This window comes from Allobosea sp. CRIB-10 (assembly GCF_900112185.1).
Lineage (GTDB): Bacteria > Pseudomonadota > Alphaproteobacteria > Rhizobiales > Beijerinckiaceae > Allobosea.
In genome coordinates, this window is record NZ_FOKP01000029.1 from 1 (window position 1) to 55304 (window position 55304).

The following is a 55304-nucleotide window of genomic DNA, read 5'->3' on the forward strand; positions in this document are numbered from 1 at the left end:
GCCCGAAAGCTCGTCACAATCCTCAACGCCGTCATCCGGGACAGACAACCATGGCGCGAACAAACCGCTTGACCAACAAGACAGTCGCTCACCCCGACCCTCCCCCGCAAGGGGAGAGGGGTTCTGCGCGCGGCTCCCTCGCTCAAACTCCCTTCAGCACCCAAACCGAGATCTTCTTGATCTCGGCATCCTTCAGCGCCCGCGCCACCGGCATAGACCGAATAGTCACGCGTACCGCCATCGTCCCGGCTGCATATCGCTTTTGCGGCCATCGTGCCCGGGCGTATTGTGAGCCAGGCAGCCCTTCGATGTGAGGGCACCTGATCTTCCAATCGGGAGGACGCCATGGGACGCAAATTCATCGACTGCCGTGAGTTTCCCAGCGAGATGAACTGCTCGATCGCGATCGGCGCCGATAGCGAGGGCGAATTGCTGGAGGCCGCCGTCCAGCATGCCGTCAAGGTTCACGGGCATCAGGATACCCCCGAATTGCGGGACATGCTCAAGAGCGTCATCAAGGACGGCATGCCCCCGGAGAAAGCGCCGAGCCGGCCCGCCTGAGCGCGAGCTTCCGCCGCCTACCGCCTACCGCCTCTCGCCCGCCAGCCGCCAGACCGAGCTCTTCTTGATCTCGGCATCCTCCAGCGCGCGCGTCACCGGCACCTGATAGGTCGCGACTTCGGCGAGCCTGTCCTTGGGCAGATAGCTGCGGCCGGGATCGCCGATCAGCACGGTCGCGCCGCGCCGGGACAGGCCTGAGAGCCAGTCGATCACCTGCGCCGCCAGCTCGCGCTCATAGCAGATGTCGCCGGCGAGGATGACGTCCCAGCCCTGGTCGAGGCCAAGGAGATCGTCGAGCCGGGCCTCGATAGACACCCCGTTCGCCCCTGCATTGAGACCGATCGCCGCTCCAGCGAAGGCGTCGATATCGGCCGCGATCACCTCTGCCGCCCCCGCCTTGGCCGCCGCGATGGCGACGAGGCCGGAGCCGCTGGCGAAATCGAGCACGCGCTTGGCCCGCACGACCTCCGGATGGTCGAGAATGTAGCGCGCCAGCGCCTGCCCGCCGGCCCAGGCGAAGGCCCAGAAGGGCGGCGGCAGGCCGATCGTCGCCAACTCGTCCTCGGTCTTCTGCCAGAGCTCGGTCGCCTCCTCGGCGACATGCAACGAGATCTCCGGCGCATGCGGCACCGGCAAGAGCCGCGTATGGGCGCGGATGAAGGCGAGCCGGTCCAGCGTGGCGTCGCTTTCGCTCACGCGACCAGATCCGCCTGGCGCTGCCCGAGCAGCGAGCGATAGAGCGCCTTCACCCCGTCCATCACGTCGCGCTCGGTATAGCCGGCGAGCAGGCGCTCGCGCGCGCTCACTCCCATGCGCTCGACCTGACCGGGCGAGGCCGCCAGCGTCACCAGCGCCTGCGCCAGCGCGGCGATGTCGTTGGCCGGCACGACGAAGCCGTCCTGGCCGGTGCGGACGAAGGAGCGGCAGCCCGGCACGTCGGTAGTCAGCAGCGCCCGCCCGCAGGCGGCGCCCTCCAGCAAGGTGCGTGGCAGACCCTCGCCACCGCGCGAGGGCAGGCAGCAGACATGGTGCTTGCGCCAGACGCCCTCGATATCGCGCGTCGGCCCGGCCCAATTGATCCCCGGCCGCGCCGACCATTCGCGCAGGGTCGCCTCCGGCACCGCCTTCGGGTTGGAGCGGTCGGGCGCGCCATGCAGGGTCAGCTCGACCCGTGCGCCCTGCTTGCGCGCCAGGGTCACCGCCTCGACCGCGAGATCGACGCCCTTCGACCAGAGCATGCGGGCGACGAGCGCGACCTTGAGCGGCGGCTGCGGCGGCATCGGCTCCGGCATCAGGATCAGCGGATCGACCCCGGCGCCGCCGACGATCGCGACCTTCGCCCCATCGGCCGGATCGAGCCCGAGCGTGACGGGATCGTCGGGATTCTCGAACAGGAAGCGCACCAGCGGCCCGTCGATCGCCTCGCGCAGCCAGAGCTTTGCGCCCAGCCGCGCCGCATCGGCAAGTCCGCCCTCGCGCGCTCCGAGGAAGCCAAGCCCGGTGAGGGCGTAGACCCGCCGCTCGACCCCGGCGAGCCTTCCGGCCAGGCCGGCGAGCGCGATCGGCTTCAGCGCGATGCAATGCAGGATATCGGGTTTTTCCCGCTCGATCAGCCGCTTCAGCGCCATGATCTGCTTGACCAGCGCCACCGGCGACAGCGAGCGCCGCTCGGCCTCGAGCGCGATCAGCCTGGCCCCGGTCGCTGCGATCGCCTTGCGATGGGTGCGCTCCCTGGCGATCACGGCGACGTCGAGCCCCATCTCCGCCGCGGCGCGAGCCATCGGCAGGAAATGCGAGGCGAAGAACCAGTCCTCGGTGGCGACGAACAACAGCTTCTGGCGGGCCATGGCGCGCATCAGGCAAAACCGCGCGGGAAGGTCAAGCACTTAACCGCTCTTCCCCCTCAGCCCTCATCCTGAGGAGCGCTCCCCAGGGAGCGCGTCTCGAAGGATGCTCCAGGAGGCTCCGGAGACATCTGGAGCATCCTTCGAGACGCCGCTTCGCGGCTCCTCAGGATGAGGGCTGGGAGAGTTTGCCGCCGCGAGGCAGGGCCGCCATGCCCCACGGTTGCTGGACGCAAAGCGCCGCGCTTGCGACAAGGGCCGCGAGAGGTTCCCTCCAGCGAGAAGAAACATGGACAATCGCAACGACCTTTGGCGTCACGTCGACGCCAGCAAAGAGCGTTTCATCGAACTCAGCGACCGGGTCTGGGCCATTCCCGAGGTCTGCTACACCGAGAAGCGCTCGGTCGCCGAGCATGTCGCCGAGCTCGAGCACCAGGGCTTCCGGATCACGCAAAACGTCGCCGATATCCCGACCGCGGTGATCGGCGAGGCCGGCGAAGGCGGCCCGGTCATCGCCTTCCTCGGCGAGTATGACGCCCTGCCCGGTCTCAGCCAGGAAGCCGGCATCGCCGAGCACCGCGAGATCGAGCCCGGCGGCCACGGCCATGGCTGCGGCCACAACCTGCTCGGCTCGGCCGCCCTGCTCGCTGCGACCGCGATGAAGAACTGGCTCGCCGAGAACAAGCTGCCCGGCCGCGTCCGCTATTACGGCTGCCCGGCCGAGGAAGGCGGCGCCGCCAAGGCCTTCATGGTCCGCGCCGGCGCCTTCAAGGATGCCGACATCGCCATCTCCTGGCACCCCAGCAGCTTCTGGGAGGTCACTCCGCCGCTCTCGCTCGCCAACACCCGCGCCGACTTCATCTTCACCGGCCGCACCTCGCATGCCGCCGCCTCGCCCGAGCTCGGCCGCAGCGCGCTCGATGCCGTCGAACTGATGAGCGTCGGCGTCAACTATATGCGCGAGCACATGCCGAGCGATGCTCGCGTCCACTATGCCCTGCTCGACACGGGCGGGATCGCCCCCAATGTCGTCCAGGCCCATGCCCGCGTGCGCTATTCGATCCGCGCTCGCGACCTGCCGGGGATGTTGGAGCTGGTCGGCCGCGTCAAGAAGATCGCCGAGGGCGCGGCGCTGATGACCGAGACCAGCGTCGAGATGAAAATCGTCTCCGCCGTCTCCAACATGGTCGGCAACGGCCCGCTGGAGCAGGCGCTGCAGGGCATCATGGAAGATCTCGGACCGCCGCATTTCGACGATGCCGACAAGGCGTTCGCCCGCCAGATCCGCGCGACGCTGTCGCAGAAGGACATCGACGCCGTCTGGCGCGCGATCGGCGTGCAGAAGACCGATGCCGAGCTTGCCGACTTCACCGTGCCGCTCGACGCGCCGCGTAACCCGGCGATCGGTTCGACCGATGTCGGCGACGTCAGCTGGGTCGTCCCGACCGTGCAGGCGCATGCGCCCACCGTCGCGATCGGCACGCCCTTCCACACCTGGCAGGTAGTGGCGCAGGGCAAGATGCCGGCTGCGCACAAGGCGATGGTCCAGGTCGCCAAGGCGATGGCCGCGACCGGCGCCGCCGTGCTGACCGATCCCGAGCTGATGGCGGCGGCCAAGGCCGATTTCCAGAAGCGGGTCGCCGCCGATGGCGGCTATGTCTCGCCGGTTCCTCCGGAGGTGAAGCCGCCGCTGACCATGTCCACCGGCGGCTGATCCCCGGCACATGAAAAAGCCCGCCGGGCGAACCGGCGGGCAAGGATTTCGGGCCGGGGAGGAAGGCCCTTTGGGAAACTCGAAACTCAGTAATAGGTGCGGCAGACGCGGCGGGTGCCGACATATTCGCCGTAATAGTTGACGTTATCGACGAGGTGGCAGCGGCGAACCGGGCCGGGGCCGTAGGCATAGGCCGGGGCGTAGCCGCCATCATAGTAGCCATAGGCCGGGCCGCTGGCCGCGCCGGCGGCGAGAGCGCCGAGGGCGAGCGCACCGACGATGCCGGCGCCGATCGCAGCGCCGCGATAGCGCGGGCGGGCCTCGGCATCAGAGGTGGCGAAAACGGAAGCGCCGATCGCGAGGGCGGCAAGGGCGGCGGCGAAGCTCTTCTTGGTACGGGTCATGTTCGTTCTCCGATCTGGTAGCCGGGTGGCGAACTGTTCGCCATGCAGCAGGCTTGTCGGTCGCTGGACCGGAATCGCGCGGGTCACATAAAAAATTTCCAAAATGTCGCGAGGTTCCCATTCGAGCCGACAACGGTGGCTTGCCGGCGGGCGCCGGATGTCGTCGAATCGGCATCTCTGGACGGAGAAACCACGCCATGACGATCGCCCAGCTCGCTCTCGCCATCGCTATCGCCACCCTGCCGGCTGCGCCGCTCCGGGCCGAGCAATGGGTCAGCGGCTACACCAGCCACGACTACGCGAAATGCCGCAAGGACCAGGGCAATGGCGATCCTGTCTCGGTGCATCGCTGCCCCGGCAAGGCCGGCATCACGGTGATCTGGACCGCTGGCGACGATTCATCGGCGGTCGAGTTCGGCACCAAGGCGCTGCAGGAGACGATCTCCGACAAGGCCGCTTTCTTCGAGGCGGGTAAGACGATCGAATGGCGCGGGCCGAAGGGCGGCAAGCCGCAGGCGGCGATCCTGCGCTACGCCACCGGGCAGAATGTCGGCAAGCTCGACGGCAGCCGGCTCGTCGTCCACCGGCTCGCGCCGGACGGCACTTCCTGCATCGTCGGCAGCGTCGACGCCCGCAAGCCGGACGCCAATGCCGCGGCCCGCCGCCTCGCCGACGAGAAGGCGCCGGGCTTCCGCTGCGGCCAGGACATCCGCAGCGAAGACTGAGAGCTCAGCCGTAGAGATATTTCGGCAGCCAGAGCGCGATGCCGGGGAAGACGTAGACCAGGACCATCGCCACCAGCACGATCCAGAGGAAGGGCAGCACGCCCGAGAAGATCTGGTTGATGGTGACGTGCGGCGGCGCGATGCCCTTCAGGTAAAAGGGCGCCATCGCCACCGGCGGCGACAGGAACGAGGTCTGGATGTTCAGGGCAATCAGGATGCCGAAGAACAGCGGATCGATCTTGAAGAACTCCAGCAGCGGTAGGAAGATCGGCACGAAGATCACGATGATCTCGGTCCATTCCAGCGGCCAGCCGAGCACGAAGATGATCAGCTGCGCCACGATCAGGAACATGGTCGGCGACAGGTTGAGCGCCGTGACCAGGCTCTTGATCGGCTCGTGACCGCCGAGGATGGCGAAGATCGACGAGAAGATGAAGGAGCCGACGAAAAGCCAGCAGACCATGGCCGAGGTCCGCGCCGTCAGGATCACCGATTCCTTGACCTTGGTGAAGGAGAGCGAGCGGTAGGCGGCGGCGAGGATCAGGCTGCCGAGCGAGCCGATCGCGGCTGCCTCGGTCGGCGTCGCCAAGCCGAAGAAGATCGCCCCCAGCACCGACATGATCAGGATGGTGAGCGGGAAGAAGCTGGTCGCGAGTGCCCAGATGACCGACGTCCAGGGGACCTCTGTCTGCTCTTTCGGCAGCTTGGGCGCCAGACTCGGATCGCGCCAGCAGCGGATCAGCACATAGAGCATGTAGAGCGAGGCGAGCAGCAGGCCGGGAAAGAGCGCGGCGGCATAGAGCTTCGGCACCGAGACGCCGGCGGTCGCGCCGTAGAGGATCAGCATCACCGACGGCGGGATCAGGATGCCCAGGCAGCCGCCGGCGCAGACCACACCGGCAGAGAGCCTGACGTCGTAGCCGGCCCGCAGCATCGCCGGGAAGGCGAGCAGCCCCATCAGCGTCACCACCGCGCCGACGATGCCGGTCGCGGTCGCGAAGATCGCGCAGGTGGCCAGCGTCGCGATCGCCAGCGAGCCCGGCACATTGCCGAGCGCGAGCTGGATCGAATGGAACAGCCGGTCGAGGATGTTCGCCCGCTCGATGATGTAGCCCATGAAGATGAAGAGCGGGATCGAGACCAGGACGTCGTTGGCCATCACCGAATAGGTGCGCTGGACCACGAGGTTGAACACTGTGTCGCCCATCGCCCAGTAGCCGAAGCCGACGCCGAGCGCCATCAGCGTGAAGGCGATTGGGAAGCCGAGCATGATGAAGACGATGAACAGGACGAGCATCACCACGCCCAGTTCCGGATTGCCCATGCCCAGCATCAGACCGTTCTCCCTGCGTCTGACGCGCTTTGGGCGGCCTGTTCGAGAATGAGCTTCTCGGTTTCCTCGACGTCGTGCAGTCGCGGCGGCCATTCGCCGGTGCGCAGGCAGATGACGCAGCGTGCCACCTCGGCTAGGCCCTGCAGCGTCATCAGCGCACCGGCGATCGGAATCAGCGATTTGAAGTGATAGAGCGGCGGCCCGTTCGGCGAATTCGAGGAATGCTCGCCGATCATCCAGGAAAAGGCCGCGAACTTGTAGCCGGCCCAGGCCAGCGCGATGATCCCGGGAAAGAAGAACAGGATGTAGAGCGCAAGATCGAGCCTGGCCTGCGTACGCGGACTCCATTCGCGGTAGAGGAAGTCGCCGCGCACATGCGCGTTGCGGGCGAGCGCATAGGGCCCGGCCAGCATGAACAGCGTGCCGTAGAGGATGTAGCTGACGTCGAAGGCCCATTCGGTCGGCGCCCGCAGCGCATAGCGCGAGAACACCTCGTAGCTGATCGCCAGCGTCAGGATCAGGATCGTCCAGCCGGCGAGCTTGCCGATGGCGGTGTTGAACTTGTCGATCACGAGGATCAGTTTCATCCGCGTCCGTCGCCTGCTGTTCCGGGATTGGCGAAGAACGCCCGCCATCATGGTGATGGCGGGCGCGGGCTTGGGCGAGGCAGCGGACGTCAGGTCTTGAAGAAGTGGTTGAAGGCGAGGTCGCGCGAGGGCTCATTCAGCCGCTCGAAGGAGACGGTGCGCTTGACCCAGGCCTTCTGGCTGTCGACCACCTTCTTGAAGAAGGCGTTCTCGCCGCCGAGCTTCTCCAGCACCTTGTCCCAGGCGGCGAGTTGGGCCTTGAGGATCGCCTCGGGCGTCGCCACGATGTTGACGCCCTTCGAGCGCAGCAGCTCCAGATCCTTGGAATAGCGGTCGAGCGCCTTCCAGTTCATGTCGGACGAGGCCGACTCGCCGGCATATTTCACGATCGCCTTGAGTTCGGGCGAGAGCGCGTCGAACTTGGTCTTGTTGAAGAGCAGCTCGAAGCTCTCCGCCGCCTGGTGATAGCTCTGCAGCATGTAGACCTTGGCGACGTCCTGGAAGCCGAGGATCGAATCCGAGGACGGGTTGTTGAACTCGGCGCCGTCGATGACGCCGCGCTCCAGCGCCGGCACGATCTCGCCGCCGGCGAGGATGGTGACGGCGGCGCCCATCTCGCGCATCAGGTCGGCGGCGAGGCCGACGGTGCGGTATTTCAGGCCCTTGAAGTCGTCGGCCGTCTTCAGCTCCTTCTTGAACCAGCCGAGCGGCTGGCATGGCATCGGCCCGGAGAAGAAGCCGACCAGGTTGAGCTTGAGCTGGTTCTGGACGAGGTCGTTGTAGAGATCGTAGCCGCCGCCATGGTTCATCCAGCCGAGGAAGTTGGTGGCGTCCCAGCCCAGCGCAGGCGGCGTGCCGAACAGCGAGAACGCCTTGTTCTTGCCGTACCAATAGGCGGAGACGCCATGGCCGCCGTCGAGGATGCCGGCCGCGACCGCGTCCTGCATCTGGAAGGCCGGCACCACCGCGCCCGCAGCGAGCACGTCCATCTTCAGGCGGCCGCCGGACATGTCGTTGACCCGCTTGGCGAAATCGCCGGCGAATTCGTGGAAGATGTCCTTGGTCGGCCAGGTCGACTGGAACTTCCAGGTCAGCGTCTGCGCCCGGCTCACCTGCGGCATGGCGATCGCGCCGGCGCCCGCGAGGCCGGCTACTTTCAGGAAGTTACGTCGATTGGCGGGCGTCTTCGTCGCTTTGGACGTCATGGTCTCTCCCCAGAGAAATGGCGCCGTTGAAGCCGGCGAGCATTGTTTGCGGCTCTGCTGGCCGGTCGGACTGAGAGTTTCGGCAGTGCGGGGAGATGGCAAGCCGAACGGACTATAACTTTAGTTGTAAGTGAAACGAATACCGTTCCCGTACGGAACGAGTGCTATTCCCACGTGGAAAGAACGGGTGCCGCGAGCGCCCATCCGTCAAAGAAAAACGGCGCCGCACAAGGTGCGGCGCCGCGATCGATCGACCAATTCCGATCGAGAATTCGTGTTCAGCGGCGCTTACCGGCGACCCGCATCTCCATGTACTGCACGGCCTCGAGCAAGACGCGACGCGGCCGCTCGGCATCGCGCTTGGCCTGCTCGGCCTTGCGCTGCACCTCGCGCTCGATCTCGGCCAGGCGTTCGGCCTCCTCGCGCGCCGCCTGCTCGATCGCGGCAAGGCGCTCGGCCTCCAGCCGCTCGGCTTCCTTCTTGGCATCGCGCTCGGCCCGCGCGGCGGCGATCGCCTCGCGCTCGGCCCGACGCTGCACCATCACCGGATCGTCTGGCCCGGGGCGCTTCTTGAAGCGCTCGAGCAGGGCCTTCTTCGCATTGGCGGAATTGGCCTGGCGATCGGTGAAATGGCGGTCGTTCGGGTTCTTCAAGGTTGGCCTTCAGGAGTTGCTCGGGCGAGAATGCCGCCCGCGCGCTGCAAATAGGGCAGCTCGCGGAAGTTTTGTAGTGAAATCAGCGCGGGGTAGCTGCGCCGGCAGCGCGGGGCTTGAGCACCTTCGGCTTCGGCGCCGCGATCAGGCCTTCGCGCTGAGCCTGCTTGCGGGCGAGCTTGCGGGCGCGGCGCACGGCCTCGGCCTTCTCGCGAGCGCGCTGCTCGGACGGCTTCTCATAGGAAGCGCGACGCTTCATCTCGCGGAACACGCCTTCGCGCTGCAATTTCTTCTTCAAAACGCGAATGGCCTGATCGACATTATTGTCGCGCACGAGAACCTGCATCCGTGTCTCCAGCTTTGCAGGATGGAAGGAAAAAGGGTCAGGCAACGCCCGACCCTTTGGGATTTGTGCGCCGCGGTAGCAGAATTCCGCGGCCGGCGCCACCCCTAATCGTATCGCGCACAGCGCATGACGAGCCTGCCCGTCCCATGTTTCTTGGCACGGCCTGATCCAATCGCCCCTGAACCGATATCAGTCACAGATACCGGCCGTTCGTCTCGCTCTTCGCCCGCAAGACCGTGCAACTCGCCGTGGCGCTGCTGCGCGCGCCGCCAGGCCGCCGAGCCCCAAAGCACCGCGCCCGGCACAACAGCAATGCGCCTGCACTGCTTTACAATGCCGGCAATTTAGCCAAGGAACGGCAGCGGGTGGATCCCGCCCGCCAAAGCCCGGTCCCGCCCGTGAACTTGCCTGCCCTCGACCAGTTCCGCCGCATCGTCGTCAAGGTCGGCTCATCCCTGCTCGTCGACCGGGCGCAGGGGCGCCTGCGCCATGCCTGGCTCGCCGCGCTGGCCGAGGATCTCGCCGAACTGCATGGGCGCGGTGCCGATGTCCTCGTCGTCTCGTCGGGAGCGATCGCGCTCGGCCGCACCGTGCTGAAGCTGCCAGCCGGCCCGCTCCGGCTCGAGGAGAGCCAGGCTTCCGCCGCGATCGGGCAGATCGCGCTCGCCCGCAACTGGTCGGAAGCGCTCGGCCATCACGGCCTCAATGCCGGCCAGATCCTGCTGACGCTGGCCGACACTGAGGAACGCCGACGTTACCTCAACGCCCGCGCCACGCTGGGGCGCCTGCTCGACCTGCGCGCCGTGCCCGTGATCAACGAGAACGACACCGTCGCCACCTCCGAGATCCGCTATGGCGACAATGATCGGCTCGCCGCCCGCGTCGCCACCATGGCCGGCGCCGATCTGCTGGTGCTGTTCTCCGACATCGACGGGCTCTACACCGCCCCGCCACTGTCGAGCCCGGACGCCAGGCATATCCCGGTGATCCCGGCGATCACGCCCGCGATCGAGGCGATGGCGGGTGGCGCCGCCTCCGAGCTCTCGCGCGGCGGCATGCGCACCAAGATCGAAGCCGGCAAGATCGCGACCGCCGGCGGCGCCCATATGCTGATCGCCGACGGCCGGGCCAAGAATCCGCTGCGCGCCGTCAGCGAGGGCGCGCGCTGCTCCTGGTTCCTCAGCGCTTCGACGCCCGCCACCGCGCGCAAGACCTGGATCGCCGGCTCGCTCGAGCCGCGCGGCACCCTCCATGTCGACGACGGCGCCGCCCGGGCGCTGCGCGGCGGCGCGAGCCTGCTGCCGGTCGGCGTCACCCGGATCGAAGGCGCCTTCAGCCGTGGCGACGCCGTGATGATCCGCGCCGGCGACGGCAGCGAGCTCGGCCGCGGCCTCGTCGCCTATGACGCGGACGAAGCCGTGCGCGTGCTCGGCAAGGCCTCGCGCGAGATCGAGGCCGTGCTCGGCTATCCCGGCCGCGCCGAGATGATTCATCGGGACGACATGGCGCTGCGCCTCGGCTACGATCCCGATGCGTGAGGAAACTTCGGGCCTATAATGACCAGCGAAAGCGCAAGGCGCGCCCCAGCGCCCGACAATGAGAACGGCGACGTCGCCGCGCTGATGCGCGGGCTCGGCCGAGCCGCCCGCGCCGCCGCGCGCCGGGTCGGCACCGCGCCGGCCGAGCAACGCAACCGTGCGCTCATCGCAATGGCCAACGCCCTGCGCAAGCGTGCTCCGGCGATCCTTGCCGCCAACCAGCAGGACCTCGCCGATGCGCGCGCATCCGGCCTGATCACTTCATTCATCGATCGCCTGACCCTCGACGAGGCTCGATTGGAGGCGGTCGCCCAGGCTGTCGCCGATATCGCCGCCCTGCCCGATCCCGTCGGCCGCGTGCTGGCGAGCTGGACGCAGCCCAACGGCCTCGCCTTCGAGCGTGTCGCCACCCCGCTCGGCGTCGTCGCCGTGATCTTCGAGAGCCGTCCCAACGTCACGGCGGACGCCGGTGCGCTCTGCCTGAAGAGCGGCAATGTCGCGATCCTGCGGGCTGGCTCGGACAGCTTCCGCAGCTCCAGCGAGATCGCCGCCGCAATGCAGGATGGGCTTAGCCTCACCGGCCTGCCACGCGAGGCGATCCAGCTGGTGCCCAGCCGCGACCGCGCCGCCGTCGGCGAGATTCTCAAGGGACTCGATGGTAACGTCGACGTCGTCGTGCCGCGCGGCGGCAAGAGCCTGGTGGCGCGTGTGCAGCAAGAGGCGCGCGTGCCGGTCTTCGCCCATCTCGACGGCAACAACCATGTCTACGTCCATGCGCAGGCCGATCTCGCCATGGCCCGCGCGATCCTCATCAACGCCAAGCTGCGCCGCACCGGCGTCTGCGGCGCGGCCGAGACGCTGCTAGTCGACGAGGCCTGCGCGGCGACGCATCTGAAACCGCTGGTCGCCGCCTTGCTCGACGAAGGCTGCGCCGTGCGCGGCGACGAGGCGGCTCTCGCCGTCGACCCGCGCGTCGCGCCCGCGAGCGAAGAGGACTGGCGCACCGAATATCTCGACCGCATCATCGCGGTGAAGACCGTGCCGGGCCTCGATGCCGCCATCGCCCACATCGAGACCTACGGCTCGCATCATACCGATGCGATCGTCACGGCTGATGATATCGCCGCCACCCGCTTCCTCGCCGAGGTCGATTCGGCGATTGTCCTGCACAACGCCTCGACCCAGTTCGCCGATGGCGGCGAGTTCGGCTTCGGCGCCGAGATCGGCATCGCCACCGGCCGCATGCATGCGCGCGGCCCGGTCGGCGTCGAGCAGCTCTGCTCCTTCAAGTACCGGGTCCACGGTCAGGGTCAGGTCCGCCCGTGAGCGCCGAAGAGCTACGCCTGCCGCCGCACGCCCCCGGTCTGCGCATCGGGCTGTTCGGCGGCACCTTCAACCCGGCCCATGACGGCCACCGCATGGCGAGTCTGACCGCTTTGCGCCGGCTCCAGCTCGACCGGGTCTGGTGGCTGGTGACGCCCGGCAATCCGCTGAAGGACAACCACGCCCTGCCGCCGCTGGCCCAGCGCATCGCCCAGGCCCGCGCGCTCGCCGACCATGGCCACATCAACGTCACCGGCATCGAGGCGACCCTGCGCACGCGATACACCGCCGACACCCTGCGCCAGCTCAAGCGCCGCTGCCCCGGTGTGCGCTTCGTCTGGATCATGGGTTCGGACAATCTCGCCAATTTCCACCGCTGGAACGAATGGCGCGCCATCGCCCGGATGATGCCGATCGCGGTGATCGACCGCCCCGGCTCGACCCATCGCTCGATCGCCTCGCCCGCCGCCAACTGGATGGCGCGCTGGCGTCTGTCGGAGAATCAGGGCGCCGCTTTGCCGGTCCGCACCCCACCGGCCTGGATCTTCCTGCACGGCCGGCGCTCCGATTTGTCCTCGACCTATCTGCGCGAACTCGCCGAAAGCAATTGAACTCGCCCCCTCCGGCGCTTAAATTGGGGGTGTCGCGCCTTGAGCGCGTCGTCACGTGAGGATACGGCACTGAACCGTCAATCCATCGGCGAAGCCGGCACCGAGCCGCTTCCCCCGGCTGCCATCACAGAGAACCCCGCCGCGAGCAGCATCGCGCTCGCCTTGCAGGTCCTGGAGGACATGAAGGCCGAGGACGCCACCGTGATCGACCTCGTCGGCAAGACCTCGCTGGCCGACGCCATGATCATCGCTTCCGGCCGGGTCAACCGCCACGTCGCCTCGATCTCCGACAGCTTGGTCGAGGCCTTCAAGAAGGCCGGCCACGAGACACCGAAGGTCGAGGGCTTTCCCGCCTGCGACTGGGTGCTGATCGACACCGGCGACCTGATCATCCACGTCTTCCGGCCGGAAGTGCGCCAGTTCTACAATCTCGAGAAGATGTGGGGCGCCGACCGGCCGCGCGAGCGTCTCGACGGCTGAGCCTCTTCGTCCGTGCGCCTGTCGGTCATCGCGGTCGGCCGCCTCAAGGACGGGCCGGAGCGTGATCTTTGCGCCCGCTACCAGGAGCGAGCTCAGGGCCTTGCCCGAGGGCTCGGTCTGAGCGGTCCTGAGGTCATCGAGCTCGCCGAGGGCCGAGGCCGCCGCACCGAGGAACGCCGCCGCGAGGAGGCGAAGCTGATCGGCGAGCGCTTGCCGCCCTCCGGGCTCATCATCGCTTTGGACGAGCGCGGCAAGAGCCTCGACAGCGATGCCTTCGCCAATCGTCTCGCCGCCGCACGCGATGCCGGCACGCCGGCCGCGACGCTGCTGATCGGCGGCGCCGACGGGCTCGATACCGAGCTGCGCGAGCGCGCCGCGCTGGTGCTCTGCTTCGGCGCCCTGACCATCCCGCACCAGATCGTCCGTGCGCTCGTGCTCGAACAGCTCTATCGGGCGATGACGATCATGGCCGGACACCCCTATCATCGCGCATGACCCGTCATTCCCGGCTGATTCGAACCGCACGCTTGCTCCGGCTCTGGCCGGCGCTGCTTTGCGCTTGCCTGGCAGCCGGCCATGCCATCGCCCAGAATGCCCCTGAATCCGAGCAGGCCGCCCGCGACACCGAGCAGAAGCGTGAGGAAAAGCGCGCCCGCGAGGCCGAGCTCAAGGCGATCGAGGAACGGCTCGCCGGCAACGCCGACGCCCGTGCGAAGCTCGAAGCCGAGATCGCCGGCATCCGCGCCGACCGGACCAAGCTCAACCAGGCGCTGCTCGACACCACCTCCCGAACCCAGGCCGCCGAAGGCCGTATCGCCGGGCTCGAGCAGCGTCTCTCCCTGCTGCAGACCAGCGAGACCGCGATCCGGCGCTCGCTCGAGAGCCGGCGCGGCCTGATCGGCGAGGTGCTGGCGGCGCTGCAGCGAATCGGACGCCGGCCGCCGCCGGCGGTGCTGGTCCGCCCTGAGGACATCCTCGAAGCGGTGCGCGCCTCCATGCTGCTAGGCGCGGTCGTCCCCGATCTGCGCCAGGAGATCACCATCCTCGGCACCGATCTCGCCGAGCTGGTGCGCCTGCGAGAAGCCATCGCCGAGGAGCGCAAGGCCATCGCCGGCGAGATGGAGGGTCTGGCCGGCGAGCGCCGGCGACTCGCCTCGCTGATCGAAGCCCGGCGCGCCCGCGAGGCGAGCGCCGCCCAGGACATCGAATCTCAACGCGCCGCCGGCGGCGAGCTTGCGGCGCAAGCCAGGACGTTGCGCGATCTCGTCGAGCGCATCGAGAAGGACATTTCCGCCGCCACCCGTGCCGCCGACGCCGCCCGGCGCGCGCTCGAGGCGGAAACGCAGGAGCAGCGCCAGCGCATGGCCCAGCTCGCTTTCCGCGATCCGGCCCGGCTCGCGCCCAAGGCGGCCTTCCAGGAACTGCGCGGCATGCTGCCACTGCCGGTCGCCGGTTCACAATTGCGTGGATTTGGCGCAACCGACGAAGTTGGCGCTGCAACCCGCGGAATTTCACTGTCGACGCGGCAAAATGCCGTGGTTTCGTCACCTTCCGATGGCTGGGTGGTCTATGCTGGGCCGTTCCGCTCCTTTGGCCAACTCTTGATCCTCAATGCCGGCAATGGTTACTATATTCTCATGGCGGGCATGCAGCGCATCGACGTCTCGCTGAACCAGTTTGTGCTGGCTGGAGAGCCGGTTGCGGTGATGGGCGAGACCGCGGAAGCGGCCGCGACGAATGTAGGAACGGGGACCGGAGAGCCGGTCCTCTATGTCGAATTCAGGAAAGACGGCGTCTCGATCGATCCGACGCCGTGGTGGACGAAATCGCAAGGCGAAAAGGTTCGCGGATGATGCGCAAGGTTTCTCTCGTTCTGGTCGGCGCCATCGCCGGCGCGGGGCTCACCGGTGTGGTGACCCAGACCAAGCTGCTCTCCTCGACCAGCGCGGTCGCGGCTTCGGCCGAGGTCTATCGCAGCCTCAATCTCTTCGGCGACATCTTCGAGAAGATTCGCACCGACTATGTCGAGAAGCCAGACGAGCAGAAGCTGATCGAGGCCGCCATCAACGGCATGGTCTCCTCGCTGGATCCGCACTCGGCCTATCTCGACGCCAAGAGCTTCCGCGACATGGACATCGACATGCGCGGCCAGTTCGGCGGCCTCGGCATCGAGGTGACCATGGAGAACGAGGTTCTCAAGGTCGCCAAGCCGATCCGCGACACGCCCGCCTCCAAGGCCGGCATCCTGGCCGGCGACATCATCCGCAAGATCGACAATGACGAGGTCAAGGGCCTCAGCCTGAACCAGGCCGTCGAGAAGATGCGCGGCATCATCAACACGCAGGTCAAGCTGACGATCGAGCGCACCGGCAAGGCCGAGCCGCTGGAGTTCACCCTGACCCGCTCCAACATCGTCGTCCCGGCGGTGGAGGAACGCGTCGAGAGCGATGTCGGCTATATCCGCATCGGCACCTTCAGCGAGCAGACCTATGAAGGCCTGCGCAAGGCGCTCGACAAGGTCAACAGCGAGATCGGCGTCGACAAGGTCAAGGGCTACATCATCGACCTGCGCAACAACCGCGGCGGCCGTCTCGACCAATCGGTATTGGTCTCCGACGCCTTCCTCGAGCGCGGCAAGATCGTCTCGACTCGCGGCCGCAACGCCGAGGAGACCCAGGTCTTCAACGCCAAGTCGGGCGATCTGACCAAGGGCAAGCCGGTCGTCGTTCTGATCAACGGCTCCTCGGCCTCCGCGGCAGAGATCGTCGCCGGCGCCCTGCAGGACCACAAGCGCGCCACCGTCATGGGCTCGCGTTCCTTCGGCAAGGGCTCGGTGCAGACCGTGATCCGTCTCGGCGACAATGGCGGCCTGCGTCTGACCACGGCGCGCTACTACACCCCGTCCGGCAACTCGATCCAGGCCAAGGGCATCACGCCCGATATCGAGATCATCCAAGACGTGCCGGCCGAGTTGAAGGACAAGGTCGAGAACAAGGGCGAAGCCTCGCTCAAGGGCCATCTGCGCAATGGCGACGGCAAGGAAGAGCAGGCCGGCTCGCCCTCCTATGTCCCGATCGACCCGGCCAAGGACACCCAGCTAGCCGCGGCGCTCAATTTGCTGCGCGGCAAGAAAGACGTGGCCCTGCCCGCCAATCCGGCGCCTGCCACGCCGGCTCCGGCCCCCGCTCCGGAGGCTGGCAAGTCCAACTGAGCCGGCCGGCCGGCTCTGCCGACAACTCGGCACTTGTGCAACGGCCGCAGGGGATTGTTTTCCCTGTGGCCGATTGACGATTGATTCCGGCCCGAATCATCCGACTCTAGCACTGCGAACTGATTCGCAGATGTATGATGTCGGAGAGGACGGCGCCTCTTGGCCGGATTGCCGCTCAGCGAACTCGACCAGCCGCTCGGGCAGGCGAAGCGCGCTCGCGCGTCCAAGCCGTATGGACGCTGGCTGTCGCGCGGCCTGGTCAGCGCGCTGATCGTCATCTTTGCCGGGCTCGCCCTCTATGCCGCCCTCAAGCGCGACCCCCATGGTGGCGAGCCGATCGCGACCGCCGTGATCCGCGAGCGGGCTCCAGCAACCGACATCGCCCAAGCTCCCCCTCAGCCCGCTAGGCCCGAGGAGAGGCGTGGCCCCGCCAGCGCCAGCCAGCTCGAAACCGACTCCGGGGTCACCGTCGTCAGGCCGGGCTCGGAGGCGCCCGGCGCCATCGTCATCACCGTGCCCGATGACGGCACGGTCAAGCTGGCGCCGGCCCCGGACAAGCGCCTGGTCGAGCGCACCCGCCACGGCATCCTGCCGAAGGTGGGCACCGATGGCGCGACGCCTGCGCAGGTCTATGCCCGCCCGCTCGGGCCTGCTCCTGCCACCAAGCCGGCCGGCCGGATCGCGATCCTCGTCGGCGGCCTCGGCATCAGCCAGAGCTCGACCAGCGAAGCGATCGCGCGCCTGCCCGGGCCCGTCTCGCTCGCCTTCGCCCCTTATGGCGCCGAGCTGGAGAAGACCGTGCAGCGCGCCCGCAGCGAAGGCCACGAGGTCTTCCTGCAGGTACCGATGGAGCCGTTCGACTATCCCGACAACGACCCCGGCCCGCACACTCTGCTCACCGGACCGAAGGGCAGCGACAATCTCGACCGGCTGCAATGGGTGCTCGGCCGTTTCACCGGTTATGTCGGCATCGTCAACTTCCTCGGTGGACGTCTCACCGCGGATGACATGGCGCTGACTCCGCTGCTGCGCGAAGTCGCCGGGCGTGGGCTGATGGTCGTCGACGACGGCTCCTCGCCCCGCAGCCTGCTCGCATCCGCCGCGACGCGAGCCCAGATTCCTGCGCTGAAGGCAGACCTTGCCCTCGACGCCGTCCCGCGCGCCGAGACGATCGACAGGGAGCTGGCGCGCCTCGAGACTCTCGCCCGCGAGCACGGCGCCGTAGTCGCCACCGCCAGCGCCTTGCCGGTCACGGTCGAGCGCATCGCCCGCTGGGCCCGCACGCTGGAGGGCAAGAACCTGGTTATGGTCCCGGTCAGCGCCGCGCGCGGCTTCCGCAACCCTTCAACGACCGGTTCGCTGCGATGACGAAACCGCCTCCCGGCTATCGCCCCTGCGTCGGCCTCGCTTTGTTCAACCGGGCCGGCCTCGTCTTCATCGGCCGCCGTGCCAATCGCAGTCAGCGCGAACATGTCGCGCCAGGCCACGAATGGCAGATGCCGCAGGGCGGCATCGATGCAGGCGAGCAGCCGATCGAGGCCGCCTATCGCGAACTGCGCGAGGAGACCAATGTCTCTTCGGTCTCACTTCTCGCCGAGGCGCCGGACTGGCTGAGCTACGACCTGCCCCGCGAGATCGGCAAGGAAGCCTGGCGTGGCAAATACCGGGGCCAGTCGCAGAAATGGTTCGCCTTCCGCTTCGAGGGCGACGAGAGCGAGATCGACATTCTCAATCCCGGCGGCGGTCACAAGCCGGAGTTCGACGCCTGGCGCTGGGTGCCGCTGGCGGAGACGGCGGAGCTGATCATCCCGTTCAAGCGCGAGGTCTACCGGGAGGTGGTGCGCCTGTTTGCGGGAGTGGCACGATGAGCGACCGGCGCCGGCGGCGGGACCGTCACGAAACCCTTACATGGCGCCCTGATTCTGTGCCGATGACTGATTCGGTGCAGAGGCTCTATGCTGCCGTTCTGACGGCCAGGACGCGCGACCCGGCCCGGTCGCGAACCGCCAAGCTGATCCGCGAAGGCGTGCCGAAGATGGCCAAGAAGCTCGGCGAGGAAGCGATCGAGGTCGGGATCGAGGCCGTGCAGAACAATCGCCCGGCCGTGGTTCGCGAGAGCGCCGACCTCCTCTACAATCTCGTCGTGCTGTGGAGCGAGCTCGGCATCACGCCCGGCGAGATCTGGCGCGAGATGGACCGGCGCGAGGAGCTCTATGGCATCGCCGAGAAACTGCCGAAACCGCGGCGTGGTGGCGAGCGAATCGCATTTTTGGACGGCGAGGCAGCCGAACGGGACAGAGGGTCCGAAGCCCAGCAACCGGCCCTGCTGAGGGGAAAGCACGGATGAAGGCCAGGCGTCTCTGTGCCGCGCTCGAAGCAGAAAGCGCAGGAAGTCGGCAAACGGGGCTTGCCAAGCGCGCCGTGAGCCGTTAAGTCCGCATCCGTCAGCCGCTGGCGGCCTTTTAAACCGCCTCGCTGTCACGCGCCCGTAGCTCAGCTGGATAGAGCATCAGACTACGAATCTGAGGGTCAGAGGTTCGAATCCTTTCGGGCGCGCCACTCCCCTGATTGGGGTTATCCATCTCCCTGAATTTCAACGTCGACAAGCCCTTCGGGCGGGTTGCACCCCGTCCGGATGCATAACATCGTGCATAACATGGCTGACGACGACGTGCCTGTTGCGAACCATCTCACCACCCGGAACGGCGTGTGCCAGTATGTGCGCCGCGTGCCCGAGGACCTGCGCGATGCGTTCTCGTTCGCGCGCGTCCAGCTGTCTTTGAAGACGCGCGATCAGCGCGCGGCGCGCGAGAAGGCGCTGGCGCTGGATCTGGAATGGGACCGCCGCTTCGCCGAGGCGCGTCAGCGACGCGGGCTGGCGAGTGCTGCCGACCATTTGCCGTCCATCGACGCCACCGGGTGGGGCTGGGAGGACTGGGAGGCGCTGTCCCGCTGGTTCGGAGCGAGCCTGTTGGAGGACGACTGGCGCGAGCGCCTTCGTCAGGTCAGGGGCTCCGCCTTCGCGCCGGTGCCGGAGATCTCCGATCTGCCGCGGCGCAGCAATGCCGACGTCAAGGAGCATTTCGCTCGGGAGCGAACTCTGCGCGCGATGACGATCGGCGAGTATGCGACGGAGCGATCGGGCTTCGTCCAGGGGTATGTCCGCAGGCTCGGCGTCTCGCTGTCCAGGACCTCGCAGCACCACGACCGCTTCATGGCCGCATGCCTCGAAGCGGAGCTGACCTATCTCGACGTCTTCCGTCAGCGGGAGAGCCGGCTTGGCGGCCTCGGCACGGCCCATCCCGATACGATCGCCGGCCCGTGGCGCAAGGCGCGTCCGGAGCAGCCCGGGATGCCCGAACCCATTGCCGTGCAGAAGGCGTCGGTCGCGTCGACGGCGGTCGGCAAGACGCTCGCCGACTGCGCGACCAAGTGGTGCGAGAACCGGCGCCTGGCGAAGAAGCAGGTCAGGCCGGAATATCTGCGCGAGATGGAGCACGCCATCCTGGCCTTCACGGCGCATTCCGGGGTCAAGGACATCGGAGAGATCAAGCGCAAGCACGTGCTTGCCTATCGCGACCACCTCGGCTCGGCCAACAACTACGCGATCCAGACCATCAACAAGAAGGTGGGGTTCATCTCCGCGCTGCTGGCGACGGCCTTGAACGCCGGCTGGGTCGAGACGCCGCTCGGCAAGGAGATCTACCTCGAAATCCCTGAGGACGAGGACTTTCGCGAGCCTTACAGCGACGCCGAGCTCAAGCGCATCTTCACCCATCCGATCTTCACCGAAGGCAAGCGCTTCACCAAGGTCAAGGCCTGCGAGGAACTGCAGTTCTGGCTGCCGCTGATCGCCTGCCTGCACGGGATGATCAGCTCCGAGATCATCCAGCTCGGGCCCGACAGCATCATGCCGCATCCCGATGCACCGGACACTCTCTGCTTCGTGGTGACGAACGCGGGAGACCGCCGCGTCAAGACCCTGGCCCGCCGCCGCTGGGTCCCGGTCCGACGCGAGCTTCTCGATCTCGGCCTGCTCGATCTCGTCGAGGCGGCCCGCGCCGGCGGCCGGGAGTTCCTGTGGTCGGCGATGACCCGCCATGACCACGACGTGACGCGGGTCTCGGGCTACTTCTCGTCGTTCTGGGCCGACCTCTCCCGCAAGGATCTCACGATCGAGAGCGAGGGCACGACGCTCTACTCCTTCCGGCACGCCTTCCAGGATGCACTCAGCGGCGCCGGTCACGCCGACGAGGTCAAGAAGGCGCTGATGGGGCATGCGGAAGGCGGGATGACCAAGCGCTATGGCACGAAGCGAAAGCCGCGCGTCGTCAACATCGGCGATCTGGACGAGGCCGTGCAGGGGCTCGACTGGGCGTTCCTGCCTGCGATCAGGCGGACATCCTAGACGGTCTCGCTTTGATCTGGCGGTGCGGCTGTGCCTTGGGACGAGCGGATATGGAGGCCGATCCCTCTCCCATTCTCGAAAAGGAACACGATGCCCCGGCTCTCGAGAGCCTGCTGGATATCGCGCAGGGTCCGATCGTGCGGGATGCGGCTACCGGTCTCCAGAGATGCAATCGTTCCTTGGGCGACCATCGCGAGTTCGGCCAGCTCCTTTTGACTGAGGCCGAGCCAAACGCGAGCAGCGCGGACTTGCTCTTTGTTAACCATTTTATTGAGTTCAGATTGCAAAATTGAGTTGTTGAGTCGATATAGGAGCCGGTGGACAGCCCGTCCACGTCCGGAGCTCATCGTCATGGCCAAGGCCGATCATCGCACCATCCTCACCTCGTCCAACTCGTCCAACTCGTCCGTCGTGCCGTTGCCGGCATCCCTGCTCGCCAGCGTCGAGCGGGCGGCGGCTGGCGCCCTGCAGGCCGACTTCGTCGCCGATCCGCTGCTGGGGCCGGGCCTCAGCGTTTGTAACTCCTACCTCTCCTCCGCCGTCAAGCGGCATGGCGGCCTGATCGATGCCGCGATCTGCGAGGCATTGGAGCGCAGCGGCGAGTATCTGGTGCTGCGTCAGGTCGAGATGCCGATCACGGACGCCGCCGAGGCGCTCGTGGCGACCAACACGCCCGAGGCGCTCGCCGGGCTGACGGCGACGGCGCACGGGCCGTACCGCCGGGTCGCGTTCTTCGACCTGATCGCGATCCACCTGAAGACGGGTGCGGCGAAGATCATCGAGATCAAGCGCGGCGGCGGCATCACCGAGGTCCGCAAGCGCCGCCTGATCGAGCGCGACCTGCGCTGCGCCAGGCTGCAGCTGCCGTCCTTCCTGCGGCCGCGCTTCGATTGCGAGCCGCGCTCCTTCGAGAGCTGGCTGCTCGACTACTACGGGCGCAGCGGCTTCGCCGACGGCCTGACGGTGACGCGCGAGGGCATCGACGCGCTCTTCGGCGTGCCGGTCCGCGACCTCGTCGATGCGGTCACGGATCGGCTCCGGGCCGAGATCCTGCGCGAGGTGCCGCGCCTGCTGACCGTCGCCCAGAACCTGCTGGGAGCCGCGGATGACGGAAGCCTGCAGGCTCATCCCTTCGCCAATCCCGTCAAGCCGAAGTCCGCCCGTCGGCTGGTCTGCGGCGATCGGATCCCGGCGGGAGCGCAGGCCCGCAGCAGCCCGCAGCGGCCGACCGTCCAGTAACCGATACGGGAGCGGTGCAGGTCGCCGCTCCCTCCCATCGTCGTCCTCGTCACCACGCGTCGCGCGGACCTCGTCCGCGTGCAGGGAACCGCTTTGCCATGACGCCCGATAATCAGCCGATCCCCGATACCGCCGCACCGGCCTTGCTGCGGCTGTGGACGGCCGCCGCCCTGCCGTTGGATCCGGACGTCGCGACCCGTCTGCGGCGCCTGCTGGCTCAGGTCGCGATCCTGCGAGTCCCCGGCCTTCCCGAGGCCGCCGGCGGCGATGCGGCGATGGCATCGAGGCTCGCCCTCGGCGTCATCGACGGCGACGACATGCGACGCGACCTGGCGATGACGGCGCTGCTCCTCAACGCCGGGGAGAACGGCGCCTGCCAGCTGATCCTCGATCATGCGCGTATCCACGATCGCAGGCGCCGGCTCGAGCGCGCCGTCGAGGTGGCCTTGTCGCCGCCGTGCGGTGACGCGGGCCCGCCCGCCGGGCGTCTTCCGGATGCCCGCACCCCTTCCGTTCAGAACTGATCAGGACGACCGCCATGACCTGCGACCGCAAGCCGTCGAGCGCGGCATCCGCCCATATGCCCCGTTCTGGCATCCTCGCCCGTTTCGCCCAGAGCCACCGCCTGGCCGATGGGCAGGAGATCCACGTCGATGCCGAGCCCGATGGCGAGCCGGTGTGGAGCCTCGAAGCCGAGCGTCCCGAAGCGGAGCAGGCAAAGGGCAGCCCGAACGACGCCAGCCGCAGCTCGGGCAGCCCCGAGAGCGGCACTGCGGCCGGTCGTTCCGTCCAGTCGGTCTACAGTCCCGTCGAGCTGATCGTCGAGCTGGCTTTCGACGAGCAGGCCCGCGCTGCCAAGCTCGATCTGCGCAAGATGCCATCCGGCGCGGCGTCGCTCATGGTCGTGCAGGTTCCGACGGAGGCCTGGGAGCAGCCGCTCGGCAGGCTCGTCGAGAGCATCGACCAGCAGATCGTGACCTATACCGGCCGACCCGAGATCAAGGCCCGCGACAATATCGGCAAGGACATCGTCCAGGATCTGCAGGCAGGACGCACCGTGGTGGCGGTCGCCGCCCATCCCGACCAGCGCCTGCCCGCCTTCCTGCGCGGCGCGGCCGATCGTCGACTGATCGTCAGGAGCCCGACGCCGGCCTTGATGCGCAAGGTGATCCGTCGCTGGACCGGCCGCTCGGCGCCAGCGATCTCGGGAGCGGACATCGCGGGTCTCGATCTGCACGAGCTCGCTCTTGCCCTTCGCCGTGGCAGCTCGCCCGGTGCCTGCGTCGGACGCCTGCAGCGCGCATCGGCGGCGACCACCGTCATCGGCTCCAGCGACGACACCCCGCCTCTGGCGGAGCTCACCGGCTATGGCGAGGCCCGCGACTGGGCGCTCGACCTGGTCGAGGATGTCCGGCGCATGCGTGCCGGCCTGATCCAGCCGACCCAGCTCGAGAGCGCGATCTTCCACGGCCCGCCCGGCACCGGCAAGACGACGCTGGCCAGGGCCGTGGCGAAGGCGGCGGGCTTGCCGATCGAGACGACCAGCATCGCGGACTGGTTCAAGGCCGGCCCGGGCTACCTCGACAGCGTCATCAAGGCGGCGTCGGCCGTGTTCGACCGCGCGCTCGCCAGCGCCCCTTCGGTGCTGTTCATCGACGAGCTCGACGCGCTGCCGGACCGGGCGAAGCTCTCGCAGAGGGGCGCCGACTGGTGGCTGCCGGTCATCACCAGCGTGCTGCTCCGGATCGACCAGGTCCGCGCCGACAAGAGCGGCGTGGTCCTGCTCGGCGCGACCAATCACGTTGACAGGGTCGATGCCGCGATCCGGCGCCCCGGCCGCTTCGATCGATCCTTCCTGATCCCGCCGCCCGACGCGGCGGGTCTGGCGGGCATCTTCCGGCTGCATCTGGGGACCGATCTGCCGGGTGCCGACCTGTTGCCGCTGGCGCGTCAGGTTCCGGGCGCTACCGGAGCCAACGTCGTGCAGTGGATCAGGCAGGCACGGCGCAGGGCGCTCAACGCCGGCCGGCCGCTTGCCCTGGACGATCTGCGGGCCGTCATGACCCCCGCCGATACGCGCTCGCCGGAGGAACTGAGGGCGGTCGCCCTGCACGAGGCCGGCCATGTCGTCGTCGGCAGGAGCCTCGGGCTCGAGGTCCGCTCCGTCACCATCCAGGCGGAAGGTCGTGCCGATGGCTGGGCCGAGTTCGTCGTCGACCGGGCTCCCGATCGCGATCGCCTCGACAACCAGGTCGTCGCGATCCTGGCCGGACGCGCCGCCGACATCGTCCTCGGTGACGGCCCCAACGCCGGCTCGATCAGCGACCTGGCCAAGGCGACCGAATGGGTCACGGCGGCCCACGCCACCTTCGGCCTGCGTGGCCAGCTGACGGTCAGGGGGCGCCCCGGCGACGACACGCGCCTGCTGGCCGCCGATCGAACCCTCGCCGCCGCGGTCGAAGCCGATCTGCACCGGCTGCAGGACGAGGCGATCATGCTGGTGCGGCAACACACGCGCGAGATCATCGCGCTCGCCACCGCGCTCGTCGAGCGGCGCGTGCTGGTCCAAGGCGAGATCGACACCGTGATGAAGGACGCTGCGATCAATGCCTCCCCGGCAGCGCTCTGAGATCGATACCGGCCATGCTGGCGAACTTGTGCCATCGTCATGAGCCCACTGCCAAAATGCCAAAACGCCGTGCGCGTTCTGCTGCAGCGACCCTGTCCGCCCTGTCAGCGCGGTGCGGGCGTTCTCCGCGCCGCGATCATGACGCGCATCCTGTTGCGGCTTTCGGCGAGCTTTGGCCTGATCCGGGCGACCTCTTCGGGGTCGGCTTTGGGGATGGGGTAGCTGCGTCCGCCGCTCCCCTGCGAGCTTCCGTAGTGATGGGACGCCGTGTCGTCGGCGGCGTGGCCCATGAGAGCGGCGACGATGGCCGCGCCGAGATCACGCTCCTCCTGCGTTCTGGCATGGCCGATGAAGTGACGCTTCAGGCGGCCGGAGCAGGCGTGCCTGAGCGAGTACGGCGTCGGCCAGCGCTTGCGACGCGGGAACAGCGCCCGGGTGACGATATGCATGCGTTCCTCGATCCGCTCGAGCAGAGCCTGATAGTCTTTGCGCGAGAGGCTGTTGACCCGTTCGGTCCAGGCAAGCAGGTGATCGCGACTGACGGGGTCGAGCTTCTCGAAGATCAGGGTTCGGGTCGGGCCATGCGCCCTGTCGTTGCTGTTCTTGGCATTCGGGACGATCATGATCAGCGTATCGCCAGTGATGGTGATCGTCGTTCCGTGCCACTCGATAGGACGATGCCCGGTCACGATGGTCGCTCGCATGAAGCCGACGAGATCTTCGTTGTACTGCGACCGGTAGAGGGGCGCGGCCGCGATGATGCGGTCGAAGTCGGCGTCGGAAATACCTTTCGCCTTGCTGGCCGAGGTGCGCAGCGGGATGGAGGCTTTCGGCTTGCCGCGCGGTGCTGGCGCGGGATCCTGCTGTCGGGAACCGTCGAGCAAGGTGAGGGCTTCGGCGACCTCGGCGCGCAGATGCGGGTTGTGCCGCGCGAGGCGTTCGAGCCCGAACCGGATCGTCGCGCGATACTGGCGGACCGAGGAGCCGCTCAACTGTGGCGCCCAGATCAGGAACTGCCTCACGAAGTCGAGGACGCGGATGGAGCGGTCGAGCTCCGTCCCAGCCCGCCGCCAGAGCTGTCCGAAGCGGTCGAGGTAACGCGTCTCGGTCGTGGCCGTACGTGTGATTGCCGGGAGCGACATGTCGGATGTCCCCGTTACTCCGGAGGTAACGCTTGCCTCGGTCAGCCCGCCAGGGCCGCGGCAAGCTTCGCCCGGTTGACCACATAATCGCCGGGGCTGCGGCCCTGCGCGCCCGGCTGCCGGTCGGCCCGGCTGAGCACGTCCTCGCTCTCGAGCTCCTTCAGCACGTCCTCGAACGCCGCCGGCGACCCGAACAGCCCGGTGCGGGAACGGCGCAGCTCGCGCGCCCGGAAACGCTGCGTCCCGCTGGCCATGAGGTGCCGGACCAGGTTCTCCCGGATCTGCTCGCCCGGGTCCTGCGCCACATGCCGGGCGACCCTGATCATGCCGGGCGCGAACAACCGGTCGACCAGCGCGATGGCCGCTTCGATCCGGGCGAGAGACACACTCCGGGGGAGGGCGTCGCCGTCACGGGCTGCGGCGATCGCCTCCAGGACTAGGGCGAGCCGCCCGCAGTGACCGCCGGCCTTCGCATACCAGCTGCGGACCAGCCCGCCCGCGCGCCGGCCGGCCTCGCTCCAGTCCCTCATCGCCCGCTCCAGCCGATCGAGGCCTGCTTCCTCGATCGGGATGGTCGTCACATCCTCGACCCGGCCCATCGCACGCAGCCGGCCGACGAGCTCGATCAGGCCGTCGAGCGACAGCGCGGTTCGCGCGATCAGCGCGTCGCGCTCCTCGTCGATCCAGACCCAGAAGAACCGTCCGGCCAGGCCATCGTCCTGCCGGCCGACCAGGCCGGTGATCTTGTCGGGCTGCGTCCCGGTCAAAATGGAGACCGCCAAGCTCTGCAGCTCGCGGCTCTCCCGGCTGATCCGTCCGACCCTGAGCGCGCTGCCGCCGGTCGACTGCAGCAGCCGGGAGCGCATCTGCCGGCCCTGGCCGAGCAGCGTCGCGGCCTCGTCGGCCAGGGCGAGAACGCCGCGGGGCGAGCCGGCCAGCATCTCGGTCATGTCCTCGACCGAGGAATCCTGGATGACGATGCCGGGCCGGATCGGCACAACCACGGAGTCTGGACTGCGCGCCGGCGGCCTGGGATCCGGCAGATCCCTGATGAGCGCCTTGCGCTGCTCGGCCTGATAAATGCGCCACTCCAGCTCGATCCGGCTCTTGTCGCGCTGGGCCGCCTCGTGATCCTGGCGCCAGCGCTCGCGTTCGGCGACGGTCGCCGCCTCCAGCAGCATCTTGGGCAAGGCGGTCATGTCGCTCTTGCGCGCGCCGGGCGTGGCGACGATCGCTCCCCACAGTACCGGCGGTTCGCTCCGGACGGCGCCGAGCCCGACCCTGATCAGCGAGCCCAGCGCCGTGGCCGAGGTGACCAGCACGCTGAGCAGCGGCATCTCCGCCGGGACATCATATCCGGTCGCCAGCCTGGCGATGTCAGCTGCCAGCAGCGCATCGCCGAGATCCGCAAGGTCGACGGCCGGCGCGGCGGGATGCGTGCTCACCGCATCCTCCGCAGCAGGCCGGTCCCGTGAGGGAATAGCCATCGGCGCGATCGGCCGCGGTATCGGCATAGGGGACCGGTGCGGCGCGAGCAGCGAAGGCCGCACGGGAGTGTTGGCGAGACCAGAATCGGGCGCGTCGGACATGGCTCGTCTCCTCAGTCCTTCAGCCGCTCGAGAAGAGCCGGCGAGATCGATGCCCCTTCCTTCAGGCAGCAGGCTCCCTGGAGCCTGACCCAGCGGCTGACGGTGCGCGCCCAACCTCCGCCTTCCGCATCGACGGCCGCGACCGCGTCGGTCTCGACGAGATCGTCGTCGATCAGCCCCACCAGCACCGGCAGATCTTCGCCGTCTCCGAGGACGAGCGCCGCATCGGTCATCACCGGCACCTCGGCCAGTTCCGCCACTGAGGGCGTCCATCCCTGCCGCAGGCGCCGCAACTCGGCGCGCAGGCGCGCAGCCCTGTCGCGCAGTTCCGGGGGGAGGCGCTCGGCCATCTCGTCATCGGGAAACTCACCGTCGCCGACGAGCACGGCGATGCCGTTGCTCATCAGCCCGGTGTCGGGGGTATCGGGCCGGCGCGACCGGTAATCGGCCGTCCACTCGTCCGCATGGTGGGACACAACTGCACTCCAATCAGATAACACGGAATAACAGTGTAATCAGGATTCGCTGATTTGCAAACGGGCGCACGCGATGGCATCGTCCGGACGTCAACGAGCCGAATGGAACCGATGTTCTTTTTCTTCTACGTGCCGAGCGATCCCCAGCATGTGCGCACCGCAGCCGCCATGTACGACGGCCCCTACGACGTCATGCCCGACGTCTCGATCGCGACGATGCGGACGTTCTTGAACGTCGCCGCCAACAGCGCTGACGAACCCTCCGCCAAGATCCTGGCGGAGCGGGCCGGGCTGAACTACGCAAAATTTATGCGGCACATCGAAGTCCTGGCCGAAGGGTCACGGCGCGTCCCAGGCCACCAGGTTCTGACCAAGACCTACAACGCCGAGATGCGGCGCCACGAAATCCACATCACGCTTAAGGGACTCAACCTGCTCGGTGCGATCGTCGAGCCGATCGCCGAGGCCAAGGCGGAATGACGACCGCGCCAGAGACAGCACCAGCAAACAGGGCAGCTTCGACAAAGGTCCTCAGGTGTCTGCCGCTGGCCCAATCCCCTCGTATTGCATCGGAAAGTCAGGGCGAGGCCGAGTGGCGCCACAACCCGACATTGGGAGCTTGCCGGATACCAGATATTCGGGACGACAATTGTCTTCGCCGCTGCGGCACAGCATCATAATGAAGCTGAACCGCATCGCAGGTGGTTGGACCATATGGCGACGACTCCGGGCCTGTATCTGAAATGGCGCGCTTTTCGGGAGCTCGTCGGCATGCCGATGCCCGAGGCGGAGATTGCCTTTCGGCTGTTCGGCGAGACGAAATGGGAGAGCAGCGCGCCGAAATTCTCGAAGCTGCTTTACGGCGATTACGGCTTCTCCCTCGATACCGCCACCGAACTCGCCGAGATCGTCAACAAGCGTCTCGACGTCAGCCTGCGAGCGCGTGGATTGCCCGGACTGGCGGAGCCGCTGGCTCCGTCCGAGTTCACACTCCCGCTCTACGACTTCATCCGTCGCATCCAGTCGGCAGCGCGGATCGAGGACGGCGAAACGCTCGACCGGGCGCAGGACGCGCTGCTCGGCGACTTGGCACCTGGGGTCAATCCGCAGGGAACGGTGCGGCTCGTCATCGAGAAATTCGCCGCTGATCGCAGCTTCGACGGCTTTCTGCCGTCGGGCGGCGATGGCCCTGTGGTTTTTGAAGCAGGCCGGCACAAGGGCCGCATCGCGGTGCAAGGCATCGATCGCGAGCCCGCCATGGCCTATACGCTGCTGGCGCGCGACACGCGCCCGATCGGACACAGATGCTGGGAACTGAGCTGGGCCGAAACGATCCTGTGGTTACCGTCCCCGTCTCGCCCGCGCCTTGTCGAGGGAAAGCTGCTGCTGATGCCTGAAGCGGCGCCCGTGCAGCCCAAGCCCGGACGGTTCCTGGCGACTACGGCGCTGCTCTGGGAAGCCGACAGTCGCAGACTGCTCGATCCGAGAGGGGCAGATGCGGAACCGGGCGCGCTCGACGAGGAGGAGACGGCCCGCTTCCTGACCAATCTGCGCCGCCTGCAGCGGCGCAACGCGCAGGTCGTGACGGTGTCGAGCGCCGAGTACATCGTGACGGTCTGAGGGAGCGTCGCCGATGCGCAGCCGCTGGTTCGATCTCTCGGGCGACGCCGGCACCTCCCCGGCGAGCGCGGGTGAAGCCGATGCGACACCGGCTTCGAACACCGCAACCCCTCGGGTCGACGGGCCTTCCAAGTCCCAACCGGAACAGCGCTTCGCCCTGCTGATCGGCAACGCTGCCTATTCCCCCGCTGCGCTCGCCAATCCGGTCCGGGACGTGCGCCTGCTGGGCTGGACGCTCGAAGGGATGGGCTTCTCCGTGCGGCGCGTCGAGAATGCGACGCTGGCCGCGATGCAGGACGCGGTCATCGCCTTCGGCGAAGAGCTCGACGCCGCCGGCGCGCATGCGGTCGCGCTGCTCTATTTCGCGGGGCATGGCGTGCAGCATGAGGGCAGCAACTTCCTGCTGCCGGTCGATGCCCGGATCCCGGCGCCGCATTATCTCGCGACCCGGTCGCTGCCGCTCGACGTGGCGGTGGCACAGCTCGCCCGCTGCCCGCGCCGCGCCACCATCGTCGCGGTCGACGCCTGCCGCGACGAGGTCGTGACGGATGCGACTGCGGATGCGGCGGGCGTCACGGCGGGGCTCGCACGCGCCAAGCTGCCGCGCCCCTCGCAACTCGTCTTTTCGACGGCGGCCCAGGCACGTGCTGCCGACGGCTTCGGCGATCACAGCCCCTTCGCGCTGGCTCTGTCCGAGGAGTTGCCGGGGCTGCTCGTCCCGGGCCGCCGCCTGCAAGACATGATCGACGACGTCGCCACCAAGGTCGGCCTCTGGACCAAGGACGAGCAGACGGTCGCCGTCTATCGCGAAGGCTTCATGCCGCCCTTGTCGCTGACGAAGGCGGATGAGCAGCGGCTGCGCGACTGGAGCAAGCGCCCGCCGTTCCGGCTCTCGCGCCGGCAGGCCGTGCAGCGAATCGCCGCCGGCATCGCGGCACTGGCTATGGTCGCGGCGGCAACGCTATGGTGGACCGCCTATCCGGAAACGCGCACGACCCTGCTGCTGCGCGCCGGGCTGCTCGACAAGGCCGCCTATGATCTGACCTGCGCCCGGCCCTGGGATGGAGTGGCCGATCGCTACGGGCTGACGCGCCGCGACTGGTGCCTGTCGATCCCGAAATGGATGGAGGACAAGCTCGTCCGCAAGGAAGGCACGGTCGAAAAGGTCGCAGCCGGGCTCAGGGACGGTGATCCAAAGGCTGTCTTCCTGTCGGCGCTCCTCGCCTCCAGCCAGGCGGAGAGCCTCGCCGGCGAGTCGAAGGAGAGGCGGAGCCGCGAGGCCTATGCGCTTGCCATGCGGGCAGCGCGCACGGATCTGCCGGTCGGCGAGCTCGCTCCCTTCCTTCTCGCGCCGTCGATCGTCCGCGTAGAATTGGGTCCTGCCGCCATTCTGCGGGCGATGCGACGCGCCTCGGCCCATGGCGTGTTCGCCGCCGCAATCCTCGCGCCGGTCATCGAGGCCAAGCTTCGCAGCAATGGGCTCGAAGGCGTGCCCCCGGACGTCCTCGACGCCGTCAGCAAGGCTTTTCTCCGCGCCGAGGACGAAGACCCCTCGGGCGAAGTCGCCTACAATGCAGCAAATGCCTTCAGCGGCACGCTCGGCTTTCCCGAACTCGCCTCGCCGGAGCGGGAGCACTTCTGGCTGCGCCGCTCGGCGGCGGCCGGCTTCCGGCCGGCGATCGGCCTTCTGCTCGAACGTGCGGGAAGGGATCCGGCCTATCGGCTGGAGAACGACGAGCGGCAACGGCTCGTCGGCATCATGGCGAGTGGCGATGACCCCGTCGGACGCTACTGGCGGGCCCGCCAGCGCATCGGTCGCGAGCACCGCATCGCGCCGGAGACGCTCGCCTTGTTCGCTTCCGCCGCCCAGGCCGGTTTCACACCCGCGACGCTCGATCTCGCGGATTACTATCTGGGCGATGGCCGCGACCCCGAGCGGGCGCTCGCGCTGCTGCGTGCCGCCGCGAAAGCCCGCCAGCCGGAAGCCATCCTGCATCTCGGCCTTCTTCTGGCGAACGGGAGGGCCGGGCGCGATGGCCAGCCGCCCGTCGCGCCGCAGCCGAAGAAAGCCGTCGAGCTCCTCGAACGGCCGGAGATCGCGCAGGATCTGCTAGGCCGGTTCGCGCTCGCCCGGCTCTACCTCTACGGCGATCCCGCCCTGCGCGATCCGGCCAAGGCCGAGGCTCTGCTACGCGATGTCGCCAGAGCGACGCCGGAACCGCGGATCGGGCTCGATGCGCGCGGGGAACTCGACCGGATCGCGACCGAGCGCGCGTTGAAGCGGGTGCTCGATCCTTCGCTCGCCATCACGGCCGGGCGTCCGGATGCCCCCGTGTCTCTGACGCTAGCGATATCTCCGTCCTGCGCCAGCTGCGGTCTGGAGAAGCTGATGCAGGTCGTCGAACCCTTCCTGGCGAGAGGCGACGCCCATCTCTTCGTCGTGCCGCTCAGGGCGCCTGCCGATGCGAGCGTCGAGGCCTCGATGATCGCTGTCTGCGCCGCCCCCGAGACGCGTTTCGCTCGGTTTCGCAAGCTCGTGGCCGGCGCCGCCCGGTGGGGAAGCCTCCCCGAAGAGGCAGAGCGAAGACGGGCCTTTGCCGAAGTCCTGAGTGAGGGAGACACCTTATCCGTCGACATCGACGCATGCCTTCGAAACGGTACGGCTCGGGCGGCGCTGCAACGTCAGCACGATGACATCATGTCGGCGACGGGGCTGAAGGCTCAGCCCGTCCTCTTCATCGGCGGCGAGAGGCGCGAGGAGGCCGATGCTCTTCCCGCGGACGAACTGCGCCGACTCATCCTCGCCCAGCTGCCGCCGGCGAGGCGCGCCGGACCGGGCGGCCCGACGCCATAGATCGAATGATCTGTGCCGGTCACGATGCTCTACTTGGCCATCGGCCGCCCATCAAAGATCCGCTCCAGAACGAGCCTCCACGACACAAAGAGGGACAGAAAGAAGATGAAGAGCCCGAGACAGCCGAAGACGATGCCCGGCCAGACCATCACCACGCTTGCGACGGTCGCTGCGAGCTCATGAGCGAGCCAGGACGCGGCGAAGCCGACATCCTGCACGATGTCCCAGTGGTTCTGCGGCGGCCGCGGCTCCGGGAAATCCCGCACGAGCCACGCGACGGAGGGATGATAGGGGGCGCCGGGCTTCAGCCACGGTTCCGGGAAGAGGAAGTCGGTCGCCGCCCTGGCGATCCAGAGGCCCGCCGCCATCGAGATCGCGCCGCAGACGATGAACAGCAGGTTTCCGGTCCAGCCGAGTTCCTTCGGCGCGGCGGGGGGCTCGGCCCCGGGGTTCTGCTGAAGATCCATGACGTTCTCCTCCGCGCTGATGATGTGATTTACCGGATCGGTCCGTGGCGACCTCTGATCTGTTTTTCGGATATACAGCTTTGATCGCTCGGCGAGGATTGCGCCCGCTTGCGCGGGCTTGCGGGGACCCCCGCGAGACAGGATTCGCGGAGAAGGGTGCGCTCGCATCTCCTCAAAGCCGCCATGTTCTTCGGCACGCGCCCGCTGAGGCGCTTCTCCTACGGCAAGGCCCGGCAACCGGAAGCAATCGACAGATGCCGGCCCGGTGGCAAAAGTAAACGCGATCGTCTTCGATCGACCGAGGGACCATGTCGATCACCACACCGAGACATCCACGACTCAACCGATCGATGGCGCGAGCCGGACTGGCGTTGTGCCTCCTCTGCCCGACGGCGGCCGCCCAAAGCGCTGTGCTGCGCCTCAACGGCGCGGGCGGCCTGTCCTGCCATGTGCTGGACTCCCCCGCCAAGGCGCGTCTGCCGGAGGGGCGCGCCGCGCTGCAATGGAGCTTCGGCTACCTCACCGGCCGCGTCCAGTCGGGCGCCGGAGAGCCTCACCAGCGCTTCGCGGGCCCGGACGGCATCGCCGCCGCGATCATCGCCTATTGCCGGGCGCATCCGAAGCGGCAGGTCGCCGACGCCGCGGCGGATTTCTTCGGGCCTTGACGGCCTCTCCTCCGGTTCGACGCGGCATCGTGCGGTCCAGTCGATCGCTCGGTATTTCAGGTTCTCACAGGGGGTATCGCGATGTCCATGATCACCCGGTTTTGCCTCGCGAGCGCGGCCGTCGCTGCGGCGCTTCTGCTGGCGTTCCCGGCCGCGGCCCAGAACAATCGGTGCTCGGTAATGTGCAACGGCATGTACAACGATTGCTACAAATCCTGTGCCGGATCGAATGACGGCCTCTCGCCCTTTGGAGCGGCGCCCGGCAGCGGTCCCGGCCGGTCCGGCGGCGGCTATGGCGCCATCGCGATCTCCAACAGCGTCAATGGCGACCTGCAATGGGGAACGTCCTACAATTACGACTCTCGCGCCCGTGCGGAGGCCGTGGCGATGCGGTTCTGCATAGCCGGCGGATTTCCGGGCTGTCGTGTGCGGCTCTGGTTCTCCAACGCCTGCGCCGCCCTCGTGACCACGGCCAACGGCCGTTGGTGGGCGTATTGGCGCGGTTCGCTTGCGGCCGCACGCCGTGCGGCACTGGCGGAGTGCGGGCAGGACGACAAGGGCCGGTGCACCGTGAAGGAGGCGTTCTGCTCGTCCTGAAGCACGTTCCAGGTCAAGGCGGCACAAGCGCCCGCGATGAGCGGGCGAACGCGGTTCGATGGCAGCGAGAACAGCGCCGAGCGGAAAATGGAGGTCCAGTCCGAAGCAGGCGGCCGGGAGGGCTCACTGAACCCCGATATCCTTTGCGACCTGCTCGACGAGCGCGCGTTGGCCCGGTGGCAACGCGTCCTTGAGCCCGGCATAGCGCTTGCTCAGCTCAGCGAAGAGCGCATCGTCCGGCTTCATGCCCGTGAGAGCGAGCGCAATCCAAAGAGCGGCGTTCGGCAGATCCTTGGGGAGCCCGGCGCGCCCCGTCTCACAGAGCCACCCGATGACCCCGCGGGACCGCGGGTGCATGACGGCTGCGCCCCCGTCCGCCATGACGAGAAGGCGGTCATAGGGCCCGTCGAGTCCCCGGGCGCTGCTCACGGCATAGGCCATGTTCGCATCGACGAGCGGCGCACGCCGCTCGCCGATCGCCTTGTACGCGGCGATCAAGCCGGGCCAATCGCCCGCGGCCAGCGCATCGGTAAACGCCTTGATCAGGAGAGCGGCCGGCATCGGATTGAGGTTGCGGCGCTTGTAGAGGTCTTCGACCGCGGCCGACTGGCCGGCCTGGATGGCGGCGGTCTCGAGGAGACGCGCGGCGCCTCGCTCATCGATCCCGGCTGCGGTGACGAGGTTCGGCCGGCGCAGCAATTCGACCACCGCGTCCACGAGACCCAGCTCGGCCGCCGTGCGCAGGTGAAAGGCGGCCGCAGCCGCGTCGCCGGGGTCGGTGCCCGCGGTCGCGAGGATGAAGCCCAGGGCGAAGGAGGCGTAGGCGAGGGGCCGGTTCGGCTCCGGGGGTGTCGCCTTGGAGAGGCCCGTGAGAAGGGCGCGGGCCGTCGGCGTCTGGCCGGCCCGGAAGGCGCGTAAGGCGCGCGTCAGCACGAGGCCGTGGCGAAGCGCGCGCGAGAGGCGCAACTGCCCCTCGGCGAAGGGCAGCGGCGAGAGCGTATCGAGCAGCGGCTCCACCTCGGCTGGGTCCAGCGGAGCATAGGCCGCGCGCACGCGCGCCACCGCACCGCTGGGCTCGGTGAGGAAGGCTGCGACTGCGCGCTCCGCTTCGCTCTTGAACCGGGCATCGGACGCCACCCGCTGCGCTTCCTCCCCGCGCCGGTGGCTCTCGGCCTCCTGTCGCGCGGCTGCTGCCTTTCGGCCCTCTTCCGCCGCCAGGCGCGCGCGCTCTTCGGCCTGCCGGCGCTGCCCGGCCTCGGCCGCGCATGGACCGCGTTCGGCGTTCTCCGGCCGCCGGCAATCGGCCGGCCGCAACTGTTCGAAGGCGAACCAGCCGCAGGCGAGGAGCGCGAGACCCAGGACGGCCAGGACAGGCCCGCGCCACCGGGGTTTCGGCGGCAGGGGTGCGCTTTGCTGTTGCTCCTCCGCCTCCGGTTGCGGGGGTGGGTTCGTTTCCGCCTGGAGCCGGGGCGCCGCGCCGCAGACCGGGCAAGCTTCGTGGGCATTGGCATCATAGGGATGGCCATCGAGGCAGCGGAGCATACGCCGGCTCATCGTCTCTGGCGTCCCTTCGTGCGTGACAGGAGGTCGAGGGCGTCGGCGGCCCGGAGAGCGCCGCCTTGGGCAAGGCCCCAGACGATCGAGCGAATCTGCTCGGGGAATCCCTTTGCGGTGAGGCCGTCGGAGAGGCGGTCGAGCTGCGGCGGCGGGTTGGGGGATGGCGGCGGCCCGGCTGTGCTGCCCGGGCGTCCGGCTTCGCGGGTCCGGGTGATGAGTGTCAGCCATTCGATGCCCTGGGCGGCCGTCATCGCGCCCTCGTCCACCATCGGCTTTATCAGTGCGACATGGCCGGGCTGCGCGGGTATCGCAGCCGCCCGCGCCTCGAATTCCCCGGGAATCGGTGCGATGCCGGCGCGGCGCAAGCGCGCCTCCCGCTCCGCCGGGCTCCACCAGCCGAGCGAGGCCCGCCGGACGAACGCTTCGGCCACGCCCGGGGGCACGCCCGCCGCCGAAAGACGCGGACGCAGTTCGGGCGCGAGGGCGTCGGGCGCGCCCGGCGGCGCGCCGGCCGCCTGCGTGGAATCGGCCTCAATCAAACCGATCCAACGGGTCAGCGCCGGCTGGTCGATGCTACCCGCGACATAGCCGTCGAGCAGATCCGTCAAAAGTGACCCTGCGGCGCCTTCGTTGCCAGGCGCACCGGCGGGCTTGTCGGCGAGGCGCCTGCCATAGAGAACGGCGAGATAGCCGCGCAGCGCCGTGCGGGCGGCGGCGCTCGACGGGTCGCAGATCGGCGCCCTGCAGGGTGCGTCGTCCAACCGCGCCCTGAACCAGCGCTGCTGTGCTTCGTCGAGCGGTACCGCTTTGAGCTGCTCGCCATCGAGACGCACGAGGCCGATAAAGACGAAGGGCTGCTGCGGGCCGATCCGGATGGGCGGCGCTCCCACGGCAGGGCCGCCGGAAGACAGAAAGCTCGACACGGCACAAGAGCTCTCCGCCAAGCTAGGACCCTGGCCGCCCCCCGCCGGGACTGCATTCAGGTATTTCGCATAGACCGCCAGGGAATCGCCCGGGCGAAGCGTTCGACCGATCCAGGTCGAGGCTAACTCGCGCGTGCCCCGCAGCGGGCTGAAGTCCAGGCTCTCGCCCGGGTCTATCTCGTCCGGGCCGCGCAGGATGGGCCCGTAACCTGGCGAGTCGTCCGCGGGTATCACGGGTTCGGGCTTGCTGAGCTCCCGCACCTGCTGATGCGAGACACCGACGACGATCACCGCATCCGAACAGCTGTAACGCAACTGAACGACCGCCGTCCGCCGCGCCGCAAGCGCCGCGTTCTCCCGAGCGAGCTGAGCGATGCGTGCCTTCAGCGCCACGCTGTCCTCCGCCCTCAGGCGCTCGACCTCCGCCCTGAGCGCCGCCGCCTCCGCCTCGAACCGCCGCGTCTGCGCCTCGGCATCGGCGAGCGCCGTCTGGAGGCGCTTTCGCTCGTCCTCGACCCGGTGCAGCTGGGAGCTCGCCTGATCGAGCCGTGTCTGGAGCCGCGACACGTCGCGCTGGCTCTGGGCGAGGCTGGCCACGGCCGCGTCGATCTGCTGCTGGAGACGATCGAGATCCTCCCTGGTGTAATCACCGGATTTCAACTTCCGGCTGGAAGCCTCGAGCTGCGTGCGGACGCCGTCGAGAGAGGCCCGGACGATTGCGGCGATCTGTTCGGAGGTGAAGTCGGGAATGTAATATTTCATCCCGAAGACCATGAGGATGAGGAAGGCTCCCATCGCCTTCGTCATCACGGCCATCAAGGCGACCTCGCTGGTTTCGGCTTGCCGCCTTCGCCTCCTCATCGCGGCTGCCTCGCCGGCCCTGTCCTCATCGCGCGACCACGCTCTCGTGGTCCACATAGACGCGGTTGATCAGGTTCTTGAGACAGTATTGCCCGGCGGCATTGAGCGCGAGCTCCTCCTGTTCCTGAACGGCATGCTGCACGAAGGCCATCATCGCGCTGGCGATCAGCGCGACGAGCGTGGTGTAGAACGACACCGAGAGGCCGCCGACCACCTTGCCGAGATCCATATTGGCAGGGTCGATGAGGTGCAGCGCGAGCGACAGGCCGATGACGGTGCCGAGGAAGCCGATCGTCGGGATGAGCCACGCCATGTAGCGCAGCATCTGGTAGCGCAGGTCGACCTGGTCGCTCATTAGGTTCAGCGAGCTGGTGAGCACGTTGATCGCCTGATCGACCGAGCGGCTCGCCTGGAGCTGAAGGATCGTCAGGTCGATCAGGGCCGGAAGAAAGCCGCTTTCGGCATCGTGCAGTTCGGCAACGCGGCGGCGGATCGGCCCGAGTTCGTGCAGTTCGAGGAGAGAATTGGGGTCTTCCGGCAACAAGCCGGCCTGAAGGAAGGCGCGCTCGCGTCGTGCGGCGCGCCAGCGTCGGTAGAGTTCACCCATCGCCCAGGCGAGAGCGAGGTAGATGAGGTTTTGGATGGTGAAGGGATAGGGAAAGACGCTGTAGCGCTGCCGGTCGAGAAGAAGAGCGGCCGTGGGGGAATCCGGGACGGTCATCAGGGTGGTCACGAGGATGGCGACGGCCGCGATCGCCAGCGCCGTCAGCCGGACGCGCCAGGCCGCCGGCACCGTCGGCCATGGATGCGGCCCGCCCTGCGCGAGAGCCAACACGGTGCCTTCCCCTGCGGTCGCTGAAGTGTCCGTCATGGCGAATACGTTGCAATATTGGAAATGTGGGACAATCTGACCGATGGTCGGCCGGGAGTCGATACGAATGGGACTTTGGTCGCGAGACCTACGCGCTCTTTCCGGCGTCACGGAGTCGGGCAATACTCCGGCGATGAAGTTTCTGATCGTCGATGACCATCCCGTTTTGCGCGAGGGCATCGCGGCCCTGCTCCGGCGGGCCGGACCCGAGGTGGCGATGCTCGAAGCCGGAACGGTGCCTGAGGCCCTGCGTCTGGCCGAAGCGAACGACGATCTCGACGTGGTCATTCTCGACATGGTCCTGCCCGGCATGGACGGGCTCGGCGCGATCGGCGAGTTCGGCCGCGTGCGACCGGAAGTGCCGGTGATCGTCCTGTCCTCTTCGGAGAAGGCGGAAGACGCTCGCCGCGCCCTAGCCAGTGGTGCCCTCGGCTATGTCCCGAAATCGGCGAGCCATAACACGCTGCTCGCAGCGATCAGCCTCGTGATGGATGGCGAGGTCTATGTGCCGCCCCTCATCCTCGCCGAGGTGACGGGAACGGCGCTCCCTCAGAAGGTGCCGCCGAGCCCGGCGGACGTCACCGCCTCTGCGCTCACCGCGCGTCAGGTCGAGGTGTTGCGCCGCCTGAGCTCCGGGCAGCCGAACAAGATCATCGCCTACGAACTCGATCTCTCGGAGAAGACCGTGAAGGCGCACGTCACCGCCATCTTCAAGGTGCTGGGCGCCATCAACCGCACCCAGGCGGCTGCGGCGGCGCGTGCGGCGGGCCTTATCTGAGGCGGTCTCATTCGCCCGAGGATGCGCGCGCGCCCACCATGAGATTGCGCATCGCGGCGCGCAGTTTCCCGTTCGGCACAGGTTTGTGGAGGAGCACGAGGCCACTCGTCCGGGCCTCGATCAGCCTGTCGGGCGCGGTGTCGCCGGTGATGATCAACGCCGGGATCGTCTCGTTGAATTCCGAGCGAAGGCGCTCGATCACCTCGGTTCCCGTCTCGCCGTCCCGCAGGCGATAATCGGAGACGATCAGATCCGGCCGCGTCGGGTGCGATGCGAGCCGCGCGACCGCTTCGTCACCGGAACCCGCTGCGATGACGTCGTGGCCCCAGCCCGCGAGCAGGCGCTCCATCGCCTCGCGGATGGACGCCTCGTCGTCGATCACGACGATCAGGCTTCTCTCCGCGAGCGCCCCCGGCGCCGCCGCGACGGAATCCTCCGCCAGGGCAGCCTCGTCGGAGAGTGCCATCTTAACCTCGAAGCATGAGCCTCGGCCGATGCGGGAGCGCAGCGCAATGGGCATATCGAGGATCGCGCAGGTCCGCCGCACGATCGCCAATCCGAGGCCCAAGCCCTTGGTGCGGTCGCGCTCGACATTTCCGATCTGAACGTATTCCTGGAAAATGCGCTCGTGGTCGCCCGCGGCGATGCCGGGACCCGTGTCGAAGACCTGGATCGCGAGGCGGCCGCCGCGTCGACGGCACGCGACGAGCACGCCGCCCCGGTCCGAATAGCGGACCGCGTTGGAGACGAGGTTGCGCACCACGCGTTCGAGCAGAAACGGGTCCGTCCAGGCCACCTCGTCGCAGGAGCGGCAGCGCAGCCGCAGCCCTTTGGCCTCCGCCTCGGGACGGAGGTCGCGGCAGATGCGGGCGAGGTAGGGGCCGACCCGGAAGGCTCGCGGCGCGACCTCGACCACGCCGGCATCGAGCCGCGAGATGTCGAGGATGGCGTTGAACAGGCCGTCCATGGCAGCGGCGGACGCCTCGATCCGCTCGACGAGGAGACGAGCCTCGCCGGGCAGGTCCAGGCGAAGCAGCGCTCCCGCGAACAGACCGAGCGCATGCACCGGTTGGCGCAGGTCATGGCTTGCCGCAGCCAGAAAGCTCGATTTGGCACGATTTGCTGCATCGGCTGTATCCCGTTCCCGCCGCAGGTCCTCCGCCAGCGCCTCGCTCCGCAGCCGCAAGCCGACGATCTCGATGAAGGCGCGGTGGCTGCGGACGCCGAGGCCGCCCATGACCACGACATAGATCAGCATCAGGAACGCGCTCGCCCGCTCGACGAGCGCCGGGGCGAAAAAATTCGCGGCCACATAGGGCAAGGTCGCGGGCAGGAACAATGCGAGGAAGGCAGGCAGCCACGGGCCGAAGGCGGGAATCGCGCCGGCCGTCACCCCGAGCGTGACGGCGAGAGGAAGGAAGCGTATGTCGAAGGGAGCGTCAGGCGTCAGGCCCACGGGCGCGAAGCCCCAGGCGATTCCTTCCAGCCCCGCAACGACGGTGAAGGCGAGTGGCCATGTCGATGCGGCCCTGAAAACGCAATCGGCGCGCCGGTAGCCAAGGGCGAGGAGCGTATGCGCGACGGCGCATGTCAGGACACAGGCGGCCCAGATGGAGGCGGTGCGGGGATCGGATGCGCCGAGCGCGACCAGGAACACCGCGAGGATCAGCGCGGCGAGGCCGGCACCGGCCACACCCGGGATCACCATTCGGAAGACCTCATCGATCTGCTCGCGCCGCAGTGCGGCCTCGTCGGCCTCCCTGACCGTCGGCGCGATCGTCGTCGCGGTGAGGCGTCCGGTGACGCGATGCTCTCTCATCGGAAAGTCGCACCGCCGAGACTGGGCGATCGCACATGCCCCCCGACAGCGGCTCGTCCTTCTTCGGGTGATGGCGACCCTTCGAGGTGAAGTCGCTTCCGATTTGGGCCTCGCCGGTCCGATGGCGACCGCACTCTCCGTCCTCGCCGATCGCCTTCGATCCGGCTCATCGGTGCGGCGCTATTGCGGCGGCAGGACATCGAGGACCGTCGACGCATCCGGGCGCCGCGACAGGCGGCTGACCCCGGCGCCGGCCTCGGCCTTCCCCGCCTGCAAGGCCCGGCGGTAGAATCTGAGCGCGGAATCGGGGTCGGCTTTGCCGCGCAATCCCTTCTCGTAGATCCGCCCGAGGGCCAGCAGCGCATCCGACTGGTCCTGCTCGGCGGCGCGCTCGTACCAGCGCACAGCCTCGGCCAGGGAACGCTCATAGCCGATGCCCTTCTCCAGCATCTCCCCCTTCCAGGCCATGGCGGTGGCGTCGCCCTGCGCCACGTCCAGCTCGACGAGGCGCCGGCCCTCGGGGATATTTTTCCTGATCCCGATGCCGTTGAGGTTGTAGTAGGCCAGCAGCCGGATCGACTCCCGGTCGCCTTCCTTCACGAGCGCTTCGAGCAATGCCAAGCCGGCGGCCTTGTCGAGGCCGCGCGCCTTGCCGGCGATGGCCATCCGCGCGCAGTGATAGCGGCCGAGCGTCGTCGTCATCTGGCAGAAGATCCCGGCCGCCGCCGTCTCGTCCTGCGCGACGCCGAACCCGTCCTGCAGTGCCATCCCCTGCTGGAAGAGTGCATCGGTGCTCCCCAATTCGGCGCCCTTGCGGAAATGGGCATAGGCCGCTGCGGGGTCGCGGAGCTCGCTCGGGCCGTATCTCATCAGCCAGCCGATCCGCGCATGGGCTTCGGCGTTTCCCGCGTCCGCCGCCTTGCGGTACCATCGCAGAGCATCGGCATAGTCCTGGCTCCCGTCGAGGCCTGCGGCGCAGATATAGCCCATGTTGAAATATGCGACGGGCGAGCCGTGCTCGGCCGCCTGCTTGGTCAGCCGCACGCCTTCCGCGATGTCCTTCTCGACATTCGTCCCGGTGATGAGCAGGTTCCCGAGCTCGGCGATCGCCGTGAGGTGGCCGGCGGCCGCGGCCTTCCTGACGAGGCGTACCGCGACCGCCTTGTCCTTCTCCGCGGCATACCCGGCGAAAATCGCGGCAGCGCAGTTGTAATTCGCTCTCGCGGTGTCGAGGCCGCAAAACAGCGCCGCCGCCGCCGCCCGGTCGCGCGTGGGCGCCTCGTCGTTGTAGAGGCGGATCGCGAGGCTCTCCTGCGCCGACGGATCGCCCTTTTCCGCGCCGAGCCGGTAGAGCCGCAGCGCCTCGGCCGGGTCCGGTCTGCCGTCGAGCCCCGCAACTGCGATATCTCCCATGCGCTGGTAGGCGGCGGCATAGCCCGCGGCAGCGGACTTGCCGTACCACTCGAAGGCCGCGCGCGGATCCTTCGGGCCGCCGACCCCGCGGATCGCCAGCGCGCCGAGGTCGAAAAGGGCGGCCGAATGGCCCTGCTCCGCCGCCAGGCGCAAGAGCTTCACCGCATCGTCGACGTCGTTCGCCCCGGCCGGCGCGTTGAGGAGGTGTTCGGCCAGGGCGACGCGCGCGTCGGCGTTTCCCTGGTCGGACAGCCGCCGCAGCATGACGACGCCATCGGACGCCGTCTTCCCGGGGACGGCGCCTTGAAGCAGCAGCTTGCCGCATTGCAGGTCGCCGGAAGCGCGCCCGAGACTGCAGTACAGTGCGGCAGCCGCCGCGATGTCCTTCGCAACGCCGCGCCCCTTGAGCAGCGCGTTTGCGTAGAGCAACGTCGCGTTGCGATCGTTGAGTTCCGTGCCGCGCCGGTAGTGCTCGGCTGCCTCCTTCAGGCCCTCCGCACCGCGTCCTTCGTTCTCCAGGATCCAGCCGAGGTCCCTGAAGGAGGGCGGATAGTTCGCCCGGACCGCCCGCTCGATCCAGCTTCGGCCCTCCGCGCGCGATTTCAGCTCGAAGAACAGGAGGTAGCCGAGTTCGCCCTGCGCCGCGACATGGCCCTTCTCTGCCGCCTTCCGCAGCCAGACGGCCGCCTCCTGACGCGTCCCCGTGTCGTCACGCAGGAGCGTCCCGAGCATGTACTGGGCCAGCATGTCGTCCTGCTCGGCGAGGGGTTTCGCCAGCCACAGCGCTGCCCCGCGGTCGCCGCGTCCGAAAGCTGCGACCAGATCGTCGCGAGGGCTGGCCGCCGCTGGGACGGCGAGGCCGAGCAGCACGAGAAGGAGGACTACGTGGCGCATGGGATCTCGCCCGGTCGCGGTTCCGGCAGCCCGCTCATCGTGAGCCCCACGAACCGGACGCACATCTCGCTCTCCTTCATCCCGTGGCCGACGGCGAAGCTGGCCATCACGCCAACAGCAAAGGCTTCACGGTGATGAGCCTTCGTTCTCCCTTAATGTGACGGCTCCCGCTCTCTTTGTGTAGCGGCCGAACGTCCCGTCTGCTCGGCCTCCATGGACATTGGTCTTAGGACCGTTGAGCGCAAGGAACTTCCATCATATCCGATACATGCCCGCGCTCGTCGTCCAAGCGCTCCTCGCGCGCAACCTCGGCGTCTGCGCGCGAGGAGCGGATGAACGACCAGCGCCGACGTGAAGGAGGCGCCCCGCTCGTCAGCAGGCCGGGCGGCGCAACTCGGCGCAAGGCCCGGCAATTCCGTCAAGCCCGGCACGCAAGCAGGATCGACGCCGTGCGATCCGCACATCACTGCCAACAGGAGCGTTCGATGCGACGTCGTTGCGCCTATGTCTTGCTCGTGGCTTCGACCTTGTTCGTTCCGGCCTTGCCTGCCGGCGCCGAGCCCCGCGCGCCGCTAGCCGCCGGCGGCTGCTGGATGGTGCTGCCCAAGGGCGAGAAGCCCGAACGCGGCAATGCGGCCGAAGTCTTGTGCCTCCGCCGGGACGGCTATGGCCGTGTCCGCGAAAGCTCCTTCTACGGCGATGTCGCCGGCTGCGGCCGGGTGACCTACCGCACGAGCAACGGCCCGACCCTGGTCGAGATCGACTTCAGCGCCTGCACCAACGGCGCGCCGAACCACAGCCTGCTTTGCGCGAGCGGCTCCGGGCGCAACCCTGTGCCCTGTCTCCAGAGGGTGCCCGGCGACGACGAGCCGGTGGAGATGGAGCTTTATCCGCTGGACGGAGCAGGCTCGTGAGGTCCGCTTGCCTCCTCGCCACCGTGCTCGGCCCGCTGCTCCTGCAGCCTGTCCCGGTGCACGCTTCCGATTGCCCGGAGGGCAGGGCCCGGCCGCTTCCGGTGAAGGCCCCGATCGAACACCGGTTCGGGCACCGCCTGCATCCCGTCATCGGCATGGCGGTCTTCCAGCCGAACATGGTCTTCCGCACTCTCAGCGGCCAGGCCGTGGTGACGGTGCGAGCCGGCCGGGTCGAGCCCGTCGAAGCCACGCGGATCGGCCGCTTCGTGCGGATCCGGCAGCGCGACGGCAGCGAACTGCGCTACGGGCCGCTGTCGCAGCTCCGCGTCCGCGCCGGGCGCTGCGTCGCGGCCGGCGCGAGACTGGGCCGCACGACCTCGTCGCCCTTCACGCTCGCCCTGCGGCGAAACGAGCGATGGATCGATCCTGCGCCCTCGATGGGAGAGGCCCGGTGATCTCCCGCCTCGCCGGAATTGCCCGCCAAGAGGAGGCAATGCACGGCAAGCCGGCGCAATGGCGCGGCGGGCCCGATCCGGAGCAGAAAGTCTCGATCCGCAGTTCGAGGGACCTCATGCAAACACGCCGCTTTCTGTTGCCCCTGTTGACCCTGCCGCTGCTGTCCTCGGTTGCCGCGGCGGAGGCGACGTGCGGTCCGCGTGGCGGCGCGCTGATCGTCCGGCCGCGCCGGCCGGCGGAGCCGCTGTCGGCGCAGCTCTATGCGCTCGGCCCGCTGGTCCATGACGCGACGCTCGGGCTCGCCTTGCAGCGAGCCTGGAGCTGCTTCACGCCGGAGGAGGCCGTGCGAATGCGCTCGGCACTTGCCTGGGCGCGGGACGCGGTATCCCGGCCTGGCTTCGGCGAGATCAGGCCGGCGGTGCTGAAGACGGCCCGGAGGCGGGGCAAGGAAGCGGCCGCGCGGCTGGTGGCGAAGGGCGCCGGCAGCGAGGAGGCACGCGTCATGCAGGCCTCGTTGCGCTATGTTTTCGCGAGGGAAGAGGTCGGGGGGACGAGCGCCCGTCGGATCTGTGACGGCGATCGCTCGATCAGGGGGAATTCACGATGACAGGACAGACGGTCGCCGAAGGCGGCGAGACCTTCAGGGATGCTTTCGACGGTTCGCTCAGGCGGCCCACCAAGCCGTTGACAATCGCGATGTTCCTCGCCCTCGGCGCCTTCGCCGCCGTCGCGGCGATCTACCTCATGTTCGTGTTCGTGCCGCAAAACGGATTCCCGGCGATCCGCGATTGGTGGGCCGGGCTCGGAACCCGGTCCTTGCGCGGCGAATCCGCCGCCTTCTCCTCGATCGCGATGGGCGCGGTCGCGACGATTGTCGTCGCCTCCTTCGCAGCCTTCACGCTGACGGAGGCCATTGCGGATCTGCGCAAGGAAAGGCCGTTGCGGGGCCTCGGCCGGGAGCTCGTCGTCATTCGCGAGCTGACGGAAGACGGCGTCGGCTATCGGGAGGGCGACATCCGGACGGTGCACGTGCCCTGGGCGCAGGTGCAGGAGCTGCGCTCGATGGATCTGCCGGCCTTCGAGGGCAAGCTCTTCTTCGTCATCGAGCTGAAGAGCCCGATCCACGAACGCGGTCGTCTCGTCTTCTGGGACGGGCAGGATCGTCACAACAGCATCGCCGGTCGTCTCCGCGAACGCCTGGCGACGTGCCGCGCCGCGCAAGCCGCCGCCGGCTGAAGAGAAGGAGGGGACCGATGCGGAAGTTGAATGCCTTTCCCTGTTTCGTGCTGTGCGGCCCCTTCCAAGGTTACGGCCCGGCACTGCCTGCCTTCGGTCGCTTCGAGCGGATCGAGTGGCCGATGTATTCCCGGGGAGATTTCACGCGGCCGCTCCGCTTCACCGGAATGCTGGACCTCGATGGACCACACGCGCTGGCATATCTCCACGATTCCGAATGGGCCGTGGTCCAGATCGATCGGGACGATCCTTGCGACTGGGTTAAGCGCGAGGACGGGACGGTCGAGCCCGGTCTGGTCTGTTTTGCCTCCGGTTTCGTGCTGTTCCGCGGTCCGCGCCGGACCGCGCTCAACATATTCACCGCTTACAAGAGCGGCATGCCCTTGAAGACGCCCCTGTCGGCGTTCCAGGATCGCACCGGCGTCGCCTCCGCCGGCGATTTCGGCGTGGCGATCGCGGGCGATGAAGGCTTCGCGCGCGCTGGCTTCTGCGGCGTCGCCCAGGCAGGAATGGCGGAGCGGCGCGGGAGTTCTGATATTTTCGCAGAGGTCGACTGGTCCGGATACTGGGCCTTTGGCGTGGCTCTGGCCGGCGTGCGTGGTAATGCGTCCGCCGGCAGGGAAGGGATTGCCGTGGTTGAGAGTGGCGGCCATGCGCGGGCGGCACATAGCGGTGTGGCGATCGCCCGCCGACATCCCCGCAAAATCGGCATCGCTCGTGGCCACTTCGGCAAATTCAGCGTCGTCGAGGCCGGCGGCAGCGGCATCGCCATCTCGCAGGCGAGTGAAGGGTCCGTGACCGTTGAGGCCCAAGGCGTCGCCGTGGCGACCGAGAACACGCGCTGGCTGGCGGTCGGCCGTGGCGGGATCGGCGTGGCGCAGGGGGATGTGGAGCAGCTGGACATCGCCGACGATGCGCTCGTCGTCGCGGCGGGATTGGAAAGCGCGATCCGTTTCCGTCTGGGCCGTCGAGCGACGCTGATCATGCGTCACCGGCGGACAGAGGGCGTTGTCAGAGTGTTCACGACCTGCGGCGGAAACCTTGAGCCCAAGGTCTATAGCTATTGGGACGACGAGCTCCACGAGGAGTCCACCGACCGACTCGGTTCCGTCGATATCGAGCCGTGGGAGTCTGAGAAAGACGACGCGGTGTCTCTTTCCAAGTCTCCCGCCCCGGCTTTTCCCTCGGGCTTGCCGTGGTGGGTCGCCGCCCGGAACCACGATCCGGAGGCCGAAATCCTGCAAGAGCCGATACGAGAGGGAGAGATCGTCGTTCTGTGCGGCAATATTCCAGCAGCGGAGCTGGCGGCGGGGCGTAAGGACGGGAAATTGTGGCTCGGCGCCCTCATGGGCCAGGGCGATCTGCCGCTGAGCGATGGGGCACAATGCTGTCTGGTCAGGGTTGAGGGCGAGCATGCGCTCGGGCAGGGACGCGGCGAAATGGTCGGCTTCCGACAGGGGACGGCACTCTATCGCGGCACCCTGCGTGGCGCGGTCGCCTCGCTCCGCGCCGTTGGCGCCGACAAGGTGCTCGACGGCCATATCGCGCTGGCCGGGCCTGGCGGCGTCGCGCGTGTCGCGTCGCGGATGGACCCCGTGCCGCTGCCGCCTCCGCATCCCGCCGACATCGAGGAGCGCTATTACGGGACCCCGTCCAACCTTCTGCGCGGCGACCGCACCATCGGCCGCTATCCCTCCCTCGCCGTGGCCGGAGACGAGGGTTTCGCCATCTGCGACGGCGAGGCCCATGCCGGGGATCGCGGCGTGGCCTGTACGCGCGGCCTGGGCGTCGCGCGAGCCGGGGCCAATGGCCTCGCCCTCTGCGAGAACGGCCGCGCGATCGCCGGCGAGTCCGGGATCGCCTTGAGTCTTCCTCTGACCTACCCCGGTGAACTTGACCACGGTGGACAGGCTGTCGCGGGCGAGCATGGCATCGCGATTGCGGAGTGGAACGGTACGACCGCGATAGCCGGCGAGAGCGGCATCGCCATCGCCAGGGGACCATCGGGGGGCCAGGCTCGGGCGGGGGACTTGGGTGTCGCCATCGGCGCGGGGGGCGAGCAGGTCGCGGTCCATGGTGGCGGGCATGCGGTCGTCGTCGCAAAGCGGGGGCGGGTCAGCGGCTTTGACGGCGCGTTGCTCGTCGCCTGGGACGAAGCGACGAAGCGCTGGGTTCACGGCTTGGTCGGGCGGGACGGCATCGAGCCCGGTGTCGCCTATGTCGCCCGCAACGGCCGCTTCGAGCCCTGGACGAGCCCGGTGCTTGTGGAATTCCGCCACAAGCACCGACGAAGGCCGCGCTGAGCGCCGGCATCCATCGGCAAGGCCGGGCAAGTCGGTGCAATACCGCGGCCGCCGCGTCGCGGCTATCCCTTCGTCCATCGGATCACCCCGACGGAACGGAGACTGAGCCATGAAGAAACACCTCGCCCTCGCCGCCTTCGTCCTGCTCGCCGCGACAGGCGCGCAGGCCCAGCAGAGCCAGCAGAAGGTCGCCGTCAAGAACCGCGATATGATCGTCGCCATCACCAGCGGGCAGCTGGAGGACAAAATCGTCGGCAAGCCCGAAATCTTCCAGCGGAGCAACATCGCCTACGCCATCGGCATGACGCGCAGCCTGCATCGGGCCTGCACCATCCTCTCGGCCGAGGACGGCGCGCGGCTGGAACGGCTCGAGCGGGCCTACCGGACGAGGAAGGCAAGCAACGAGATCGACGCGGCGATGCAGGCCATGGTGCTGGGCGAACTCGACAACGGCGCCTCCGACACGGCCGCCCTGCTCGGCCGCTACGACTGCGCGGCGCTGGAGCGCGCCAAGCTGACCGGCCCGCTGCTCGTCTTCTGGAACAAATATCTCACCCGGCTCGCCGGGTGAGCCGCCGACACCGCAAGAGGAGGTTCCCATGCTCTCTCGCATTCGCATCGTCGCCGCGGCCTCGGTCGCGGCGCTGGCCACGCTCCTGGTATTGGCGGCCTCGGCGCAGACCCTGCCCTCGCCGCGCCTCGAAGCCCAGCGCCAGGCCAATGCGCAGTTCGAGACGTTTCGGGCCCGCTGCGGCAAGGACTATGTCGTCGCCGCCGACGTCTCGCCGCCACCGCGGGGCGGCTTCACCACGACCCTGGGGACGCCTGTGCCCGGAGCGTCCTCCGGCCATACGCTCTATATCGCCTATGCCGATGTCCGCCTCGACGGGCGCGAGATCACGACCGATATCGACCGCCGCAACGGGATCGCCTGGCGCGGAACGCTGGCCTACAGCGCCGCCGCCCTGCGCCAGATCTCGGTCGGCCAGGACGGGACCAGAGGCGCCTGGAGCCCGTGGCAGCCCGCAGGGCCGATCTACACGGTGACGCTGGAGCTCAAGGACGGGAGCTGGTCGAGCCGCGGGCAGGAGATGTCGCTTCTGGGCGCGCTGGGGCGCTACGCCAAGCTGAGGCGTCCGGCCTGCGCCGAGATTCCGGCAGGCTGATCCGGCGATGGCGGCGGCATTCCCACCGCGACGATCGTCCGGTTCCACTTTTCGGCGGGGCTGACCATAAGATAATCTCGAAACCGAGGCGCGCGGCGGTGATGTCTCGCCCGTTGCCCGACGAATGCGGGGGATGACATGGACGAACCAAGCGTCGCCTTCAGTGTCGAGGGCAAAACCTTTCGCAGCCCGATCGGCGTGTTTTCCATCCTTGGCGTCTGCGCTCTCGCGGGCGCCATTCTCTGCCTGTTGCAACTCGTGACCAGGCCTTTGACGCTGTCGAACGCCGTCCCGCTGCTCTTCGGCGGCGTCGGAGGACTGATCGGGCTCGCGGCCGGCCTCGGCTTTACCGCCATGCATCTCAACGCATGGCGGGCCGGGCGTGATCCGGATGCCACCGCAAGGCGGATCACGCCTCTCGTCGTCACCGCCGGCGGGATCTTCATCGACCCCTATCCCTATGCCGGTCCCGGACCTCTGGGAGCGCGCCGCCGCCGCTTCGTGCCCTGGCGGGACGTCGCCGCGATCGGGCCGGTCAAGGAAACAGGCCTGTTTCCCGTGACGGTGGCGGAGAAGGACGGGGTTCAGAAGACCGTCTACGAAATCCCCGAACAGGCGCGCGGCGAGGCCGGTGCGACGCCGTACGCCACGCTCCTCGCCGCCCGGGAGCGCTATCTGGCCGGGCTTTCATCGGCGGCCCGTGCCGCGACGGGGACGTTCCTCGTTCCGGTCGTCAGGGCGGCGCCGCCGATCTGGCGCGTGCTCGGTGGCGGCGTGCTGCTCGCGGGCGCGGCCGTCTTCGCTCTCCTGCTGACCGCGACAGCCGCGGCGACGAAGAGCGCCAATCTCGACCTCAAGGCCTTTCTCACGCTTCTGGGCTGGAGCGCGATTATCGCGTTCGTCGCCTTTGCGATCGTCGCCGCCGCGATCGGGGCCTGGCGCGCCCGAGGCCAGCAAGCAGCCTGGCCAGTCGCCACGATCGAGGCGGACGGCTTCACCGCCACCGCCCTACCGCATGGGGCCGGCGACCTCTTCGGCGAACTGGAAGGCCGCAGCCGCCGCGTCGCCTGGCCGGAGGTCCGACGCATCGAGCCGCCGCTCCCCGGCGAGAACGAGTTCATCGTCGATATCGGCGAGCGCCAGCCGCTGCGGCTGCCGGCTTCCGCCAGGGCCGAAGACGGGCGGACGCTTCACCCGGCGCTAGCCGAGGCATGGCGATCATCGCGCTCGGAAAACTGAGGTCGAGGCGGAACAACTCATCGCCGCCTCGGCTCGCGCCGCCGCGCCCTCTGGATCGGACTGCAGGAATGTCACGATGACGGAGCCCATCGAGGGAACGCGCATCGTCTTCAGCATGGAAGCCAAGCCCATGCGCGCGATCAGCTGGCTCTTTCTGGCGATCGGGACGTTTTTCGTCTTTTCTGGAACGCAGATGGGATGGGTGGCGCTGAGCCAAGCGAGTGCCCCCGGATCTGAGACGACATTCTTGCTGGGGTTTGCGGCGATCGTTCTTGCGGCAGGCCTGGTGCAGCCGGCGGGCAACGACAACGGCGATCTCGAAGAGGAAGGCCACAACGTCACCTGGCAACAGGTGCGGAACATCGAGCCGCCGATCGCAGACGAGGACAGCTTCGCCGTCGATGTCGGCTGGCGCCAGCCGCTGCGCCTGCCGACCTCGGCGAGGTCGGAGGATGGCCGCACCTTTTCCCCGGCCCTCCTCAAGCGTGGCAGGCCTGGCGCGATTCTGCCGAACTGAGAGACGGGCCTGGGCCTGCTTAAATGAAGCCGACCGGGGCGCCGAGCCGCGTGGGTGGCCATTTGAGATCGAACAGCAGGAACATGGCCGTCTGGACGGCATTCGGGAAATCCCCGACCGACCCGCCGGCCGCCGGGCAAGGCAACTCGCCGATGGCGGGATCGTCGAGCGAGCGCAGCAGGGCAAGGCAGGCGAGGACGAGCGTATGAGCCGGCAGGGCCACGCCGAGCTCGTAAAGCAGAGTCGCATCGGCGCGCTCGCGCGCCCGATCGACCAGCTCGCGCAGCATCGGTTGCGGCGTCCAGACCTGATCCACAAGACCCCGTCGCAACGCCTGATCGCTCCAGTCGAGCTGAGGGGCCAGGGCCAACAGCAGCGAACCGAGAGATGGGCCCGGCTCTGCGATGTCCCTCGGCCCGGCGAAATCCGCCCAGCTCAGGCCGAGCATGGGGAACAGCCGCCCCGGCAATCCGGAGACGCCGGCCCCCTGCCAGGCATCTGGAATCCGCCCAAAGGCGACCATATGCAGCGCGCCGAGGAGAAGCTGCGAGGGGCTGCAGCGAAATTCGTCGCAAACCTCGCGAAATCGTTGGGAATGTTTCGCACGCTCACAGAGCGCCACAACCGAAGCCGGCGCCTCGGGCCAATCCTCGCCGCGCAGCACTCCTTGCAAGTCTGGCGATCGCCAATCGAGAGAAGAGGCGAGCGCTACGATGTCCGGCCCGAGGGGTGGATCGTATGGCTCCGGTGGGTAAAGGTCCGGCACCGGCATGCCCGTCGGCCTCGGGTGCCTCAGATCCTCGACGATGGCATGAAACCGGTCGAGCCAGTCGTTCCAAACGCTCATCACCGCCTCCTTGAACGGCTATCTTGCCGTGCCTGTGCCGACCCGGGCAATTGATGCCGATTGCATCGCATTGCGATCGGCATCCTGCCCTGCGCGATCGATCATGACCCTGTGCGCTATGGCCTTCGGATCGGCTCCGGCTGCTGTGAGTGGACGGCGCTCTGTTCTCTGATTGCCGTCGGGCCTCGCTCGGACCCGGGATCAATGATCGTGACGCTGACGCAGACCAACAGGAAGACCAGGATGATATTGGCGCCGCCGATCACCGATGCGAACCGCCTCGCACCCCGCGCCCGAACAATGCCGATTGCCGCAACGCCACAAAGAAGCGCCATGGACGTGAGCTGGCCGGTTATCATCCATGCGCGGATTTCCGTGCCGACCGCATGATGGTCGATCACGAAAGGACCCGAGAGGATCATAAGACCCCAGGGTATGATCATGAACGACAGTGCGCGCAAACGACGGCGGACTTCGGACGCCCTCGGAAAGGAGCGGACGACGAGCACAGCAATCACAACGGATACCGATACGACCAACGCGAGAAACAGGACTAAATTGAGCATCGGAAGCGGTCTCCTTCCTCCTCAGCGCGCCCGCCGTCCCCGGTTTCGCGAAAGAATCTAGTGCATCGAAAGGTGGTGCGGAATTGCTCGGAATTGCACCGAAATCCAGTCGCCGCGCCGCTGTCACGACGGATCTGTTGCTCAAGCAGATTCACTCCAACGGGCTCGTCGAGCACGAAGGCGCGCCCAGCGGCTGCGTGAGCCCTGCCGCCAGGCGCCTCTTCAAAGGTCGGTCTGTTCAGAGAGAAGCAAGGCGTCGTCGACCTCGATGCCGAGGTATCTGACCGTGCTCTCCAACTTCGAATGGCCGAGCAGGAGCTGGCATGCTCGCAAGTTGCCGGTCCGCTTATAGATCAGCGCGACTTTGGTCCGTCTCAGGCTATGGGTCCCATACAGAGCGGGGTCGAGCCCGATCAGCGAAACCCAGTCGTCGAGCAGGCGCCCATATTGGCGGGTGGTGACGTGATCGCCTTTATGGCTCCGGCTAGGAAAGAGCCAGTCAGCATCGCCGGATGTTCGACGCCTGAGCCAAGCGGTCAAGGCCTCCCGCGTCGGGTCGGTCAGCTCGAAGGGCACTGGCCGACCTGTCTTCTGCTGGATGATCGAGGTCCGCAGTCTGACCGTGCCGCCCAGCACGACATCGCTGATCCGCAAGCGAACGAGATCGCAGCCTCGCAACTTGCTGTCGATCGCCAGATTGAACATGGCGAGGTCTCGTACGCGCTGATCATGCTGCAGTCGCGTTCGGATCGCCCAAATATGACGAGGTTTCAGCGGCGGCTTGGGCCCGATAAGGCGACCCGTGTTCCAGGCGGGACGCTCGTCACGTTGCTGATGTTCGATCGGCATAGCGTGTCCTCCTTTGGAGGCCGCATCCGGATTGATATTATCACGAATGATGTTGAGCTGCGCTGCGCCACAGGACTAAGCCGCTCTCGCGGCAGGGCGCTGCAGCGTAGTCAGCAGCGAGATTTCGCCATGTGAGGTGCTGCATCCGAGGATTTGGGGGTCGTTTCCCCTGATCCCTGGAGGTCTCCATGATCGATGCCGTCACCGTCAGTCCGCTGCGCCAGCGGATGATCGAGGACATGACGATCCGCCAGTTCGGCGAGCACACGCAGCGCGATTATGTCCGGCAGGTCCGTGAGTTCACGGCCTTTCTGGGCCTGCCGCCAGATCGGGCCGAGCCGGAGGATCTGCGGCGCTATCAACTCCACCTGGCTTCGCTCGGCGCGAGCTATTCGCGGATGAACCAGGCCTGCACGGCGCTGCGGTTCTTCTTTCACGTCACGCTGGGCCGGACCGGCTTCGGAGACCGCATGGCGCGGATCCCGACGCCGGAGCGGCTGCCGGTGGTGCTGGGGACCGAGGAGGTCGCGCTGCTCCTGGCACATGCGCGGAGCCTGAAGGACCGGGCGGCGCTCAGCATCGCCTATGGCTGCGGCCTGCGGGTCTCGGAGATCGCCAACCTCAAGGTCGCGGACATCGACAGCGCCCGCATGCTGATCCGCGTCGAGCAGGGCAAGGGCCGCAAGGACCGCTATGTCATGCTCGCGCCCGACCTGCTCGACCTCCTGCGGCAATGGTGGCGGGTGAAGCGCCCGCGTGGCTGGCTCTTCCCCGGCCAGCAGCCGGGCCAGCCGATCACGACCCGCCAGCTCAACCGGGCCTGCCATGCCGCGGCCGTTGCGGCCAGGCTCGACAAGCGCGTGTCGATGCACACGCTGCGGCACAGCTTCGCCACCCATCTGCTGGAGCGCAAGACCGATATCCGCGTCATCCAGGTCCTGCTCGGCCACAGGAAGCTCGACACCACCGCCGTCTACACCCGCGTCGCGCTGAAGACCCTGCGCGAGGTGACGAGCCCTCTCGCCCTGCTGGCGCCGCCACCACCGCCATAGCGGTCCCGCGCCGATCATGGCGCGGCCTTCGCTGGAGGTCGCGGACATCCTGAACCGGCATGGCGACGCCTTCCTCGCGCGCCATCGGCTCAGCCGCGGCCAGCTCAAGGTGATCGGTGCGATCCGGGCCTGCCGGACGGCGGCGCTCGGCGGCCATGTCATGCGCTGCAGCGACTGCGATCACGCGACGATCGCCTACAACTCCTGCCGCAATCGGCACTGCCCGCGCTGCCAGAGCGCGGCGGCGAAGGACTGGCTGGCGGACCGGCAGGCCGATCTCCTGCCCGTGCCCTACTACCATCTCGTCTTCTCCCTGCCGGCGCCGATCGCCGCCATCGCCTTCCAGAACAAGGCCGAGCTCTACGGCCTGTTGTTCAGGGCAGCGGCCGCGACGCTCGCCACGATCGCCATCGACCCGAAGCATCTCGGCGCCCGCATCGGCTTCACCTCGGTGCTGCACACATGGGGATCGGCGATGACCCATCATCCCCATCTCCACATCATCGCGCCCGGCGGCGGCCTGTCGCCCGACGGCGCGCGCTGGATCTCGTGCCGGCCCGGCTTCTTCCTGCCCGTTCGCGTGCTCTCGCGGCTGTTCCGACGGCTCTTCCTCGAAGGACTCGCTGCCCTGCACGCGGGTGGGCGGCTCGCCTTCCATGGCGATCTTCCCCATCTGGTCGAAGCGGATGCCTTCGCCGCTCTGCTGGCGCCGCTGCGCCGGGCCGACTGGGTCGTCTATGCCAAGCGGCCCTTCGGTGGACCTGACGCCGTGCTGGCCTATCTCGCTCGCTACACCCACCGCGTCGCCATCGCCAACAGCCG

General features: G+C 68.0%; 55 protein-coding genes and 1 tRNA gene (1 of these 56 running past the window's edge). 35 read left to right on the forward strand and 21 right to left on the reverse strand.

All coding sequences use genetic code 11. The features are described 5' to 3' along the window. Window positions 1–345: 345 nt before the first annotated feature. Entirely contained in the window at window positions 346–561 is a 216-nt protein-coding gene (locus tag BMZ69_RS26275) for a DUF1059 domain-containing protein (RefSeq protein ID WP_092162489.1), read from the forward strand. A gap of 24 nt (window positions 562–585) precedes the next feature. Here the strand turns inward: BMZ69_RS26275 and BMZ69_RS26280 are convergent, their stop codons facing one another. Beyond that, a complete protein-coding gene (locus tag BMZ69_RS26280) occupies window positions 586–1257 on the reverse strand; it encodes a class I SAM-dependent methyltransferase (RefSeq protein ID WP_092162491.1) in 672 nt (223 codons plus the stop codon). Further along, the gene (locus BMZ69_RS26285) at window positions 1254–2417 is read right to left on the reverse strand and encodes a glycosyltransferase family 4 protein (RefSeq protein ID WP_092162630.1); all 1164 of its coding nucleotides are present in this window, start codon (window positions 2415–2417) and stop codon (window positions 1254–1256) included. Before BMZ69_RS26285 ends, BMZ69_RS26280 begins: the two co-directional genes overlap by 4 nt. Before the next feature lie 277 nt (window positions 2418–2694). On the opposite strand from BMZ69_RS26285, the gene BMZ69_RS26290 reads away from it, so the two are divergent. Continuing rightward, on the forward strand, window positions 2695–4119 hold the full coding sequence (locus BMZ69_RS26290; protein ID WP_092162493.1) for a M20 family metallopeptidase: 1425 nt from the start codon (window positions 2695–2697) through the stop codon (window positions 4117–4119). A gap of 86 nt (window positions 4120–4205) precedes the next feature. Here the strand turns inward: BMZ69_RS26290 and BMZ69_RS26295 are convergent, their stop codons facing one another. Then, window positions 4206–4523: a hypothetical protein gene (locus BMZ69_RS26295; protein ID WP_244543549.1), complete on the reverse strand. Its 318-nt coding sequence runs from the start codon at window positions 4521–4523 to the stop codon at window positions 4206–4208. A gap of 197 nt (window positions 4524–4720) precedes the next feature. Here BMZ69_RS26295 and BMZ69_RS26300 point away from each other — a divergent pair, with 197 nt between their 5' ends. Then, window positions 4721–5248 carry a hypothetical protein gene (locus BMZ69_RS26300; RefSeq protein WP_092162495.1) on the forward strand — a complete coding sequence of 176 codons (528 nt, stop codon included), beginning with the start codon at window positions 4721–4723 and terminating at the stop codon, window positions 5246–5248. A 4-nt stretch (window positions 5249–5252) separates the two neighbouring features. Here BMZ69_RS26300 and BMZ69_RS26305 read toward each other — a convergent pair whose 3' ends face one another. From BMZ69_RS26305 to rpsU, 5 genes are all read right to left on the reverse strand, one after another. Continuing rightward, window positions 5253–6572 carry a TRAP transporter large permease gene (locus tag BMZ69_RS26305; protein ID WP_175506988.1) on the reverse strand — a complete coding sequence of 440 codons (1320 nt, stop codon included), beginning with the start codon at window positions 6570–6572 and terminating at the stop codon, window positions 5253–5255. 8 nt (window positions 6573–6580) lie between these two features. Then, window positions 6581–7168 carry a TRAP transporter small permease subunit gene (locus tag BMZ69_RS26310; protein WP_092162497.1) on the reverse strand — a complete coding sequence of 196 codons (588 nt, stop codon included), beginning with the start codon at window positions 7166–7168 and terminating at the stop codon, window positions 6581–6583. A gap of 89 nt (window positions 7169–7257) precedes the next feature. Next, a complete protein-coding gene (locus BMZ69_RS26315; protein ID WP_092162499.1) occupies window positions 7258–8373 on the reverse strand; it encodes a TRAP transporter substrate-binding protein in 1116 nt (371 codons plus the stop codon). Window positions 8374–8651: 278 nt separating this feature from the next. Beyond that, on the reverse strand, window positions 8652–9026 hold the full coding sequence (locus BMZ69_RS26320) for a DUF6481 family protein (protein WP_244543550.1): 375 nt from the start codon (window positions 9024–9026) through the stop codon (window positions 8652–8654). An 82-nt stretch (window positions 9027–9108) separates the two neighbouring features. After that, window positions 9109–9372, reverse strand: coding sequence for a 30S ribosomal protein S21 (gene rpsU, locus BMZ69_RS26325; protein WP_092162500.1), 264 nt, complete (start codon window positions 9370–9372; stop codon window positions 9109–9111). A 398-nt stretch (window positions 9373–9770) separates the two neighbouring features. On the opposite strand from rpsU, the gene proB reads away from it, so the two are divergent. The 12 genes from proB (at window position 9771) to BMZ69_RS26385 (ending at window position 20943) form a co-directional block, all read left to right on the forward strand. After that, entirely contained in the window at window positions 9771–10910 is a 1140-nt protein-coding gene (gene proB, locus BMZ69_RS26330; protein WP_244543551.1) for a glutamate 5-kinase, read from the forward strand. A gap of 18 nt (window positions 10911–10928) precedes the next feature. Then, window positions 10929–12236 (forward strand): glutamate-5-semialdehyde dehydrogenase, encoded by a 1308-nt coding sequence (locus BMZ69_RS26335; protein WP_244543552.1) that lies wholly within the window; start codon window positions 10929–10931, stop codon window positions 12234–12236. Next, window positions 12233–12844, forward strand: coding sequence for a nicotinate-nucleotide adenylyltransferase (locus BMZ69_RS26340; protein ID WP_092162501.1), 612 nt, complete (start codon window positions 12233–12235; stop codon window positions 12842–12844). The genes BMZ69_RS26335 and BMZ69_RS26340 overlap by 4 nt, the downstream gene beginning before the upstream one ends. Before the next feature lie 123 nt (window positions 12845–12967). Next, on the forward strand, window positions 12968–13324 hold the full coding sequence (rsfS, locus tag BMZ69_RS26345; protein WP_244543557.1) for a ribosome silencing factor: 357 nt from the start codon (window positions 12968–12970) through the stop codon (window positions 13322–13324). Between the two features lie 12 nt (window positions 13325–13336). After that, window positions 13337–13819 carry a 23S rRNA (pseudouridine(1915)-N(3))-methyltransferase RlmH gene (gene rlmH, locus BMZ69_RS26350; protein WP_092162503.1) on the forward strand — a complete coding sequence of 161 codons (483 nt, stop codon included), beginning with the start codon at window positions 13337–13339 and terminating at the stop codon, window positions 13817–13819. Window positions 13820–13851: 32 nt separating this feature from the next. After that, window positions 13852–15177 carry a murein hydrolase activator EnvC family protein gene (locus tag BMZ69_RS26355; RefSeq protein WP_244543553.1) on the forward strand — a complete coding sequence of 442 codons (1326 nt, stop codon included), beginning with the start codon at window positions 13852–13854 and terminating at the stop codon, window positions 15175–15177. Then, window positions 15177–16535: a S41 family peptidase gene (locus BMZ69_RS26360; protein WP_092162638.1), complete on the forward strand. Its 1359-nt coding sequence runs from the start codon at window positions 15177–15179 to the stop codon at window positions 16533–16535. The genes BMZ69_RS26355 and BMZ69_RS26360 overlap by 1 nt, the downstream gene beginning before the upstream one ends. 159 nt (window positions 16536–16694) lie before the next feature. Continuing rightward, complete coding sequence (locus BMZ69_RS26365) at window positions 16695–17903, forward strand: divergent polysaccharide deacetylase family protein (protein ID WP_244543554.1); 1209 nt, start codon at window positions 16695–16697, stop codon at window positions 17901–17903. Further along, complete coding sequence (locus BMZ69_RS26370) at window positions 17900–18403, forward strand: RNA pyrophosphohydrolase (protein WP_092162506.1); 504 nt, start codon at window positions 17900–17902, stop codon at window positions 18401–18403. Before BMZ69_RS26365 ends, BMZ69_RS26370 begins: the two co-directional genes overlap by 4 nt. A 62-nt stretch (window positions 18404–18465) precedes the next feature. Further along, complete coding sequence (hisE, locus tag BMZ69_RS26375; RefSeq protein ID WP_092162511.1) at window positions 18466–18882, forward strand: phosphoribosyl-ATP diphosphatase; 417 nt, start codon at window positions 18466–18468, stop codon at window positions 18880–18882. 135 nt (window positions 18883–19017) lie between these two features. Further along, a tRNA-Arg gene (locus BMZ69_RS26380) sits at window positions 19018–19094 on the forward strand. A 97-nt stretch (window positions 19095–19191) separates the two neighbouring features. Beyond that, the gene (locus BMZ69_RS26385) at window positions 19192–20943 is read left to right on the forward strand and encodes a DUF6538 domain-containing protein (protein ID WP_139219207.1); all 1752 of its coding nucleotides are present in this window, start codon (window positions 19192–19194) and stop codon (window positions 20941–20943) included. On the opposite strand, the gene BMZ69_RS32490 is transcribed toward BMZ69_RS26385, so the two are convergent. Then, a complete protein-coding gene (locus tag BMZ69_RS32490) occupies window positions 20940–21296 on the reverse strand; it encodes a helix-turn-helix transcriptional regulator (protein WP_348272497.1) in 357 nt (118 codons plus the stop codon). The two genes, BMZ69_RS26385 and BMZ69_RS32490, sit on opposite strands and share 4 nt — an antisense overlap. Here BMZ69_RS32490 and BMZ69_RS26395 point away from each other — a divergent pair. From BMZ69_RS26395 to BMZ69_RS26405, 3 genes are all read left to right on the forward strand, one after another. Then, window positions 21295–22182 (forward strand): hypothetical protein, encoded by an 888-nt coding sequence (locus BMZ69_RS26395; protein WP_092162527.1) that lies wholly within the window; start codon window positions 21295–21297, stop codon window positions 22180–22182. The two genes, BMZ69_RS32490 and BMZ69_RS26395, sit on opposite strands and share 2 nt — an antisense overlap. Before the next feature lie 98 nt (window positions 22183–22280). After that, a complete protein-coding gene (locus BMZ69_RS26400; RefSeq protein ID WP_092162528.1) occupies window positions 22281–22706 on the forward strand; it encodes a hypothetical protein in 426 nt (141 codons plus the stop codon). Window positions 22707–22720: 14 nt separating this feature from the next. Further along, window positions 22721–24811 carry an AAA family ATPase gene (locus tag BMZ69_RS26405; RefSeq protein ID WP_092162529.1) on the forward strand — a complete coding sequence of 697 codons (2091 nt, stop codon included), beginning with the start codon at window positions 22721–22723 and terminating at the stop codon, window positions 24809–24811. Window positions 24812–24915: 104 nt separating this feature from the next. On the opposite strand, the gene BMZ69_RS26410 is transcribed toward BMZ69_RS26405, so the two are convergent. The 3 genes from BMZ69_RS26410 to BMZ69_RS31750 all read right to left on the reverse strand — a co-directional run bounded on the left by BMZ69_RS26410 (window position 24916) and on the right by BMZ69_RS31750 (window position 27946). After that, window positions 24916–25953 (reverse strand): hypothetical protein, encoded by a 1038-nt coding sequence (locus tag BMZ69_RS26410; protein ID WP_092162530.1) that lies wholly within the window; start codon window positions 25951–25953, stop codon window positions 24916–24918. A gap of 41 nt (window positions 25954–25994) precedes the next feature. After that, window positions 25995–27398, reverse strand: a complete 1404-nt coding sequence (locus BMZ69_RS26415; protein ID WP_175506983.1) for a DUF3987 domain-containing protein — start codon at window positions 27396–27398, stop codon at window positions 25995–25997. Between the two features lie 155 nt (window positions 27399–27553). Next, window positions 27554–27946: a hypothetical protein gene (locus tag BMZ69_RS31750; RefSeq protein ID WP_175506984.1), complete on the reverse strand. Its 393-nt coding sequence runs from the start codon at window positions 27944–27946 to the stop codon at window positions 27554–27556. Between the two features lie 174 nt (window positions 27947–28120). On the opposite strand from BMZ69_RS31750, the gene BMZ69_RS26420 reads away from it, so the two are divergent. The 3 genes from BMZ69_RS26420 (at window position 28121) to BMZ69_RS26430 (ending at window position 32492) form a co-directional block, all read left to right on the forward strand. Continuing rightward, window positions 28121–28498, forward strand: coding sequence for a hypothetical protein (locus tag BMZ69_RS26420; RefSeq protein ID WP_092162532.1), 378 nt, complete (start codon window positions 28121–28123; stop codon window positions 28496–28498). An 84-nt stretch (window positions 28499–28582) separates the two neighbouring features. Beyond that, window positions 28583–29638, forward strand: a complete 1056-nt coding sequence (locus BMZ69_RS26425; protein ID WP_139219209.1) for a hypothetical protein — start codon at window positions 28583–28585, stop codon at window positions 29636–29638. A 13-nt stretch (window positions 29639–29651) separates the two neighbouring features. Continuing rightward, window positions 29652–32492 (forward strand): caspase family protein, encoded by a 2841-nt coding sequence (locus BMZ69_RS26430; RefSeq protein WP_092162534.1) that lies wholly within the window; start codon window positions 29652–29654, stop codon window positions 32490–32492. Between the two features lie 29 nt (window positions 32493–32521). On the opposite strand, the gene BMZ69_RS26435 is transcribed toward BMZ69_RS26430, so the two are convergent. Continuing rightward, complete coding sequence (locus BMZ69_RS26435; RefSeq protein WP_092162535.1) at window positions 32522–32959, reverse strand: hypothetical protein; 438 nt, start codon at window positions 32957–32959, stop codon at window positions 32522–32524. 308 nt (window positions 32960–33267) lie between these two features. Here BMZ69_RS26435 and BMZ69_RS26440 point away from each other — a divergent pair, with 308 nt between their 5' ends. Beyond that, the gene (locus tag BMZ69_RS26440) at window positions 33268–33624 is read left to right on the forward strand and encodes a hypothetical protein (RefSeq protein WP_139219211.1); all 357 of its coding nucleotides are present in this window, start codon (window positions 33268–33270) and stop codon (window positions 33622–33624) included. Window positions 33625–33705: 81 nt separating this feature from the next. Continuing rightward, window positions 33706–34221, forward strand: coding sequence for a DUF4189 domain-containing protein (locus tag BMZ69_RS26445; RefSeq protein ID WP_092162538.1), 516 nt, complete (start codon window positions 33706–33708; stop codon window positions 34219–34221). Window positions 34222–34344: 123 nt separating this feature from the next. On the opposite strand, the gene BMZ69_RS26450 is transcribed toward BMZ69_RS26445, so the two are convergent. The 3 genes from BMZ69_RS26450 to BMZ69_RS26460 all read right to left on the reverse strand — a co-directional run bounded on the left by BMZ69_RS26450 (window position 34345) and on the right by BMZ69_RS26460 (window position 38613). Continuing rightward, window positions 34345–35763 carry a hypothetical protein gene (locus tag BMZ69_RS26450; RefSeq protein WP_092162540.1) on the reverse strand — a complete coding sequence of 473 codons (1419 nt, stop codon included), beginning with the start codon at window positions 35761–35763 and terminating at the stop codon, window positions 34345–34347. An 8-nt stretch (window positions 35764–35771) separates the two neighbouring features. Further along, complete coding sequence (locus BMZ69_RS26455) at window positions 35772–37517, reverse strand: hypothetical protein (protein WP_139219213.1); 1746 nt, start codon at window positions 37515–37517, stop codon at window positions 35772–35774. 70 nt (window positions 37518–37587) lie between these two features. Beyond that, window positions 37588–38613, reverse strand: a complete 1026-nt coding sequence (locus BMZ69_RS26460) for a MotA/TolQ/ExbB proton channel family protein (RefSeq protein ID WP_210188093.1) — start codon at window positions 38611–38613, stop codon at window positions 37588–37590. Here BMZ69_RS26460 and BMZ69_RS26465 point away from each other — a divergent pair. Beyond that, entirely contained in the window at window positions 38567–39211 is a 645-nt protein-coding gene (locus BMZ69_RS26465; RefSeq protein ID WP_092162543.1) for a response regulator, read from the forward strand. The genes BMZ69_RS26460 and BMZ69_RS26465 overlap by 47 nt on opposite strands. Window positions 39212–39218: 7 nt before the next feature. On the opposite strand, the gene BMZ69_RS26470 is transcribed toward BMZ69_RS26465, so the two are convergent. Further along, window positions 39219–40919 carry an ATP-binding response regulator gene (locus tag BMZ69_RS26470; protein WP_139219214.1) on the reverse strand — a complete coding sequence of 567 codons (1701 nt, stop codon included), beginning with the start codon at window positions 40917–40919 and terminating at the stop codon, window positions 39219–39221. Between the two features lie 291 nt (window positions 40920–41210). After that, the gene (locus BMZ69_RS26475) at window positions 41211–43337 is read right to left on the reverse strand and encodes a tetratricopeptide repeat protein (RefSeq protein WP_067989389.1); all 2127 of its coding nucleotides are present in this window, start codon (window positions 43335–43337) and stop codon (window positions 41211–41213) included. 485 nt (window positions 43338–43822) lie between these two features. On the opposite strand from BMZ69_RS26475, the gene BMZ69_RS26480 reads away from it, so the two are divergent. The 9 genes from BMZ69_RS26480 to BMZ69_RS26520 all read left to right on the forward strand — a co-directional run bounded on the left by BMZ69_RS26480 (window position 43823) and on the right by BMZ69_RS26520 (window position 51168). Further along, window positions 43823–44251: a hypothetical protein gene (locus tag BMZ69_RS26480; protein ID WP_092162545.1), complete on the forward strand. Its 429-nt coding sequence runs from the start codon at window positions 43823–43825 to the stop codon at window positions 44249–44251. Next, on the forward strand, window positions 44248–44706 hold the full coding sequence (locus BMZ69_RS26485) for a M23 family metallopeptidase (protein ID WP_092162553.1): 459 nt from the start codon (window positions 44248–44250) through the stop codon (window positions 44704–44706). The genes BMZ69_RS26480 and BMZ69_RS26485 overlap by 4 nt, the downstream gene beginning before the upstream one ends. Beyond that, entirely contained in the window at window positions 44703–45314 is a 612-nt protein-coding gene (locus BMZ69_RS26490) for a hypothetical protein (protein ID WP_139219216.1), read from the forward strand. Before BMZ69_RS26485 ends, BMZ69_RS26490 begins: the two co-directional genes overlap by 4 nt. Then, window positions 45311–45943: a hypothetical protein gene (locus tag BMZ69_RS26495; RefSeq protein ID WP_092162555.1), complete on the forward strand. Its 633-nt coding sequence runs from the start codon at window positions 45311–45313 to the stop codon at window positions 45941–45943. Before BMZ69_RS26490 ends, BMZ69_RS26495 begins: the two co-directional genes overlap by 4 nt. Window positions 45944–45960: 17 nt before the next feature. Further along, window positions 45961–48246 (forward strand): hypothetical protein, encoded by a 2286-nt coding sequence (locus BMZ69_RS26500; RefSeq protein WP_092162556.1) that lies wholly within the window; start codon window positions 45961–45963, stop codon window positions 48244–48246. Between the two features lie 109 nt (window positions 48247–48355). Beyond that, window positions 48356–48817 (forward strand): hypothetical protein, encoded by a 462-nt coding sequence (locus BMZ69_RS26505; protein ID WP_092162557.1) that lies wholly within the window; start codon window positions 48356–48358, stop codon window positions 48815–48817. A gap of 28 nt (window positions 48818–48845) precedes the next feature. Then, window positions 48846–49412, forward strand: a complete 567-nt coding sequence (locus BMZ69_RS26510; RefSeq protein WP_092162558.1) for a hypothetical protein — start codon at window positions 48846–48848, stop codon at window positions 49410–49412. Between the two features lie 138 nt (window positions 49413–49550). Then, window positions 49551–50651, forward strand: coding sequence for a hypothetical protein (locus BMZ69_RS26515; protein ID WP_092162559.1), 1101 nt, complete (start codon window positions 49551–49553; stop codon window positions 50649–50651). 76 nt (window positions 50652–50727) lie between these two features. Then, window positions 50728–51168, forward strand: coding sequence for a hypothetical protein (locus BMZ69_RS26520; RefSeq protein WP_092162560.1), 441 nt, complete (start codon window positions 50728–50730; stop codon window positions 51166–51168). Between the two features lie 19 nt (window positions 51169–51187). On the opposite strand, the gene BMZ69_RS26525 is transcribed toward BMZ69_RS26520, so the two are convergent. The 3 genes from BMZ69_RS26525 to BMZ69_RS26535 all read right to left on the reverse strand — a co-directional run bounded on the left by BMZ69_RS26525 (window position 51188) and on the right by BMZ69_RS26535 (window position 53430). Next, entirely contained in the window at window positions 51188–52015 is an 828-nt protein-coding gene (locus tag BMZ69_RS26525; RefSeq protein WP_139219218.1) for a hypothetical protein, read from the reverse strand. 116 nt (window positions 52016–52131) lie between these two features. Further along, a complete protein-coding gene (locus BMZ69_RS26530) occupies window positions 52132–52581 on the reverse strand; it encodes a hypothetical protein (RefSeq protein WP_092162562.1) in 450 nt (149 codons plus the stop codon). A gap of 222 nt (window positions 52582–52803) precedes the next feature. After that, a complete protein-coding gene (locus BMZ69_RS26535) occupies window positions 52804–53430 on the reverse strand; it encodes a tyrosine-type recombinase/integrase (RefSeq protein WP_092162563.1) in 627 nt (208 codons plus the stop codon). 188 nt (window positions 53431–53618) lie between these two features. Here BMZ69_RS26535 and BMZ69_RS26540 point away from each other — a divergent pair, with 188 nt between their 5' ends. Both BMZ69_RS26540 and BMZ69_RS26545 read left to right on the forward strand, forming a co-directional pair. Further along, window positions 53619–54482: a tyrosine-type recombinase/integrase gene (locus tag BMZ69_RS26540; RefSeq protein ID WP_092162565.1), complete on the forward strand. Its 864-nt coding sequence runs from the start codon at window positions 53619–53621 to the stop codon at window positions 54480–54482. A gap of 16 nt (window positions 54483–54498) precedes the next feature. After that, window positions 54499–55304 carry the 5' portion of an IS91 family transposase gene (locus BMZ69_RS26545; RefSeq protein ID WP_092162567.1) on the forward strand. The gene runs 409 nt beyond the window's last position, so 806 of the gene's 1215 nt are visible here — the first part of the coding sequence; its start codon is at window positions 54499–54501; its stop codon lies off the right edge, out of view.

Bases quoted from the DNA above. Each gene is read 5' to 3' on its own strand.
- BMZ69_RS26275 (WP_092162489.1), top strand. From the start codon at position 346: ATGGGACGCAAATTCATCGACTGCCGTGAGTTTCCCAGCGAGATGAAC.
- BMZ69_RS26285 (WP_092162630.1), bottom strand. From the start codon at position 2,417: ATGCGCGCCATGGCCCGCCAGAAGCTGTTGTTCGTCGCCACCGAGGAC.
- BMZ69_RS26290 (WP_092162493.1), top strand. From the start codon at position 2,695: ATGGACAATCGCAACGACCTTTGGCGTCACGTCGACGCCAGCAAAGAG.
- BMZ69_RS26295 (WP_244543549.1), bottom strand. From the start codon at position 4,523: ATGACCCGTACCAAGAAGAGCTTCGCCGCCGCCCTTGCCGCCCTCGCG.
- BMZ69_RS26300 (WP_092162495.1), top strand. From the start codon at position 4,721: ATGACGATCGCCCAGCTCGCTCTCGCCATCGCTATCGCCACCCTGCCG.
- BMZ69_RS26305 (WP_175506988.1), bottom strand. From the start codon at position 6,572: ATGGGCAATCCGGAACTGGGCGTGGTGATGCTCGTCCTGTTCATCGTC.
- BMZ69_RS26310 (WP_092162497.1), bottom strand. From the start codon at position 7,168: ATGAAACTGATCCTCGTGATCGACAAGTTCAACACCGCCATCGGCAAG.
- BMZ69_RS26315 (WP_092162499.1), bottom strand. From the start codon at position 8,373: ATGACGTCCAAAGCGACGAAGACGCCCGCCAATCGACGTAACTTCCTG.
- rpsU (WP_092162500.1), bottom strand. From the start codon at position 9,372: ATGCAGGTTCTCGTGCGCGACAATAATGTCGATCAGGCCATTCGCGTT.
- BMZ69_RS26335 (WP_244543552.1), top strand. From the start codon at position 10,929: ATGACCAGCGAAAGCGCAAGGCGCGCCCCAGCGCCCGACAATGAGAAC.
- BMZ69_RS26360 (WP_092162638.1), top strand. From the start codon at position 15,177: ATGCGCAAGGTTTCTCTCGTTCTGGTCGGCGCCATCGCCGGCGCGGGG.
- BMZ69_RS26370 (WP_092162506.1), top strand. From the start codon at position 17,900: ATGACGAAACCGCCTCCCGGCTATCGCCCCTGCGTCGGCCTCGCTTTG.
- hisE (WP_092162511.1), top strand. From the start codon at position 18,466: ATGACTGATTCGGTGCAGAGGCTCTATGCTGCCGTTCTGACGGCCAGG.
- BMZ69_RS26385 (WP_139219207.1), top strand. From the start codon at position 19,192: ATGGCTGACGACGACGTGCCTGTTGCGAACCATCTCACCACCCGGAAC.
- BMZ69_RS26395 (WP_092162527.1), top strand. From the start codon at position 21,295: ATGGCCAAGGCCGATCATCGCACCATCCTCACCTCGTCCAACTCGTCC.
- BMZ69_RS32490 (WP_348272497.1), bottom strand. From the start codon at position 21,296: ATGACGATGAGCTCCGGACGTGGACGGGCTGTCCACCGGCTCCTATAT.
- BMZ69_RS26400 (WP_092162528.1), top strand. From the start codon at position 22,281: ATGACGCCCGATAATCAGCCGATCCCCGATACCGCCGCACCGGCCTTG.
- BMZ69_RS26405 (WP_092162529.1), top strand. From the start codon at position 22,721: ATGACCTGCGACCGCAAGCCGTCGAGCGCGGCATCCGCCCATATGCCC.
- BMZ69_RS26410 (WP_092162530.1), bottom strand. From the start codon at position 25,953: ATGTCGCTCCCGGCAATCACACGTACGGCCACGACCGAGACGCGTTAC.
- BMZ69_RS31750 (WP_175506984.1), bottom strand. From the start codon at position 27,946: ATGAGCAACGGCATCGCCGTGCTCGTCGGCGACGGTGAGTTTCCCGAT.
- BMZ69_RS26420 (WP_092162532.1), top strand. From the start codon at position 28,121: ATGGAACCGATGTTCTTTTTCTTCTACGTGCCGAGCGATCCCCAGCAT.
- BMZ69_RS26430 (WP_092162534.1), top strand. From the start codon at position 29,652: ATGCGCAGCCGCTGGTTCGATCTCTCGGGCGACGCCGGCACCTCCCCG.
- BMZ69_RS26435 (WP_092162535.1), bottom strand. From the start codon at position 32,959: ATGGATCTTCAGCAGAACCCCGGGGCCGAGCCCCCCGCCGCGCCGAAG.
- BMZ69_RS26440 (WP_139219211.1), top strand. From the start codon at position 33,268: ATGTCGATCACCACACCGAGACATCCACGACTCAACCGATCGATGGCG.
- BMZ69_RS26445 (WP_092162538.1), top strand. From the start codon at position 33,706: ATGTCCATGATCACCCGGTTTTGCCTCGCGAGCGCGGCCGTCGCTGCG.
- BMZ69_RS26450 (WP_092162540.1), bottom strand. From the start codon at position 35,763: ATGCTCCGCTGCCTCGATGGCCATCCCTATGATGCCAATGCCCACGAA.
- BMZ69_RS26455 (WP_139219213.1), bottom strand. From the start codon at position 37,517: ATGGCCGTGATGACGAAGGCGATGGGAGCCTTCCTCATCCTCATGGTC.
- BMZ69_RS26465 (WP_092162543.1), top strand. From the start codon at position 38,567: ATGAAGTTTCTGATCGTCGATGACCATCCCGTTTTGCGCGAGGGCATC.
- BMZ69_RS26460 (WP_210188093.1), bottom strand. From the start codon at position 38,613: ATGCCCTCGCGCAAAACGGGATGGTCATCGACGATCAGAAACTTCATC.
- BMZ69_RS26470 (WP_139219214.1), bottom strand. From the start codon at position 40,919: ATGGTGATCCCGGGTGTGGCCGGTGCCGGCCTCGCCGCGCTGATCCTC.
- BMZ69_RS26475 (WP_067989389.1), bottom strand. From the start codon at position 43,337: ATGCGCCACGTAGTCCTCCTTCTCGTGCTGCTCGGCCTCGCCGTCCCA.
- BMZ69_RS26480 (WP_092162545.1), top strand. From the start codon at position 43,823: ATGCGACGTCGTTGCGCCTATGTCTTGCTCGTGGCTTCGACCTTGTTC.
- BMZ69_RS26495 (WP_092162555.1), top strand. From the start codon at position 45,311: ATGACAGGACAGACGGTCGCCGAAGGCGGCGAGACCTTCAGGGATGCT.
- BMZ69_RS26500 (WP_092162556.1), top strand. From the start codon at position 45,961: ATGCGGAAGTTGAATGCCTTTCCCTGTTTCGTGCTGTGCGGCCCCTTC.
- BMZ69_RS26505 (WP_092162557.1), top strand. From the start codon at position 48,356: ATGAAGAAACACCTCGCCCTCGCCGCCTTCGTCCTGCTCGCCGCGACA.
- BMZ69_RS26510 (WP_092162558.1), top strand. From the start codon at position 48,846: ATGCTCTCTCGCATTCGCATCGTCGCCGCGGCCTCGGTCGCGGCGCTG.
- BMZ69_RS26515 (WP_092162559.1), top strand. From the start codon at position 49,551: ATGGACGAACCAAGCGTCGCCTTCAGTGTCGAGGGCAAAACCTTTCGC.
- BMZ69_RS26520 (WP_092162560.1), top strand. From the start codon at position 50,728: ATGACGGAGCCCATCGAGGGAACGCGCATCGTCTTCAGCATGGAAGCC.
- BMZ69_RS26525 (WP_139219218.1), bottom strand. From the start codon at position 52,015: ATGAGCGTTTGGAACGACTGGCTCGACCGGTTTCATGCCATCGTCGAG.
- BMZ69_RS26530 (WP_092162562.1), bottom strand. From the start codon at position 52,581: ATGCTCAATTTAGTCCTGTTTCTCGCGTTGGTCGTATCGGTATCCGTT.
- BMZ69_RS26535 (WP_092162563.1), bottom strand. From the start codon at position 53,430: ATGCCGATCGAACATCAGCAACGTGACGAGCGTCCCGCCTGGAACACG.
- BMZ69_RS26540 (WP_092162565.1), top strand. From the start codon at position 53,619: ATGATCGATGCCGTCACCGTCAGTCCGCTGCGCCAGCGGATGATCGAG.